The sequence below is a fragment of the Mycobacterium sp. pUA109 genome (assembly GCF_041287095.1).
Taxonomy (GTDB): Bacteria; Actinomycetota; Actinomycetes; order Mycobacteriales; family Mycobacteriaceae; genus Mycobacterium.
In genome coordinates, this window is sequence record NZ_JBGGKS010000006.1 from 1 (window position 1) to 55,932 (window position 55,932).

The 55,932-nt window shown below is 69.5% G+C and carries 56 protein-coding genes and 1 riboswitch (1 of these 57 only partly in view); of the genes, 33 read left to right on the top strand and 23 right to left on the bottom strand.

Annotation, left to right across the window (positions count from 1 at the left end; translation table 11 throughout):
• Positions 1-130: 130 nt before the first annotated feature.
• From ACAG26_RS08650 to ACAG26_RS08665, 4 genes are all read right to left on the bottom strand, one after another.
• Positions 131-1,408, bottom strand: a complete 1,278-nt coding sequence (locus ACAG26_RS08650) for a cytochrome P450 (protein ID WP_370481246.1) — start codon at positions 1,406-1,408, stop codon at positions 131-133.
• A gap of 240 nt (positions 1,409-1,648) precedes the next feature.
• Complete coding sequence (locus tag ACAG26_RS08655) at positions 1,649-2,407, bottom strand: alpha/beta fold hydrolase (protein ID WP_370481249.1); 759 nt, start codon at positions 2,405-2,407, stop codon at positions 1,649-1,651.
• Between the two features lie 108 nt (positions 2,408-2,515).
• Entirely contained in the window at positions 2,516-3,073 is a 558-nt protein-coding gene (locus ACAG26_RS08660; protein WP_370481253.1) for a TetR/AcrR family transcriptional regulator, read from the bottom strand.
• Positions 3,074-3,178: 105 nt separating this feature from the next.
• A complete protein-coding gene (locus ACAG26_RS08665; protein ID WP_370481255.1) occupies positions 3,179-4,858 on the bottom strand; it encodes an alpha-keto acid decarboxylase family protein in 1,680 nt (559 codons plus the stop codon).
• Between the two features lie 81 nt (positions 4,859-4,939).
• Here ACAG26_RS08665 and ACAG26_RS08670 point away from each other — a divergent pair, with 81 nt between their 5' ends.
• Together ACAG26_RS08670 and ACAG26_RS08675 are read left to right on the top strand one after the other, a co-directional pair.
• Complete coding sequence (locus ACAG26_RS08670; RefSeq protein ID WP_370481259.1) at positions 4,940-5,380, top strand: SRPBCC family protein; 441 nt, start codon at positions 4,940-4,942, stop codon at positions 5,378-5,380.
• Positions 5,381-5,451: 71 nt separating this feature from the next.
• Positions 5,452-5,910 (top strand): SRPBCC family protein, encoded by a 459-nt coding sequence (locus ACAG26_RS08675; protein ID WP_370481262.1) that lies wholly within the window; start codon positions 5,452-5,454, stop codon positions 5,908-5,910.
• A gap of 39 nt (positions 5,911-5,949) precedes the next feature.
• Here the strand turns inward: ACAG26_RS08675 and ACAG26_RS08680 are convergent, their stop codons facing one another.
• Positions 5,950-7,125: a pyridoxal phosphate-dependent aminotransferase gene (locus ACAG26_RS08680; protein ID WP_370481265.1), complete on the bottom strand. Its 1,176-nt coding sequence runs from the start codon at positions 7,123-7,125 to the stop codon at positions 5,950-5,952.
• Positions 7,126-7,247: 122 nt separating this feature from the next.
• On the opposite strand from ACAG26_RS08680, the gene ACAG26_RS08685 reads away from it, so the two are divergent.
• Positions 7,248-8,459, top strand: a complete 1,212-nt coding sequence (locus ACAG26_RS08685; RefSeq protein ID WP_370481268.1) for an acetyl-CoA C-acetyltransferase — start codon at positions 7,248-7,250, stop codon at positions 8,457-8,459.
• Positions 8,460-8,472: 13 nt separating this feature from the next.
• Positions 8,473-10,605 (top strand): 3-hydroxyacyl-CoA dehydrogenase NAD-binding domain-containing protein, encoded by a 2,133-nt coding sequence (locus ACAG26_RS08690; RefSeq protein WP_370481270.1) that lies wholly within the window; start codon positions 8,473-8,475, stop codon positions 10,603-10,605.
• Between the two features lie 68 nt (positions 10,606-10,673).
• On the opposite strand, the gene ACAG26_RS08695 is transcribed toward ACAG26_RS08690, so the two are convergent.
• Entirely contained in the window at positions 10,674-11,300 is a 627-nt protein-coding gene (locus ACAG26_RS08695) for a class I SAM-dependent methyltransferase (RefSeq protein WP_370481272.1), read from the bottom strand.
• A 151-nt stretch (positions 11,301-11,451) separates the two neighbouring features.
• Here ACAG26_RS08695 and ACAG26_RS08700 point away from each other — a divergent pair, with 151 nt between their 5' ends.
• A complete protein-coding gene (locus ACAG26_RS08700; RefSeq protein WP_370481275.1) occupies positions 11,452-11,715 on the top strand; it encodes a hypothetical protein in 264 nt (87 codons plus the stop codon).
• Positions 11,716-11,740: 25 nt separating this feature from the next.
• On the opposite strand, the gene ACAG26_RS08705 is transcribed toward ACAG26_RS08700, so the two are convergent.
• Complete coding sequence (locus ACAG26_RS08705; RefSeq protein ID WP_370481277.1) at positions 11,741-13,381, bottom strand: FAD-binding protein; 1,641 nt, start codon at positions 13,379-13,381, stop codon at positions 11,741-11,743.
• 209 nt (positions 13,382-13,590) lie between these two features.
• Between ACAG26_RS08705 and ACAG26_RS08710 the strand changes: the two genes are divergently transcribed.
• On the top strand, positions 13,591-14,580 hold the full coding sequence (locus ACAG26_RS08710; protein WP_370481279.1) for a hypothetical protein: 990 nt from the start codon (positions 13,591-13,593) through the stop codon (positions 14,578-14,580).
• A gap of 101 nt (positions 14,581-14,681) precedes the next feature.
• Here the strand turns inward: ACAG26_RS08710 and ACAG26_RS08715 are convergent, their stop codons facing one another.
• A complete protein-coding gene (locus ACAG26_RS08715) occupies positions 14,682-16,331 on the bottom strand; it encodes a DNA repair helicase XPB (RefSeq protein WP_370481281.1) in 1,650 nt (549 codons plus the stop codon).
• Entirely contained in the window at positions 16,324-18,633 is a 2,310-nt protein-coding gene (locus ACAG26_RS08720) for a helicase-associated domain-containing protein (RefSeq protein WP_370481283.1), read from the bottom strand. Before ACAG26_RS08720 ends, ACAG26_RS08715 begins: the two co-directional genes overlap by 8 nt.
• 66 nt (positions 18,634-18,699) lie before the next feature.
• On the opposite strand from ACAG26_RS08720, the gene ACAG26_RS08725 reads away from it, so the two are divergent.
• The 4 genes from ACAG26_RS08725 to ACAG26_RS08740 are packed head-to-tail and all read left to right on the top strand — an operon-like array spanning position 18,700 to position 20,323.
• Entirely contained in the window at positions 18,700-18,900 is a 201-nt protein-coding gene (locus ACAG26_RS08725; RefSeq protein WP_095407228.1) for a hypothetical protein, read from the top strand.
• 12 nt (positions 18,901-18,912) lie between these two features.
• Entirely contained in the window at positions 18,913-19,413 is a 501-nt protein-coding gene (gene moaC / locus ACAG26_RS08730; RefSeq protein WP_071030236.1) for a cyclic pyranopterin monophosphate synthase MoaC, read from the top strand.
• Positions 19,413-19,895, top strand: a complete 483-nt coding sequence (locus ACAG26_RS08735; RefSeq protein WP_370481287.1) for a molybdenum cofactor biosynthesis protein B — start codon at positions 19,413-19,415, stop codon at positions 19,893-19,895. Before moaC ends, ACAG26_RS08735 begins: the two co-directional genes overlap by 1 nt.
• Positions 19,892-20,323, top strand: a complete 432-nt coding sequence (locus ACAG26_RS08740; protein WP_370481290.1) for a molybdenum cofactor biosynthesis protein MoaE — start codon at positions 19,892-19,894, stop codon at positions 20,321-20,323. Before ACAG26_RS08735 ends, ACAG26_RS08740 begins: the two co-directional genes overlap by 4 nt.
• A gap of 159 nt (positions 20,324-20,482) precedes the next feature.
• Here the strand turns inward: ACAG26_RS08740 and ACAG26_RS08745 are convergent, their stop codons facing one another.
• The 4 genes from ACAG26_RS08745 to ACAG26_RS08760 all read right to left on the bottom strand — a co-directional run bounded on the left by ACAG26_RS08745 (position 20,483) and on the right by ACAG26_RS08760 (position 23,624).
• The gene (locus ACAG26_RS08745) at positions 20,483-21,445 is read right to left on the bottom strand and encodes a transglycosylase family protein (protein WP_370481293.1); all 963 of its coding nucleotides are present in this window, start codon (positions 21,443-21,445) and stop codon (positions 20,483-20,485) included.
• Positions 21,446-21,454: 9 nt separating this feature from the next.
• Positions 21,455-21,667, bottom strand: a riboswitch (cyclic di-AMP (ydaO/yuaA leader).
• 205 nt (positions 21,668-21,872) lie between these two features.
• Positions 21,873-22,142, bottom strand: coding sequence for a MoaD/ThiS family protein (locus ACAG26_RS08750; protein WP_370481295.1), 270 nt, complete (start codon positions 22,140-22,142; stop codon positions 21,873-21,875).
• A gap of 1 nt (position 22,143) precedes the next feature.
• On the bottom strand, positions 22,144-23,223 hold the full coding sequence (moaA, locus tag ACAG26_RS08755; protein ID WP_370481298.1) for a GTP 3',8-cyclase MoaA: 1,080 nt from the start codon (positions 23,221-23,223) through the stop codon (positions 22,144-22,146).
• Positions 23,220-23,624 carry a YccF domain-containing protein gene (locus ACAG26_RS08760; RefSeq protein WP_370481301.1) on the bottom strand — a complete coding sequence of 135 codons (405 nt, stop codon included), beginning with the start codon at positions 23,622-23,624 and terminating at the stop codon, positions 23,220-23,222. Before ACAG26_RS08760 ends, moaA begins: the two co-directional genes overlap by 4 nt.
• Before the next feature lie 153 nt (positions 23,625-23,777).
• Here ACAG26_RS08760 and ACAG26_RS08765 point away from each other — a divergent pair, with 153 nt between their 5' ends.
• From ACAG26_RS08765 to ACAG26_RS08780, 4 genes are all read left to right on the top strand, one after another.
• Positions 23,778-24,185, top strand: coding sequence for a cold-shock protein (locus ACAG26_RS08765; protein WP_071027707.1), 408 nt, complete (start codon positions 23,778-23,780; stop codon positions 24,183-24,185).
• A gap of 105 nt (positions 24,186-24,290) precedes the next feature.
• Complete coding sequence (locus ACAG26_RS08770; protein WP_370481304.1) at positions 24,291-26,222, top strand: acyl-CoA dehydrogenase family protein; 1,932 nt, start codon at positions 24,291-24,293, stop codon at positions 26,220-26,222.
• A 209-nt stretch (positions 26,223-26,431) separates the two neighbouring features.
• Positions 26,432-27,085 (top strand): class I SAM-dependent methyltransferase, encoded by a 654-nt coding sequence (locus ACAG26_RS08775; RefSeq protein WP_370481306.1) that lies wholly within the window; start codon positions 26,432-26,434, stop codon positions 27,083-27,085.
• 29 nt (positions 27,086-27,114) lie between these two features.
• Positions 27,115-28,119 carry a glutathione S-transferase family protein gene (locus tag ACAG26_RS08780; RefSeq protein ID WP_370481308.1) on the top strand — a complete coding sequence of 335 codons (1,005 nt, stop codon included), beginning with the start codon at positions 27,115-27,117 and terminating at the stop codon, positions 28,117-28,119.
• A 99-nt stretch (positions 28,120-28,218) separates the two neighbouring features.
• Here ACAG26_RS08780 and ACAG26_RS08785 read toward each other — a convergent pair whose 3' ends face one another.
• A complete protein-coding gene (locus ACAG26_RS08785; RefSeq protein WP_370481310.1) occupies positions 28,219-28,713 on the bottom strand; it encodes a DUF2771 domain-containing protein in 495 nt (164 codons plus the stop codon).
• Positions 28,710-30,308 carry an MFS transporter gene (locus ACAG26_RS08790; RefSeq protein WP_370481313.1) on the bottom strand — a complete coding sequence of 533 codons (1,599 nt, stop codon included), beginning with the start codon at positions 30,306-30,308 and terminating at the stop codon, positions 28,710-28,712. The genes ACAG26_RS08785 and ACAG26_RS08790 overlap by 4 nt, the downstream gene beginning before the upstream one ends.
• A 213-nt stretch (positions 30,309-30,521) precedes the next feature.
• Here ACAG26_RS08790 and ACAG26_RS08795 point away from each other — a divergent pair, with 213 nt between their 5' ends.
• Positions 30,522-31,310: a DUF3027 domain-containing protein gene (locus tag ACAG26_RS08795; protein ID WP_370481315.1), complete on the top strand. Its 789-nt coding sequence runs from the start codon at positions 30,522-30,524 to the stop codon at positions 31,308-31,310.
• Here the strand turns inward: ACAG26_RS08795 and ACAG26_RS08800 are convergent.
• Both ACAG26_RS08800 and ACAG26_RS08805 read right to left on the bottom strand, forming a co-directional pair.
• Positions 31,307-31,759, bottom strand: coding sequence for an SRPBCC family protein (locus ACAG26_RS08800; protein WP_370481318.1), 453 nt, complete (start codon positions 31,757-31,759; stop codon positions 31,307-31,309). The two genes, ACAG26_RS08795 and ACAG26_RS08800, sit on opposite strands and share 4 nt — an antisense overlap.
• A gap of 11 nt (positions 31,760-31,770) precedes the next feature.
• Complete coding sequence (locus ACAG26_RS08805; RefSeq protein ID WP_370481320.1) at positions 31,771-32,055, bottom strand: DUF2530 domain-containing protein; 285 nt, start codon at positions 32,053-32,055, stop codon at positions 31,771-31,773.
• Between the two features lie 107 nt (positions 32,056-32,162).
• On the opposite strand from ACAG26_RS08805, the gene ACAG26_RS08810 reads away from it, so the two are divergent.
• On the top strand, positions 32,163-32,972 hold the full coding sequence (locus ACAG26_RS08810) for a TrmH family RNA methyltransferase (RefSeq protein ID WP_370481322.1): 810 nt from the start codon (positions 32,163-32,165) through the stop codon (positions 32,970-32,972).
• Between the two features lie 20 nt (positions 32,973-32,992).
• Positions 32,993-33,262 (top strand): DUF2537 domain-containing protein, encoded by a 270-nt coding sequence (locus tag ACAG26_RS08815; protein WP_370481324.1) that lies wholly within the window; start codon positions 32,993-32,995, stop codon positions 33,260-33,262.
• 8 nt (positions 33,263-33,270) lie between these two features.
• On the opposite strand, the gene sepH is transcribed toward ACAG26_RS08815, so the two are convergent.
• On the bottom strand, positions 33,271-34,038 hold the full coding sequence (gene sepH, locus ACAG26_RS08820) for a septation protein SepH (RefSeq protein ID WP_370481326.1): 768 nt from the start codon (positions 34,036-34,038) through the stop codon (positions 33,271-33,273).
• Between the two features lie 113 nt (positions 34,039-34,151).
• Entirely contained in the window at positions 34,152-35,270 is a 1,119-nt protein-coding gene (gene serC / locus ACAG26_RS08825) for a phosphoserine transaminase (protein WP_370481328.1), read from the bottom strand.
• Between the two features lie 185 nt (positions 35,271-35,455).
• Between serC and ACAG26_RS08830 the strand changes: the two genes are divergently transcribed.
• Together ACAG26_RS08830 and ACAG26_RS08835 are read left to right on the top strand one after the other, a co-directional pair.
• Entirely contained in the window at positions 35,456-36,490 is a 1,035-nt protein-coding gene (locus ACAG26_RS08830; RefSeq protein WP_370481330.1) for a diiron oxygenase, read from the top strand.
• Positions 36,491-36,506: 16 nt separating this feature from the next.
• A complete protein-coding gene (locus tag ACAG26_RS08835) occupies positions 36,507-38,192 on the top strand; it encodes an FAD-dependent oxidoreductase (protein WP_370481332.1) in 1,686 nt (561 codons plus the stop codon).
• 27 nt (positions 38,193-38,219) lie between these two features.
• Here ACAG26_RS08835 and ACAG26_RS08840 read toward each other — a convergent pair whose 3' ends face one another.
• On the bottom strand, positions 38,220-39,338 hold the full coding sequence (locus tag ACAG26_RS08840) for a citrate synthase 2 (RefSeq protein ID WP_370481334.1): 1,119 nt from the start codon (positions 39,336-39,338) through the stop codon (positions 38,220-38,222).
• A 173-nt stretch (positions 39,339-39,511) separates the two neighbouring features.
• Here ACAG26_RS08840 and pdxH point away from each other — a divergent pair, with 173 nt between their 5' ends.
• The 7 genes from pdxH (at position 39,512) to ACAG26_RS08875 (ending at position 44,959) form a co-directional block, all read left to right on the top strand.
• Entirely contained in the window at positions 39,512-40,135 is a 624-nt protein-coding gene (gene pdxH / locus ACAG26_RS08845; RefSeq protein WP_370481665.1) for a pyridoxamine 5'-phosphate oxidase, read from the top strand.
• Positions 40,135-41,412 (top strand): MFS transporter, encoded by a 1,278-nt coding sequence (locus tag ACAG26_RS08850; RefSeq protein WP_370481336.1) that lies wholly within the window; start codon positions 40,135-40,137, stop codon positions 41,410-41,412. Before pdxH ends, ACAG26_RS08850 begins: the two co-directional genes overlap by 1 nt.
• A gap of 98 nt (positions 41,413-41,510) precedes the next feature.
• Positions 41,511-42,806, top strand: a complete 1,296-nt coding sequence (locus ACAG26_RS08855; protein ID WP_370481338.1) for a citrate synthase — start codon at positions 41,511-41,513, stop codon at positions 42,804-42,806.
• A gap of 185 nt (positions 42,807-42,991) precedes the next feature.
• Positions 42,992-43,354: an FKBP-type peptidyl-prolyl cis-trans isomerase gene (locus ACAG26_RS08860; protein ID WP_370481340.1), complete on the top strand. Its 363-nt coding sequence runs from the start codon at positions 42,992-42,994 to the stop codon at positions 43,352-43,354.
• A gap of 74 nt (positions 43,355-43,428) precedes the next feature.
• Entirely contained in the window at positions 43,429-44,523 is a 1,095-nt protein-coding gene (locus tag ACAG26_RS08865) for an OmpA family protein (protein WP_370481342.1), read from the top strand.
• A gap of 12 nt (positions 44,524-44,535) precedes the next feature.
• Positions 44,536-44,688, top strand: a complete 153-nt coding sequence (locus tag ACAG26_RS08870) for a hypothetical protein (RefSeq protein ID WP_370481344.1) — start codon at positions 44,536-44,538, stop codon at positions 44,686-44,688.
• Positions 44,689-44,737: 49 nt separating this feature from the next.
• Positions 44,738-44,959, top strand: coding sequence for a hypothetical protein (locus tag ACAG26_RS08875; protein WP_370481346.1), 222 nt, complete (start codon positions 44,738-44,740; stop codon positions 44,957-44,959).
• Between the two features lie 15 nt (positions 44,960-44,974).
• Here the strand turns inward: ACAG26_RS08875 and ACAG26_RS08880 are convergent, their stop codons facing one another.
• Complete coding sequence (locus ACAG26_RS08880; RefSeq protein ID WP_370481349.1) at positions 44,975-45,697, bottom strand: alpha/beta fold hydrolase; 723 nt, start codon at positions 45,695-45,697, stop codon at positions 44,975-44,977.
• A gap of 269 nt (positions 45,698-45,966) precedes the next feature.
• On the opposite strand from ACAG26_RS08880, the gene ACAG26_RS08885 reads away from it, so the two are divergent.
• From ACAG26_RS08885 to ACAG26_RS08905, 5 genes are all read left to right on the top strand, one after another.
• Positions 45,967-46,839 carry an alpha/beta fold hydrolase gene (locus tag ACAG26_RS08885; RefSeq protein WP_370481352.1) on the top strand — a complete coding sequence of 291 codons (873 nt, stop codon included), beginning with the start codon at positions 45,967-45,969 and terminating at the stop codon, positions 46,837-46,839.
• Between the two features lie 64 nt (positions 46,840-46,903).
• The gene (locus ACAG26_RS08890) at positions 46,904-48,244 is read left to right on the top strand and encodes a TetR/AcrR family transcriptional regulator (RefSeq protein ID WP_370481354.1); all 1,341 of its coding nucleotides are present in this window, start codon (positions 46,904-46,906) and stop codon (positions 48,242-48,244) included.
• An 85-nt stretch (positions 48,245-48,329) separates the two neighbouring features.
• Positions 48,330-49,370, top strand: coding sequence for a zinc-binding dehydrogenase (locus ACAG26_RS08895; protein WP_370481667.1), 1,041 nt, complete (start codon positions 48,330-48,332; stop codon positions 49,368-49,370).
• Between the two features lie 2 nt (positions 49,371-49,372).
• Positions 49,373-50,068 carry a haloacid dehalogenase type II gene (locus tag ACAG26_RS08900; RefSeq protein ID WP_370481669.1) on the top strand — a complete coding sequence of 232 codons (696 nt, stop codon included), beginning with the start codon at positions 49,373-49,375 and terminating at the stop codon, positions 50,066-50,068.
• Positions 50,065-51,522 (top strand): NAD(P)/FAD-dependent oxidoreductase, encoded by a 1,458-nt coding sequence (locus ACAG26_RS08905; RefSeq protein WP_370481356.1) that lies wholly within the window; start codon positions 50,065-50,067, stop codon positions 51,520-51,522. The genes ACAG26_RS08900 and ACAG26_RS08905 overlap by 4 nt, the downstream gene beginning before the upstream one ends.
• On the opposite strand, the gene ACAG26_RS08910 is transcribed toward ACAG26_RS08905, so the two are convergent.
• The gene (locus ACAG26_RS08910) at positions 51,519-52,853 is read right to left on the bottom strand and encodes an ATP-binding protein (RefSeq protein ID WP_370481358.1); all 1,335 of its coding nucleotides are present in this window, start codon (positions 52,851-52,853) and stop codon (positions 51,519-51,521) included. The two genes, ACAG26_RS08905 and ACAG26_RS08910, sit on opposite strands and share 4 nt — an antisense overlap.
• A 10-nt stretch (positions 52,854-52,863) precedes the next feature.
• Complete coding sequence (gene prrA / locus ACAG26_RS08915; protein ID WP_071030232.1) at positions 52,864-53,574, bottom strand: two-component system response regulator PrrA; 711 nt, start codon at positions 53,572-53,574, stop codon at positions 52,864-52,866.
• Positions 53,575-53,643: 69 nt separating this feature from the next.
• Between prrA and ACAG26_RS08920 the strand changes: the two genes are divergently transcribed.
• The gene (locus ACAG26_RS08920) at positions 53,644-55,545 is read left to right on the top strand and encodes an ABC transporter ATP-binding protein (protein ID WP_370481671.1); all 1,902 of its coding nucleotides are present in this window, start codon (positions 53,644-53,646) and stop codon (positions 55,543-55,545) included.
• Positions 55,542-55,932, top strand: partial view of an ABC transporter ATP-binding protein gene (locus tag ACAG26_RS08925; protein ID WP_370481361.1) — the start only. It continues 1,415 nt past the right edge of the window; the window shows 391 of its 1,806 coding nt (coding positions 1-391); it begins with the start codon at positions 55,542-55,544; its stop codon lies off the right edge, out of view. The genes ACAG26_RS08920 and ACAG26_RS08925 overlap by 4 nt, the downstream gene beginning before the upstream one ends.

Here is a 55,932-nt window from a genome sequence, read left to right on the forward strand (position 1 = left end):
CCGAACCCACAACCGGATAACCACGCGGCACAGCAACCTCCAAAACCACTAGACGTTGCACTGACCGTATGAATCCGCCTCGAACTTTCGCTGCGGGAGCGCACTTTCGCGGTGTAGCAGGGTGACGGGGTCAGTCCACCGGGGTGAATTTCAGGTGCAGTTCGGTGAGGCCACGCAGGATGTAGGTGGGCTCGTAGCTGTAGGCCCGGTTGTCGGCGGGGCCGTGCTTGTCCTCGTTGATCCGGATGTCGGCCATCCGGTCCAGCATGCGGTTGATGCTGACCTTGCCCTCCACCCGGGCCAGCGGGGCGCCGGGACAGGAGTGCACGCCGCGGGCGAACGCGATGTGCTCGCGGACGTTTTTGCGGTCCAGCCGGAACTCGTGCGGGTCCTCGAACCGGCGCGGATCCCGGTTGACCGCGCCCGGCAGCACCATCACCACGGTGCCCGCGGGCAGGTCCACACCGCCCAGGCTGGTGGACTTGACCACCAGCCGGGAGTCGCTTTTGACCGGGCTTTCCATCCGCAGCGACTCCTCGATGAAGATCGGGATCAGGCTGCGGTCCTCGCGCAGCTTGTCCTGCACGTCGGGCCGGTCGCCGAGCACCTGCAGGGCCGCCGACAGCAGTTTGGCCGTGGTCTCCTGCCCGGCGGCGAACAGGAACGTGGCCGAGCGGACCACGTCGATCACCTCGGGCGTGGACTCGTCGGGGTATTTCGCCGTCGCCAACGCGGTCAGCACGTCGTCGCGGGGATCGCGGCGCCGGTCCTCGATGTAGGCGCAGAACTTGTCGTCGAGCCACTCCAGCGGGTTGATCGCGACGGTCTCGTGGTCGAGGGCCCCGACCCGGGCACCCGGACGGTCGGCGCCCAGCACGGTGCGGAACTGGCTGTGGTCGTCCGGCGGCACCCCGAGCAGGTCGGCGATCACCAGCGTCGCAAAGGGTTTGGAGTATTCGGCGATGAACTCGCAGCCGCCGTTGGCGAGGAACTCGTCGAGTTGCTGGTCGGCGAGCCGCCACATGAACTCTTCGTTCTCCTTCAACCGGGCCGGTGTCAGCAGTCGGCTCAGCAGCGAGCGGGCCTTGGTGTGATCGGGCGGGTCCATGGTGACCATGTGCTCGAACATCGGGAATTGGCTGCGGTGCGCCTCGATCTGGGCGGCGATGTCGTCGCCCTGCGGCTCGAACGGCAGCGGCGGGAACGGGCCGCCGAGCGCGACGCAGTTGGAGAACGTCTCGGCGTCCCGGTAGACCGCGGCGGCCTCCTCGTAGCCGGTGACCGCGACCACCCCGTAGTGCGGCAACTGCAGCACCGGGCTCTTGGCGCGCAGGTGATCGAAGTAGGGATGCGGATCGGGCACCAGCGAGGGATCGGTAAAGAAGTCAATCGTGTCGAAATCGCTCATGCACGTCTCCCAACGCCTAGGTGTGACCGGCCCATCCGCACCGCATCTGCTGGGCACTTGCTTAGCATGGTGCCGTCAGCACGGTCAAGATCACATGCTGTGGAAACAGCATTATCGCTGGCCAGTTATGGTTTTCTCGACCGCTTCAGGGCTGTCGCGGGCTGTAGTTGCCCCTCGATGATAACGGCATTCTCGTCGGTGTCGTAGGCCGAGTTGTGCGGCGGCGCGCCCCGCGCCGGATCAGCCGGGGATGAGCGGGCCGACCGGGGCGGTGGTGGTGGCGTGCACCAGCAGTTCGGCGAGTTCGCCGGGACGGCTCAGGAACGGCGAGTGCGAGGTGTCGATGCTGAGTTGTTCGACGCCGAGGCGGTGCGCGACGGTATCGGCCAGCCAGCGTGGCATCGCCTGGTCCTGCAGGCAGACGATGAAACTGCGGGGCAGATCCGCGGCCCAAAAGTTGGGCACCGACACCGGGGCCACGGTGGTCTCGCCAAAGCGTTCCGGTCCCAACCGTTCGTAGGCCCAGCGGGCGGTGTGCTCGTCGCAGTCGTGGTAGAAGTAGCGCCACGCGCCCTCGAACTCGGCGAAGGTCATCGCCCCGTCGTCGGCGAAATGCAGGTATCCCAACATGTGTCCGACGTCGCCGTCGAGGGCGCCGTCCTCGGCGTTGGTCATGGTCATGGCTTCGGTGTAGCTGCGGCCCTCGCGGGGCAGCGCGGCGGCCAGATAGATGACGTGGCTGACCCGTTCGGGGGCGACGTCGACCCCGAGGGTGGCATCGAATCCGCCGCCGGAATGGCCGACGACGACGTCGCCGTCGTTGATCACCTCGGCGACGGCGGCGCGCCGATTGGCCAGCGTGGACTCCTCGTCGACCCGGGTGCCATGCCCGGGCAGGTCGACGGCGATCGCGTCGTGGCCGAGGCGGTGCAGCTCGTCGATGGTGCGGCTCCAGCACCACGACGCGTGAAAACCGCCATGCACCAGGACAAATCGCATCCCGCGACTCCTCGATTCGTTGCTGTCCGGCCGCTCGGACCTGACCATAACAGAGTTTCTACGTCTGTAGAAGGGACTTGGCGCGGACGGTGACCGCCCGGTTCCGGGCTACCGCCCGGCGCGTTGGTGACCTGCCGCGATGCCCGAGACCAGGGCGTGGAGCAGCTCGGCGAGTTCGGCCGCGGATTGCGGGGTGGGGTCCCCGAACGCCAGGCGGACCATCACCCCGTTGATGAAGGTCGTGACGGCGTAGGCCTGCTTTTCGATGAGCACCGGATCGGGCGGGTCGTCGCAGTTGGTGGCCGCCAGCGCCTCCTCGCTGAGGTCGACGAATCCGCGGACGGCCTGCTCGAAGGCGCCGGCCAGCTCACGATCCCGGTTCGCCTGCAGCGCCAACTCGTAGCGGGCCCGGGACCGGTTGAGCGCGCTGCCGCTGGACGACCGAATCACCAGGTCGGCCAACAGCGTCAACGTCGACACCGGCGGGTCGGTGGCGCGGGCTACGGACCGGAATTCGGCTTCGTCGAGGTCGGCAACACGGTCGGCGATACCGCGCAGCAACGACGAGCGGGTCGGGAAATACGAGGAGGTGGTGCCGTCGGGCAGCCCGGCGCGGCGTTCGACCATGCGGTGGGTCAGGCCGCGGGACCCGTGTTCGGCCAGCACATCGATGGCGGCGTCGCACAGTTGCCGCCGCCGCTCGTCGGCGTCAGGTTTTCGTTTGGTGGCGATGGCCGTAGCCTAATCCGGCCGGTTTGTGCCCGACCCCCGTCAACGGCGGTCGGGCTTGGACGGCGCCATCGAGTCGGCCAGCTCGCCCAGCAGCACCGGTACATCGAAGCGGGGCACCACCGCCTCGACCAGGACCAGTTTGTCCGGGTGCTGGGCGGCGGCGGTGAACGCCTCGTCGAGTTCGCCGTAGGTCTGCGCCCGAAACATCAGGTGGTTGGTCACCCCCAGCGCGGCGGGGATCTCCCGCCAGTTCCAGGCCACGATGTCGTTGTAGTAGGCGGTGGGGCCGTGGATGGCGCGCTCGACCGTGTAGCCGTCGTTGTTGACCACGACGATCACCGGCGATAGTCCCTCCCGGGAGAAGCCGCCCAACTCCTGCACGGTCAGCTGCGCGGCGCCGTCGCCGATCAGCAGCACCGGTCGGCGATCCGGGTGCGCCAGCCCGGCCCCCAGCGCGGCCGGCAGCGTGTAACCGATTGACGCCCACAGCGGTTGGCCGATGAAGGTCACCCCGCGGGGCAGCCGGTGGGCGGCCAGCCCGTAGAAGGAGGTGCCCTGATCGGCCAGCACCACGTTGCCCGGCGTCAACGCGTCGGCCAGCCGGTTCCACAGCATCTCCTGGGTCAGCGGCTGACCGGGTCCCGGGTCCGGCGGACGCACGTCGGTGCCGGTCGACGCGACCGGGGGAGAGGCGATACCCCGCTTGGTCAGGATGCCGGTCAGGGCCTGCAGCGCGGCGTCCAACTCCAGCGGTGCGAAAACCTCGCCGGCGACGGTGCTTTGGTGAGCGCCGACGTCGATGGTGCGCGCCGGATCGATGCGCTGGGTGAAAAAGCCGCTGACCATGTCGGTGAACATCACCCCCGCGGTCAGCAGTACCGGCGCCTGTTCGATCCCGCGGCGCACCGGCTCGGCGCTGGCCGCGCCGGCGTAGATGCCCAAAAAGTTGGGGGAACTCTCATCGACCAGGCTCTTGCCCCACATCAAGGTGGCGTGCGGCACCACATCGGCGGCCAGCAGCGCCTCCAGCTGCGGGACCGCGTCCAGCCGATGCACCAGAAAGTCGGCGAGCACCGTCAACTGGTGATCGCCAATGAGTTCGGTTGCCGCGTCGGTGAATAACGCCAGCGCGCGGGGACTGGTTCCGCCGGTGAAGCGGGGCAGCGGGGCCTGCGGGGGCTCGGCGGGGAACCGGGCCACGTCGGTGGCCAGCAGCAAGTAGCCGGGCCGTTTGCACTCCCGCACCTCCGCGAGCACCCGGTCGATCTCCCGGGTCGCCGTCGCCGGCGCAAGATTGGCTTGCGCGCAGGTGATTTCCCGGCTGATGCGCAGAAAATGCTCGAATTCTCCGTCGCCGAGCGAATGGTGCAGCGGCCGTCGGGCGGCCTGGGCGTCTTTGGCCGGCCCGCCGACGATGTGCACCACCGGCACGTACTCGGCGTAGGCGCCGGCGATCGCGTTGGCCGCCGACAGCTCGCCCACTCCGAACGTGGTGACCAGCGCGGACATACCGCGCAGCCGCCCGTACCCGTCGGCGGCGTAGCCGGCGTTGAGTTCGTTGGCCGCGCCGACCCAGCGCAGTCGCGGATGGGCGATGACGTGGTCGAGGAATTCCAGGTTGTAGTCGCCGGGGACGCCGAAGATTTCCGCGACGCCGAGTTCGGCGAGCCGGTCGAGTAGGTAGTCGCCGACGGTGTAGCGGGGATCGAGGGTAGTCACGACGCCGACGCTACCGGCGGCCGCCGGCCCGGTGCAGCGCAAATACCTGCGGTCGAGGCCCCGCCTGGCTAGGGTGCCTCCATGGCAGTGAAGGATTCCCGCGAAGTGGTCATCGAAGCCAGCCCGGAGGAGATCCTCGACGTCATCGCCGACGTCGAGGCCACCCCGACCTGGTCGCCGCAGTATCAGCGCGCCGAGGTGCTCGACACCTACGACAACGGCCGGCCCCGTCGGGTGAAGATGACGATCAAGGCCGCCGGTCTCACCGATGAGCAGGTGGTCGAATACAGCTGGGCGTCCGACAGTGTGAGTTGGACGCTGGAGTCGGCGGGGCAATTAAAGGCCCAGGACGCCAAGTACACCCTGACCCCGCAAGGCGACAAAACCAAGGTCCGGTTCGACATGGACGTCGACCCGTCGGTGCCGATCCCGGGCTTCCTGCTCAAACGCACCATGAAGGGCGGGATGGAGACCGCCACCGACGGGCTGCGTAAACAGGTGCTTAAGGTCAAGAAGGGCTGACCGGCCCGAGATCTGTTGGTGATCGTCAAACCGCGTCGGCAACCCCACCGGCTTATTAGCCTTGGGGGATAGTGGCTGTACGAGCATCGCGCGAAATCGTCATCGACGCGCCGCCAGAAGTGATCCTGGAGGTGCTGGCCGACATCCCTTCTGCGCCCTCATGGTCCTCGGTGCACAAGCGCGCCGAAGTCCTCGACCGCTATCCCGACGGCCGCCCGCACCACGTGAAGGTCACCGTCAAGGTGATCGGCATCGTCGATCAAGAAGTGCTGGAATACCACTGGGGGCCGGACTGGGTGTGTTGGGACGCCGACAAGACCTTCCACCAACATGGCCAGCACGCCGAATACACGCTGCGACCCGAGGGTCTCGACAAAACCCGGGTGCGGTTCACGATCACCCTGGAGCCGTCGGCGCCGCTGCCGGAGTTTCTGGTCAACCGGGGCCGCAAGAAGGTGCTCAACGCCGCGACCGAGGGGCTGCGCAGACGGGTGATGGCCGCGCAGGGCGCCGAGCGACGGGGCTGGTGATGGTGTGCGGGAACTGGCCGTGGCTACGCCGCGCGTTGTTCACAGCCCGGAGCCCAGCGCGTCCAGCCGGGCGATCGCCTCGTCGAGGGTGTCGTCGCGTTTGCAGAACGTGAAGCGCACCAGGTGATTCCACACGTCGGCGTGTGGGGCGTTCGGATCGCAGAACGCCGACATCGGGATGGCCGCCACCCCGACCCGGTGCGGCAGCTGTGCGCAAAACGTGGTGCTGTCGGCGTAGCCCAGCGGCCGCGGATCGGCGCACAGAAAGTAGGTGCCGAAGCTGTCGTGCACCCCGAACCCGATCCGGGCCAGCGCCATCGCCAACCGGTCGCGGCGGGCCTGCAGCGACGTCCGCAACGCCGCCACCCAGGCGTCCTCGGTGTTCAACGCGTGCGCCACCGCCGGCTGAAACGGCGCCCCGCCGACATAACTGAGGTACTGCTTGGCCGCCCGCACCCCGGCGAGCAGATCGGCGGGCCCGCACGCCCAGCCGATCTTCCAGCCGGTGCAGTTGAACATCTTGGCGGCGCTGGAGATGGTGACGGTGCGCTCGGCCATCCCGGCGAACCCGGCCAGCGGACGGTGCCGGCGGCCGTCATAGACCAGGTGCTCATAGACCTCGTCGGTGATGACCAGCAGGTCGGCGTCGACCGCGATCTGCGCGATCGCCGTCAGCTCGGCCTCGGTCAACACCATCCCGGTCGGGTTGTGCGGGGAGTTGACGATCAGCGCCGCGGTCTGCGGGGTCACCGCGGTGCGCAGCGCGTCGACGTCGAGGGCGAAACCGCGGCCGTCGGGCACCAGCGGCACCGTGACCCGGCGCGCGCCGGCCATCGCGACCACCGGGGAATAGGAGTCGTAGAACGGCTCGATCAGCACCACCTCGGCGCCGGGCTCGACCAGACCCAGCACCGCCGCCGCGATGGCCTCGGTGGCCCCCACCGTGACCAGCACCTCGGTGTCCGGGTCGTAGCCGATGCCGTGGTGCCGGCGGCGCTGCGCGGCGATCGCCTGCCGCAACGCGGGGATGCCGATGCCCGGCGGGTACTGGTTGACGCCGTCGGCGATGGCGTCCTGGGCGGCGCGCAGCATGGCCGGGGGCCCGTCCTCGTCGGGAAAGCCCTGGCCGAGGTTCACTGCGCCGATCCGCGCGGCCAGCGCCGACATCTCGGCGAACACCGTGGTGGCATACGGCCGCAGGCGGGACACCGTCATGGCTGTTGAGGGTATCGCCCCACCTCCCAACCAACAGGTTGATCGGCGCCCCTGTTAGGGTGGCGACCACGGGACTACCCTGCCAGCAGACGGACCCGCCAACCACTGAAGAGGAACGAGCCATGTCCGAAGAAGCCTTCATCTACGAGGCCATCCGCACCCCGCGCGGCAAGCAGAAGAACGGATCGCTGACCGAGGTCAAACCGCTGAACCTGGTCGTTGGTCTGATGGACGAGTTGCGATCCCGGTACCCCGACCTGGACCCCAACCTGATCAGCGACACCGTGCTGGGGGTGGTGTCGCCGGTCGGCGACCAGGGCGGCGACATCGCCCGCACCGCGGTGCTGGCCGCCGGCCTGCCCGAGACCACCGGCGGGGTGCAGCTCAACCGGTTCTGCGCGTCGGGGCTGGAGGCGATCAACACGGCCGCCGCCAAGGTGCGCGCCGGCTTCGACGACCTGGTGCTGGCCGGCGGTGTGGAGTCGATGAGCCGGGTGCCGATGGGCTCCGACGGCGGCGCCTGGGCCACCGACCCGGAGACCAACTACCGGATCGGTTTCGTGCCGCAGGGCATCGGCGCCGACCTGATCGCCACCATCGAGGGCTTCTCCCGCGACGACGTCGACGCCTACGCGCTGCGCAGCCAGCAGAAGGCCGCCGAGGCCTGGTCGGGCGGCTACTTCGCCAAGTCGGTGGTCCCGGTGCGCGACCAGAACGGCCTGGTCATCCTCGACCACGACGAGCACATGCGCCCGGACACCACCCTGGAGGGGCTGAGCAAACTCAAGACCGCGTTCGACGGCATCGGTGAGATGGGCGGCTTCGACGACGTGGCGCTGCAGAAGTACCACTTCGTCGAGAAGATCAACCACGTCCACACCGGCGGCAACAGTTCCGGCATCGTCGACGGCGCCGGGCTGGTGCTGGTCGGTACCGAGAAAGCCGGCAAGGCCGCCGGCCTGACCCCACGGGCCCGCATCGTCGCGGCCGCCACCAGCGGCGCCGACCCGGTCATCATGCTGACCGGCCCCACCCCGGCCACCCGCCGGGTGCTGGACCGCGCCGGCATGACCGTCGACGACATCGACTTGTTCGAGCTGAACGAGGCGTTCGCGTCGGTGGTGCTGAAGTTCCAGAAGGACCTCAACATCCCGGACGAGAAGCTCAACGTCAACGGTGGCGCCATCGCGATGGGCCACCCGCTGGGCGCCACCGGCGCCATGATCACCGGCACCATGGTCGACGAGCTGGAGCGCCGGGGTGCCCGCCGGGCGCTGGTCACGCTGTGCATCGGCGGCGGCATGGGCGTCGCCACCATCATTGAAAGAATCTGAGAGGGTTTCCACCGTGGCAGAGAACACCATTCAGTGGGATAAAGATGCCGACGGCATCGTCACGCTGACGTTGGACGACCCAACCGGGTCGGCCAACGTGATGAACGAGCACTACACCGAATCCATGCACAACGCGGTGCAGCGCCTGGTGGCGGAGAAGGACTCGATCACCGGGGTGGTGATCACCAGCGCCAAGAAGACGTTCTTCGCCGGGGGTGACCTCAAGGCGATGATCAACGTCGGCCCGGAGAACGCCGGCGAGGCGTTCGACCAGGTGGAGAACATCAAGGCCGATCTGCGCGCGCTGGAGACGCTGGGCAAGCCGGTGGTGGCCGCCATCAACGGCGCGGCGCTCGGCGGCGGCCTGGAGATCGCGCTGGCCTGCCATCACCGCATCGCCGCCGACGTCAAGGGCAGCGTCTTGGGCCTGCCCGAGGTGACGCTGGGTCTGCTGCCCGGCGGCGGCGGGGTCACCCGCACCGTGCGGATGCTGGGCATCCAGAACGCGTTCATGAACGTGCTGAGCCAGGGCACCCGGTTCAAGCCGGCCAAGGCCAAGGAGATCGGCCTGGTCGACGAGGTGCTGGGCAGTGTCGAGGAGTTGGTGCCGGCCGCCAAGGCCTGGATCAAGGCCAACCCGGACTCGCACACCCAGCCGTGGGACGCCAAGGGCTACAAGATGCCCGGCGGCACCCCGGCCAGCCCGGCGCTGGCGGCGAACCTGCCCGCGTTCCCGGCGCTGCTGAAAAAACAGCTCAAGGGTGCGCCGATGCCGGCGCCGCGGGCCATCCTGGATGCCGCGGTCGAGGGCGCCCAGGTGGACTTCGACACCGCCAGCCGCATCGAAAGCCGGTACTTCACCCAGTTGGTCACCGGCCAGGTCGCCAAGAATATGATCCAGGCGTTCTTCTTCGACCTGCAGCACATCAACGGTGGCGGCAGCCGCCCGGACGGCATCGGGCAGACCCCGATCAAAAAGATCGGTGTGCTGGGCGCGGGCATGATGGGCGCCGGGATCGCCTACGTGTCGGCCAAGGCCGGTTACGACGTGGTGCTCAAGGACGTGTCGACCGAGGCCGCGCAGAAGGGTAAGGGCTACTCCGAGGGCCTGGAGGCCAAGGCGCTCAAGCGGGGCAAGACCACCGAAGAGAAGTCCAAGGCGCTGCTGGACCGGATCACCCCCACCGGCGACGCCGCCGATTTGGCCGGGGTCGACTTCGTGATCGAGGCGGTGTTCGAGAACCAGGAACTCAAGCACAAGGTGTTCCAGGAAATCGAGGACGTCGTCGAGCCCAACGCGCTGTTGGGGTCCAACACCTCGACGCTGCCGATCACCGGGCTGGCCACCGGGGTCAAGCGGCAGGAGGACTTCATCGGGATCCACTTCTTCTCACCCGTCGACAAGATGCCGCTGGTGGAAATCATCAAGGGCGAGAAGACCTCCGACGAGGCGCTGGCCCGGGTGTTCGACTACGTGCTGGCGATCAACAAGACCCCGATCGTGGTCAACGATTCCCGCGGCTTCTACACCTCCCGGGTGATCGGCACCTTCATCAACGAGGCGATCGCCATGCTCGGTGAGGGTGTGGAGCCGGCCAGCATCGAACGGGCCGGCAGCAAGGCCGGCTACCCGGCGCCGCCGCTGCAGCTGTCCGACGAGCTCAACATGGAGCTGATGGCCAAGATCGCCAAGGCCACCCGCGAAGGTGTGGAGGCCGCCGGCGGGACGTACGAGGGGCACCCGGCCGAGGCCGTCGTCACCAAGATGATCGAGCTGGGCCGGCCGTCGCGGTTGAGCGGCAAGGGTTTCTACGAGTACGCCGACGGCAAGCGGGTCGGGCTGTGGCCGGGTCTGCGTGAGACGTTCAACTCCGGCTCGTCGACGCCGCCGCTGCAGGACATGATCGACCGGATGCTGTTCGCCGAGGCGCTGGAAACCCAGAAGTGCCTCGACGAGGGCGTGTTGACGTCGACCGCCGACGCCAACATCGGCGCGATCATGGGCATCGGGTTCCCGCCGTGGACCGGTGGCACCGCGCAGTACATCGTCGGCTACCCCGGCGGTAAGGCTGGGTTCGTGGCCCGGGCCAAGGAGCTGGCCGCCAAGTACGGCGACCGGTTCAACCCGCCGGCGTCGCTGACGTAATCAGCGCGAGCAGACGCAAAAGCCCCCAAAACAACGTCGTTTTGGGGGCTTTTACGTCTGCTCGGCGGCTACTGGCGCTGCAACAGGTAGCTGCGCGCCTCGAATCGGGCCGCGAACCTGCCGGCGAGTCTGTTGTCGGGGGTCCACCGCGGTTCATCCGCCGCCGCCAGCAGCGCCCACCCGGGTGTGAATCGGCGTTCGATCTCCGCCTGATCGGTTCCCGGCGGTCCGAAACCGCTACCGCGTTTAAAGGCGATCATCAGCAGCCGCGCCGCCGGGGCGGCCGCCGCGGTGATCTCTTGAACGTAGAGGTCACGATCGCCGTCGCTCATACCGTGAAAGCAGCCGTTGTCCACGATCACCTGGAACCCCGAACCGACCCCGGCCTGGCGCAAATGTGTGACGTCGCCGTGAACGAAATTCACCGTTGCGTCGGCGGCGCGGGCCTTGGCGCGGGCCCGGTCGACCGCTTTGGGCGTGAAGTCGATGCCGGTGACTTGCCACCCGTGTTGGGCCAGGTAGATCGATGTGTCTCCGGTGCCGCAGCCGACGTCGAGCGCCGATCCGGGCGGCAGCGCGGGCGTGTCCGCGGTCCCCTCGACGAGGTGGCGCAGGCCCGCCGCCAGCGGATGACCGTCCCACGGGGTAAAGCCGATGGTGTAGAAGACCCGAAACAGGGCGTGCCGCGAAGCCATGTCACCACGGTATTCCTTTGCCGGTGCCGACTAAAGATCCCGAAGCGCGGCCCACCCAGCCGGCCACCGGAACAGCGGGATTCGCCACTCCAGGCACCTGCCGGCACCTACCATGACCGGGGTGTGGGACCTCGGGCGTACCGCATCCCGAATGCTGGACCTGCTGCGTCGCATCCTGAACTATCGGGTGAGCGTCGCGGCGCTGATCGAGGTTGCCCTGTGGCTCGCGGTTCCCTATATCACCGCGGGCCTGGCGTGGTTGTTCTTCCATCCCGATGCCGTTCAGCGCGTCCAAACCCAATTGGAGCAGCAGTTCCATGTCCCGTCCGGCAGCGACTATGAAGTGGCCCTGGGCGCCGCGACGTTGCTGTGGCCGGCGGTGCTGTTGCTGCCCTCCGACGCGTGCGCCCGATGACGGCGGCGGTGGCTGGGCCGGGTGGTCAGCCGGTGGCGGCGGAGGCTCCGGCGCGGCGACCGGAGAACACGCAGTCGGCGATGGAGAGGCCGCTGACGTAGGACTCCGAACAGACGCCGACGGCGGTGCGGCCCGCGCTGAATAGGCCCGGAATCGGATTGCCAGCGGCGTCGAGGACGGCCCCGGTGTCCTCGGCGACCCGGATGCCGCCGAGGGTGAGCATCGGCGTCGGGCAGAGCAGACTGGGGCGCACCGAGATGTTCATCAGGGTGAACGGCCCCCGGTCGATTCGGCGGCAGAAGTGGGCCGGCTTGCCGACGGGATCCGTTGTCCCCGAGTCGATGGCGTCATTGTGGGCTTTGACGGTCGCCAGCAGGCCTTCGGGGTCGACGCCGGCTGCCTGGGCGACGTCCGCCAGTGAGTGCCCACGCACCGCATCGGCAAACATCAATGCGGCGGCCTGCGCACGCTGGAACCACAGTGTCTGCGTGAGCAGTTGGCGTTTGGCTTCCGCCATCAGGTTCGCGTCGGCGAGGATCCAGCCCTTCCCGCCGTGGTTCTTGATCATCGCCCGCCCGAGGGCGGCACCGTAGCGACTTTCGTCGATGATCCGCTGACCTTTGTCGTCGACCACGATCGAGGAGATGAACGCGCTCGGCGGGGTGATGAAGCGCCATGCCGAGACGTTGTCCATGTGCGCGGTAATGGCTCCCACGTTCTGGGCCAGCGCGATACCGCTGCCGTCATCGCCGCTGGTACCCAGCGGTAGGCCGTGGCTGAATTCCGGTGCGTATCGTTCCCGCCAGTCCGTGTTGGCGATGAAGCCGCCGGCGCAGACGATGACCCCGTGTCGGGCCACGATCCGGACGGGCCGAGCGTAGCGGCGTTCGAGTGCGGCCAGTCGACGGTCCATCGCCTGGCGCAGCGGCGGGTAGTACACGCCCGGCTTGGTCGACAGCGCGGCCATCGCCGTGTAGGCGCGGCGGATGTGTCGCGGTGCGTGTTGCATGGTCATCGCCTCGACCCCGGTCACCCGGCCGGACGAATCCTGCAGCAGCGTGGTGACTTTCGTGTGGGGCCGGAAGTCAACGCCGAGTGCGCGGGCCGAGCGGGCCAGCGGCGCATACAGTTTCTTTCCGGATGTGCCTTTTCCTTTGACCCGGTGGCCGCGTTGCACCGGCGGGGTGTGGGAGGAGAACGCGCCGGCGTTCTCGCTGCCGGAGTGATACAGGTAGTACCGGTTGTTCGGGAACGACGTCTTGTACGGGCACAGCGATCCATCGAACGGAACCCCATGGCGCTGCAGCCAGTCGATCATCTCCGGGCTGGTGCGGACGAACCGTTCCAGCGTCGGCGGGCTGACGGCGTCGCCGACCTCCAGGCGAAGGTAAGCCAGCATCTGTTCGACGGTGTCGGCCACCCCGGCCTGCCGCTGCACCGAAGTGCCGGCGCCGGCGTAGATGATGCCGCCGGAGATCGCGGTCGCACCACCGCCGTTCGAGCGATCCAGCGCGATGACCTCGGCGCCCAGTTCGCGTGCGGTTATCGCCGCGGAGGTGCCCGCCGCGCCGAAGCCGACGACAACCACGTCAGTCGTCGTGGTGCTGACCTCCGAGGTCGCCCGAATCACGCATGGCCCCTTTGATGTGCTGGATCGTCCCGCCAATATAACAGCCTCTAGTACGGAAGCAATCGGGTCTGACCAGGTATGCGAATCATTTCGGTGATCAAACAGAAACGTGTTCCATTCCGGCAATGGCGCGCCAACAGGCGGTGCCCGGCGACAGCGGCGGTGACCGCCGAGAATGCCGACTTCGACGGTGCCGCGCGGCTGTTAACGTTTCTGTCGACCCTGTGCTTGGCGGAAGGACACCCGTGAGCTACCCACCATCGGGCTACCCGCCGCCGGGCGGGTATGGACAGCAACCCTCCGGCGGCCACTACCCGCCACCGCAATCCGGTGCGCAGGGGTATTGGCAAGCCCCGCCGCAGGGTTCGGGGTGGTCGGGCTACGGCGAGGCCCCGCCCCAGTTCGGCGGGCCACCGCCGGGCGGCAACAACAACGGGAAGTGGGTCCTGTTCACCGTCGCCGCCGTGGTCGTTGTCGCGCTGCTCGTCGGCGGGCTGCTGTGGGGACTCAACAACAAGTCGAGCCACACCGCCGCGCAGACGACCACCAGCCAGCGGCCGACGTCCACCACCCGGCCGACCTCGACCACCAGCACCACCACCACGGCCACCAGCACCAGTCAGGCGGCGTCGGCGCCGGGTGACTGCAACGGCATCCCGCGGCAGCCGGGACCGCAAACCCCGGCGGGCTGGCAGCCGGTGGTCGGCCCCCGCCACCTGGCCTACGATGTGCCAGCCGAATGGAAAGTCTTGAGCTGCACCACCTTGGTGGGCTGGGAGAAGCCGTGCCCGGACGGCCCGTTCGGTTACTGTCCGATCCGCACCATGAGCGGGGCCGCCGAATTGGCGGGCTCGGAATGCCCGAAGGACAGCCGCGCGATTACCGGGGAGCCCGCCAACAGCAGCGTCAGCGACATCAACCAGTCCGTGCGCTCGGAATCAGAGCTGGTGCAAGACATCTACACCTCCCGAAGCGGTCACGTGCCCACGGTGTCGCTGGGCCAGCCGCGGCAATTGACGGTCGGTGGGGCGCCGGCCGTGCAGCTGGTCGCCACCGTGACCGATATCGAATCCGATCTGTGCACCGGGTCGTCGGCCCTGCACTCCATGGTGGCGACGACGGTGCCCGGCCAGGACGGCACGGTGTTGTTCGTGATCTCGTTGCAGCAGGGCTACCCGGGCGCACCCGACCCCGGCCTGATCGACCAACTGGTCGCCACGCTGCGCCGGGTCTAACGCCGAGCAGTCCCCCGTGCGGGAGGTGCCCCCAGCAAAATCCCCTAAAACCCGGGTGTTTGGGGGGCTTTTGCGTCTGCTCGCGGGGGAGCGCCGGCGACCTAGATCGCCGGGCCCAGCAGGTCGTCGGCGTCGCGGATGACGTAGCCGTAGCCCTGCTCGGCCAAAAACCGCTGCCGGTGCGCGGCGTATTCGGCGTCCAGGCTGTCGCGGGCCACCACCGAGTAGAAGATGGCGCCGCCGCCGTCGGCCTTGGGCCGCAGCAGCCGACCCAGCCGCTGCGCCTCCTCCTGGCGGGACCCGAACGTGCCCGAAACCTGCACCGCCACCGAGGCTTCCGGCAAGTCGATGGAGAAGTTGGCCACCTTGGACACCACCAGGGTGGACACCTCGCCGCGCCGGAACGCGTCGAACAGCGCCTCGCGCTCGGCGGTCTTGGTCGAGCCCTGAATCACCGGGGCGTCCAGCTGCTCGCCCAGTTCCTCGAGCTGATCCAGGTAGGCGCCGATCACCAGCGTCTGCTCGCCGGGATGCCGGCTCAGGATCGAACGGACCACCGCGACCTTGGAATGCACGGTCGAGCACAGCCGGTAACGTTCCTCCGGCTCGGCGGTGGCATAGGCCATCCGCTCGCTGTCGGTCATCGTCACCCGCACCTCGACGCATTCGGCCGGCGCGATCCAGCCCTGGGCCTCGATATCCTTCCACGGCGCGTCGTAGCGCTTGGGCCCGATCAGGGAGAACACGTCACCCTCGCGGCCGTCCTCGCGGATCAACGTGGCGGTCAGGCCCAGCCGCCGCCGCGACTGCAGGTCGGCGGTCATCCGGAACACCGGCGCCGGCAGCAGATGCACCTCGTCGTAGATGATTAGCCCCCAGTCGCGGCTGTCGAACAGCTCCAGGTGCCGGTATTCGCCCTTGGTACGCCGGGTGATCACCTGGTAGGTGGCGATGGTGACCGGGCGGATCTCCTTGCGCTCGCCGGAGTACTCGCCGATCTCCTCCTCGGTCAGCGACGTGCGGGCCACCAGCTCGCGCTTCCACTGCCGGCCGGCGACGGTGTTGGTGACCAGGATCAGCGTGGTGGCCCCGGCCTTGGCCATCGCCGCCGCGCCGACCAGCGTCTTGCCCGCCCCGCAGGGCAGCACCACCACCCCGGAGCCGCCGGACCAGAACGAGTCGGCCGCCATCTCCTGGTAGTCGCGCAGCTGCCAGCCGTCTTGGCGCAGGCTGATCGGGTGCGCCTCGCCGTCCACGTAGCCGGCCAGGTCCTCGGCCGGCCAGCCGATCTTGAGCAGCATCTGCTTGACCCGGCCCCGTTCGCTGGGATGCACGACGACGGTGTCGTCGTCGATGCGGGCCCCCAGCATCGGGGTGATCTTCTTGTTGCGCAGCACCTCTTCGAGCACCGCGCGGTCCAGGCTGACCAGGGTCAGGCCGTGCGCCGGGCTCTTCACCAGCTGCAGCCGCCCGTACCGGGCCATGGTGTCGACGATGTCGACCAGCAGCGGCTGCGGCACCGCGTAACGCGAAAAGCTGACCAGCGCGTCGACCACCTGCTCGGCGTCGTGGCCGGCGGCGCGGGCGTTCCACAACGCCAGCGGGGTGATCCGGTAGGTGTGCACGTGCTCGGGGGCGCGTTCCAGCTCGGCGAACGGCGCGATGGCCGCGCGCGCCGCGCCGGCCAGCTCGTGGTCCACCTCGAGCAGCACCGTCTTGTCGGACTGCACGATCAGGGGTCCGTCAGTCATGGTGCCCATTATCCGGAGTGCGCCGCTCTTCCTCATCGCTGCGCTTTGCCTCGTCGTCGGCGGCGGTCACCGCGGTGATGCGGTGAATGGCGAAATCGCGCATCCGCCCCGACGCGGAGTCGAACGCCACCAGCTGCCCGCCGGCCACGGTGAGCGGGGACACCACCCGTTGGGTGGCCACCCCGGCCGGGTCCAGGTAGCTGATCACCACCGGCTGGTCGTGGCGCACCGCCCGCTGCAACAGCGACATGGTGACCGCCGGGTCGACGCGCATGTTGGCGAACGGCGCCGCGGTGACCTTGCGCAGCACCGCGACGACGGCGCCCAAGGTTTCGCTGGTCGGGCGGGTGGTCGGGGGATGCACTCGACGTTGCTGCGGGGTGGGCACCCGGGCGCCGCGCGGCCGCAAATCGACGATCGCGCCGGAGGCGTCCTCGGCGGCCGGGGCGAACCCGGCGTCGCGCAACGCCGCCAGCAAATCGGCGATCGGCGCCTGCGACACCGCCACCGTCGGCGCCAACACCCGCAGCCCCAACTGTTCGGCCGCCGGCACGGCCACCGCCTGGGCCAGCAGCGTCGGGTCCTCGCAGCGCACGAACGCGGCCGCCATCCCGATCCGCAGCTGCCCGTGTCGGCGCGCCACATCGTCGATCAGGTAGGTCAGGCCCTGGGGCACGGGTGTCTTGGAGTGCTTCTCAAAAAACGCACGCAACCCGCCGCCGGTGCGCCCGATGTCCAGCGCGTGCCGGATGCTCTGCTCGCTGACCCGGTAGACCATCGCGGCGCCGGCCGATTCGACGGTGGCGACGGTGGCCAACTCGTCGGCGAGGTCGCGTTCCAGCGGCCCGGGCACCACGACGGTCAAATCGGCTTGGACCAGGAAGTGGTCGATCGGTTTGGGCAACGCGCGGGTCATCGCGTCGACGACGGCGGCGACATCCGCCCGGTCCACCAGCGCCCGACCCGGGCTGCTGATCGCCCCGCGCCCCACCAGCCCCACCGCATGCGCCTCGTCCAGCAGGTCGGCGACCGGCCCGGGCTGCAGCCGGTTCGACCAGCGCGGCCGGCGCCACACCAGGGTCGCCGACGCCGAATGCGGGTCCACCCCGGCGCCGGGCGGCAGCGCGGCCAGCATCTCCAGCAGCAGCCGGCGATCCAGCGGGGCCGCCGTGGAATACAGCGAATGCGTCAGCGCCCCATAGGGTTTGCCGTCGGGGCCGCGGGTGCCGATCAGGTTCGGTCGGGCCAGCAGGTCCAGCCAGGTGCTGGCCACCAGATGCCAGCGGTCGGCGGTGGGCGCCTCCACGAACCGGTCGGCGGCCACCGTCGGCGCCCAAAACGGTCCGATACCGTCGGCCGGCTCCGGGTCGGGGATGCCGACCGCGATCAGCCCGGCCGCCGCCGCGAGCTGCAGCAGCAGGCCCAGCCGGACCTCGTCGATGCCGGTGACCTTGGCCAGCCGCTTGACCTCGCGGACCCCCAGGCCGCCGCTGCGCAGCTCGGCGACCGGGGCCGCGCTCAACGTGCCCAGCAGCACCTCGAGTTCGCGCAGCAGATCCAGGGCGGCGCCGGCCGCCGCGGCGTCGGCGTCGGCCGCGGTGGTGGTGGACACCACCGGATCGGGGGCCACCAGCTGCCCCGGCCCGGGGTTCTCGCCGCGCAGCACCTGCCCGACGTGCCGGGGCAAGATCACCGTCTCGTCGTCGATCTGGCGCAGCAGCCCCGCCGCCAACAGCCGCGGCACCGGGTGGTCCGGCGGGGCGTCCGGCCCGGCGTCGCGGGTGCGCCCCAGCGGCGAGCCCTGCACCAACCGGTTCAGCAGCTCCAGCTGGGCGTCGTCGAGGTCGTCGAGCAGCGCCGCGATCTGCTCGCCGGTGCGGGAGGGGTCCTCCAGGGTCACCTGACCGGGGTGCCACGGCAGTCCCGCACCGGCGTCACCGGCCACCCGGACGACGGACTCACCCCAGACCAGCGCCCGTTCGGCCAGGTCGTCGAGGGCGGCCAGCACCTCGGCCTCCGGCGCCTTGTCCCCGATCGACGCCACCAGCTTGGCCACCGGCACCGGGGTGGTGTTGGCCTGCAGCACCAGCAAGGCGTCGAGCACCGCCAGCCGCAGGAAGTCCAACTCGTCGGTCGCGGCCTTGATCGACTGGCGGGCCTGAGCCCGCGCCGCAAGCGCCGCGATGCTGCCCGGCGGCGGCTGCGCCAGATCCGGGCGCAACTCCAGCAGCCGGATCAGCCGCTCGTCAGGCAGGTCGGCCAGCCAGGACCCCAGCGGGATGCCCTGGGTGTGTTTGGTCATTGCTGACCAGCGTAAAGCAGCTGCCCAGCCGTCCGTTCTCCCGCGCGACCTGTCAGAATGGGTCTCGTGGCTGACATCGCTGACAACAAGGCGCAAAAGACCAGGTACGTCGACCCCGGCTGGCCGGCGACGGGCCCCGACGACCACGCGGTGAGCGAGACGCACAGCGACCGCACCGGGGCGCTGTCGCCGTTCGGGGATGTGGAGTTCCCGCTGCCCTCCGACGACCTGCCCTACCTGCACCCGGTCACGGTCGTCAACCAGTAGGTGGTGACTGCCATGTCTGCGGCGGCCGAACCACCCGGGCAGGCCGCGGGCCCGCTGTCGCACATCGATGAGCGGGGAGCGGCGCACATGGTCGACGTCACCGAGAAGGGCGCCACCCGGCGCACCGCGGTCGCGGCCGGCACCTTCCGCACCTCCGCGCAGGTGGTGGCGCTAATCTCGACCGGCGGGCTGCCCAAGGGCGATGCTTTGGCCACCGCACGACTGGCCGGGATTATGGCCGCCAAACGCACCAGCGAGCTGATCCCGCTGTGTCACCAGCTGGCGCTCACCGGCGTCGACGTGGATTTCACCGTCGGCGAATCCGACATCGACATCACCGCGACGGTGCGCAGCACCGACCGCACCGGGGTGGAGATGGAGGCGCTGACCGCGGTCAGCGTGGCCGGGCTGACGCTGTTCGACATGATCAAGGCGGTGGATCCGGCCGCCCGCATCGACGATGTCCGGGTGCTCCGCAAGGAGGGCGGCAAAACCGGGACGTGGGTGCGGTGATGGCGACCCGATCCGCGCGCATCGTGATCGCCTCCACCCGGGCGGCCGCCGGCACCTACGAGGACCGGTCCGGGCCGATCATCGCCGACTGGCTGGCCCAGCGCGGGTTCGCGCCGGTGCAACCGCAGGTGGTCGCCGACGGCGAGCCGGTCGGGCAGGCGTTGCGCGACGCCGTCGGCGCCGGCGTCGATGTGGTGATCACCTCGGGGGGCACCGGGATCTCGCCGTCCGACGACACCCCGGCCCAGACGGCGGCGGTACTGGACTATGAGATCCCCGGCTTGGCCGACGCGATCCGGCGGTCGGGGCTGCCCAAGGTCCCCACCTCGGTGCTGTCCCGCGGGCTGTGCGGGGTGGCCGGCCGCACCCTGATCGTGAACCTGCCCGGCTCGACCGGGGGGGTGCGGGACGGTCTGGGGGTGCTGGCCGACGTGCTGGATCACGCGCTGGACCAACTGGCCGGCGGTGACCACCCGCGATGACGCGCGCCGACGTGCTGCGGGCGGCGGTCACCGACCAGCCGATCGTGCTGACCGACCACGAGGAACTGGTGGGTCATCAGGCCGCGGGCGCCGTCGTCGGGTTTGTCGGCATGATCCGCGACCACGACCACGGGCAGCAGGTGACGCGGTTGGAGTACTCCGCGCATCCGACCGCCGCGCAGGTGATGGCCGAGGTGGTGGCCGAGGTCGCCGCGTCCGCCCCGGGGGTGCGGGCGATCGCGGCCAGCCACCGGATCGGCGCCCTGCAGATCGGCGAGGCGGCGCTGGTGGCGGCGGTGGCCGCCGATCACCGCCAAGCCGCGTTCGCGACCTGCGCGCGGCTGGTCGACACCATCAAGGAGCGGCTACCGGTGTGGAAGCACCAGTTCTTCGCCGACGGCACCGACGAATGGGTCGGTTCGGCCTAGATACGCGCCGCGCCGCTCACCCCGACGCCGAACGTGCGCTGGTGGCGGAAATCCGGGCGGATTCCCGCCGTACGTGCACACTCGGCGCGAGAAGCGAGCCGGCGAGAAGAGAACGACGCGCCCAGTCGACTTACTGCGCCGGTTCGGCCTAAGCGCCGGTTACTGCTGGGCGAAGTTGGTCAACGCGTCGTTGCCGGCCACGTTCTGGGCCTGGATGGCCTGCCACAACTGCGCGACGTAGCCGAGATCCGGGCTGGCGCCGGTCGGGTCGACGGGCAGGCTGTTCGGGTCGGGCATCTGCATGCCGCCGGGCAGCCCGGCGGGTGTCTCGCCGGACATCACCTGGTTGGCGACATCGAACACCGGCGCCGGCACCGACGCCAGGGCGGGGGCGCCCGCGGTGGCCGGGTCGAGCGGGGGCGCGGGCAGCGCCGGATCGGTCAGTGCCGGCGCCTGCGGCACGGTGTGCAGCGCCCACTGCCGGGTGTCCGGCTGCGCGGGGCCGTCGGACTCGTCGTAGGTCCAGTCCGTCTCGACAATGGCCGGGTCCTCGGCGGGCGGCGCTTCATCGACGGGCGGCAGGTCCTCCGGCGCCGGGGGGAGGTCTTCGGGGGCCGGGGCTAACTCCTCGGGCGCCGGGGGCAGGTCTTCGGGCGCCGGCGGCAGGTCCTCGGGCGGCATGGGGTTGTCCATCGCCACCGGCTCACCGTCGACGGCCGGGGCCTCGGCCGGTGCCTCCACCGGGACCTCGCGCGGCGTCGGCGCGCCCAACCCGTGGCCGCACACCGGCCAGGCGCCGCGGCCCTGGGTGGCGAGCACGTGCTCGGCGATGGCGATCTGCTGCTCCCGGGTGGCCTGGTGCGCGGACGGCGCGTATTTGCCGCCGCCGTGCGCGGCCCAGGTGCTCGGCGAGAACTGCAGCCCGCCCTGGTAGCCGTTGCCGGTGTTGATCGACCAGTTGCCGCCGGCCTCGCAGCGCGCGACCTGGTCCCATTCGCCGTCGGTCGCCGCGGCGGCATGGCCAGCGAGAGCGAAACCGCCGCCACCGATCACCGCTCCGGTGAAGGCGATCTTGGCGACGCTGATATTCGAAGGGCTGGGCTTACGATGCCGTCCGCTCATACGCCGGTGATGTCCTCTCTGCCACGCCCGCGAGGTCAGCTGTCGGGTTCGGGCTGGAGAGGTAGCCCGGCCGGTATCGCCGTATGGCGACTTCGGCTTCACCCCAAGGGGCCGTAAACGGCCCCAGGTCCTATTTCGGTGGACCGGTGGGTCCCCCGCCTCCATCCGCGATGTTGTCGGTGGTGTCCCCGCCCACCGGATGGAGCTCGGCGTTATGGGCGGAGAAGGCTTGCCGCTGATTACGGGCGGCCGGCCCGGACAAGACGGTAACGGGTTCCGGCGATCCCGTCACCTATCGCGGAATTTCGTGTTTCGCGCGCCGGCCGTCGGCAAAACTCCAGGACGCCGCCGCATGAGCGCAGGTCAGGGCGTTGCTAACTCCGTCGTTGCACAGTCGTGACCATTCCGTTATGTGACGCAAATCACCTCAGCCGCCGGCAAACGGCGGCAGCACATCGACCGTGTCACCCGAGTGCAGCACGGCGGCATGGTCGCGCACGGCGACTTCGTCGCACAGATAGGAACAGCGCGGCAGCACCGCCGCCAGCCGCGCATCCCGGTCGGCGAGGGTCTCGACCAACTGGGCCACGGTGGCGCCGGGCGGCAGGGTGATGGTGTCGGTGTCGGTGCCCGCCGCGGCCCGCGCGGCGGCGAAGTAGCGGACGGTGACCTGGACGCCGACGGCTTGCTCGGGCATGTCAGCCTCCGATCGCGCTCATCGGACGATCCGGTTGGATAAAACCCGGATCGTTGATGCCGTGCCCGGGCAGTTTGCGCCACATCGCGGCCCGCCAGGCCGCCTCGATCGCGGCGTCGTCGGCGCCGCCGCGCAGCAGGGCGCGCAGATCGGTCTCCTCGCGGGCGAACAAGCAGTTGCGGAGCTGTCCGTCGGCGGTCAGCCGGGTGCGGTCGCACGTCGCGCAGAACGGATGCGACACCGAGGCGATGACGCCGACCTTGCCGGCGGGGGTGTCCGGGCCCTCGTCGACCAGCCACAGCTCGGCCGGCGCCGAACCGCGCGGTGCCGGGTCGGGCCGCAGCCGGAAATGCGGCCGCAGCGCCGCCAGCACCTCATCGGCGGTCAGCGCGGCACCCCGCTGCCATTGGTGCCCGGCGTCCAGCGGCATCTGCTCGATCACCCGTAACTGGTAGCCGTGCTGAAGGCAGAACCGCAGCAGGTTCACCACGTCGTCGCGGCCGGTGGTCGGATCGAGCACGGCGTTGACTTTGATCGGCCCCATGCCGGCCCGCTGGGCCGCCTCCAGGGCGGCCAGCACGTCGGGCAGCCGATCCCGCCGGGTGATCGCCGCAAAGTGGGCCCGGTCCACGCTGTCCAGCGACACATTGATCCGGTTCAGGCCCGCCGCCACCAGGGCGTCCGCCCGGTGGGCGAGGCCCAGCCCGTTGGTGGTCAAGGCGATCTCCGGGCGGGGCCGCAGGCGCGCGGTGGCGGCCACCACCTCCTCGAGGTGACGGGCCAGCAGCGGCTCGCCGCCGGTGAACCGCACGCTGGTGATGCCCAGTCGGGTGACGCCGAGCCCGATCAGCCGGATCAGTTCGTCGGGTTGCAGCAGATGCTGGCTGGGCAGCCAGTCCAGCCCCTCGGCCGGCATGCAGTATGTGCACCGCAGATTGCAGCGGTCGGTCAGCGACACCCGGAGGTCGGTGGCCACCCGCCCGTAGGTGTCCACCAGCGGACCGGAGGCGGGGGCGGCGCCGACGTCGTCGACGCCCTCGCGGCGCGGCACCGTCGGTAAGCCCAGGGTGGTCAGTGTCATGTCGGCACCCGTTCGGATCGGCTCGGCGCGTCGACGGGAACGATCTGCTTGCCCAGCGGCACCAGCGATACCGGGATCAGTTTGAGGTTGGCCAGCGCCAACGGGATGCCGACGATGGTGAGCGCCATCGCCACCGCGCTCACCAGGTGCCCGATGGCCAGCCAAATGCCGAACAAAAGTATCCAGATGATGTTGCCGATCAGCGCCCCGGGGCGGGGGCCCGGCTTGTCGACGATGGTGCGGCCGAACGGCCACAGGGCGTAGGCGGCGATACGCAGCGCGGCAAAGCCGAACGGGATGGTGATGATCAGCACGAAACAGACGAGCGCGGCGATCAGGTATCCCAGGGACAGCCACAGCCCGCCGAAGATCAACCAGATCACGTTCAGAACTAGGCGCATATCTCCTCCCGCGGTACCGCCAGCCTACCGAGTAAACCGGGGTGCTCAACGGAGCGCCATCCGAGTAGGATCCCAGTCATCGCGTCCTGCGCAGGCGGGACGCTTCATTATGTTGCCCAGCGATGTGGCCCGTCAGACAAGCAGGTGAGACCAGTGCCGACCGGCAAGGTGAAGTGGTACGACGCCGAAAAGGGATTCGGCTTCCTATCGCAAGAGGACGGTGAGGACGTCTATGTCCGCTCGTCCGCGCTGCCCGCGGGCGTCGAAGGTCTGAAGGCCGGCCAGCGCGTCGAATTCGGGATGGCCGCCGGTCGCCGCGGACCGCAGGCGTTGAGCCTCAAGCTGATCGACCCGCCGCCGAGCGTGGCCCGGGCGCGCCGCGACGGTCCCGCCGAGCACAAGCACAGCCCCGATGAACTGCACGGCATGGTCGAGGACATGATCACCTTGCTGGAGGGCGCCGTGCAGCCGGAGTTGCGGAAAGGTCGCTACCCGGACCGCAAGACCGCGCGACGGGTATCCGAGGTGGTGAAGGCGGTGGCGCGGGAGCTCGACGCCTAACCGCGCACCGCGTCACCCGATCGGCCAAAAGCGTCGCGCCGGGTATGCCTGAGCAGCAAACTGGGTACTGCACTCGATACGAGTCGTCAACCCGGGAGGTGTCCGATGGCACAGCAAGCACAGGTCACCGAAGAGCAAGCCCGAGCCGTCGCCGAGGAATCTCGTGAAACCGGTTGGGATAAACCCTCCTTCGCCAAGGGGCTGTTCCTCGGTCGCTTCCCGTTGGAGCTCATCCACCCGTTTCCGCGGCCGTCGGCGGCCGACGAGGCCCGCACCGAGGAGTTCCTGGGCAAGCTGCGGGAGTTTTTGAACACCATCGACGGCGCGGTCATCGAACGCGACGCGCAGATCCCCGACGAGTACGTGAAAGGCCTGGCCGAGCTGGGCTGCTTCGGGTTGAAGATCCCCGCCGAGTACGGCGGGCTGAACATGTCGCAGGTCGCCTACAACCGGGTCCTGGTGATGGCTTCCAGCGTGCACGCCAGTTTGGGCGCCTTGCTCAGCGCGCACCAGTCGATCGGGGTGCCCGAACCGCTGAAGCTGGCCGGCACCGAGGAGCAGAAGCAGAAGTTCTTGCCGCGCTGCGCCGCCGGCGCGATCTCGGCGTTTTTGCTCACCGAACCCGATGTGGGGTCCGACCCGGCCCGGCTGGCGTCGACGGCGACCCCGGTCGACGGCGGCTATGAGTTGGACGGCGTGAAATTGTGGACCACCAACGGTGTGGTGGCCGACCTGCTGGTGGTGATGGCCCGGGTGCCCAAGGGCGACGGGCATCGCGGCGGGATCAGCGCGTTCGTCGTCGAGGCGGATTCCCCCGGGATCACCGTGGAGCGGCGCAATAAGTTCATGGGCCTGCGCGGCATCGAAAACGGGGTGACCCGGCTGCACAAGGTGCGGGTCCCGGCCGAAAACCTGGTGGGCCGCGAAGGCGACGGGCTGAAGATCGCCTTGACCACCCTGAACGCCGGACGGCTGGCCATCCCCGCGATGGCCACCGGGGCGGCCAAATGGTCACTGAAGATCGCCCGGGAATGGTCCCGAGAGCGGGTGCAGTGGGGTAAGCCGGTCGGCGAGCACGAAGCCGTCGCGTCCAAGATCGCGTTCATCGCGGCCACCGGCTACGCGCTGGAGGCGGTCTTGGAACTGTCCGCGCAGATGGCCGACGAAGGCCGCAACGACATCCGGATCGAAGCCGCGCTGGCCAAGCTGTGGTCCAGCGAGGTGGCCTGCAGCATCGGCGACGAGTTACTGCAGATCCGCGGCGGCCGCGGCTATGAGACCGCCGAGTCCCTCGCCGCGCGGGGGGAACGGGCGGTCGCGGTGGAGCAACTGGTGCGGGATCTGCGGATCAACCGCATCTTCGAGGGCTCCAGCGAGATCATGCGGCTGCTGATCGCGCGGGAAGCCGTCGACGCCCACCTGACCGCCGCGGGCGAGCTCGCCAACCCCAAGGCCGATCTGCGCCAAAAGGCCAAGGCGGCCGCCGGGGCCAGCGGATTCTACGCAAAGTGGTTGCCGCAACTGGTTTTCGGTGAAGGTCAGCGACCCACCGCGTACCGCGAGTTCGGCCGGCTGGCGGCCCACCTGCGCTTCGTGGAGCGCTGTTCGCGCAAGCTGGCGCGCCACACGTTCTACGGGATGGCGCGCTGGCAGGCCGGGCTGGAGAAAAAACAGGGGTTCCTCGGCCGCATCGTGGATATCGGCGCGGAGCTGTTTGCCATGTCGGCGGCGTGCGTGCGGGCCGAGGCGCAGCGGGCGGCCGGTGTGGCCGAGGGCTACGAGCTGGCCGACGCGTTCTGCCAGCAGGCCACCCTGCGGGTCGAGGCGCTGTTCGCCGCGTTGTGGACCAACACCGATGACACCGACACCCGGCTGGCGCGGGCGGTATTAGACGACCGGTACACCTGGCTGGAAGGCGGGATCCTCGATATCAGTGAGGGCACCGGCCCGTGGATCGCGCACTGGGAACCCGGCCCGTCCACCGAACCCGGCCTGGCCCGGCGATTCCTGACCGGATCCGCGCTGCCCCGAGCCTGAGAGCGCCGGGCGTGCCCGACGTTCAATCACACCAGACACTTGCGTCCCGGCTGAGGAGGTATAGGGGAGTCCGAAAAGCGACGGCATATGCGATATCAGCGCGAGACAGTTGCGCCGACGCCATCGTTTTCCGGAACCCATACCCGGCCCGGCCAGAGGCGGGTGCGACTCCTGAGGCACCCGTGACGCCCGTGTGACAATGGCCGGCGATGGACGAACCGGACTTCCTGCGTTTGACCCGCGATGGCTATGACCGCACCGCCCGCGGGTACGCCGAACGCTTCCACGACCATCTGGACGATAAACCGGTCGACCGGGCCATGCTGGCCGCGTTCGCCGGGCTGGTGGCGGCCGGCGACAACACCCGCGTGGTCGACGTGGGCTGCGGCACCGGGGTCGCCACCGCGATCCTGCGGGAGCTGGGCGTCGACGCGTGCGGGATCGACCTGTCCGCCAACATGATTGCCGAAGCGCGCCGCCGTAACCCGGGCATCGACTTCGGTGTCGGTTCGCTGAGCCATCTCGAGCTCGCCGACGCCAGCGTGGGCGGGGTCTGCGCGTGGTACGCGATCATCCACCTCCCCGACGAGCAGCTGCCCGCGGCGTTCGCCGAGTTTCACCGGGTGCTGGCGCCCGGCGGGCTGGCGTTGCTGGCGTTCCAGGTCGGCGACCGGCCGCGGGTGCTGACCGAGGCGTTCGAGGAGCAGGTGGACCTGACGTTTTATCGCCGGCGACCCGACGTCGTCGCCGCACAGCTCACCGCGGCGGGCCTGCCGATCTACGCCCAACTCGTCCGCGGACCCGACGACGACCGGTTCGAGTCCACCCCGCACGCCTACCTCATCGCCCGGAAGCCGCGCTGAGCGCACCTCCGGCTGGCACCCTGGTAGTCATGGCTAGTTATGTCGCCGGCGGCGGCGAGTTCCAACGCGACACCAACTACATCACCACCCGGATCACCGCCGACGGGCGCGACGGCTACCCCGTCGAGCCCGGCCGGTACCGGCTGATCGTGGCCCGGGCGTGCCCGTGGGCCAACCGCACGATCATCGTGCGGCGGCTGCTCGGCCTGGAAAAGGTGATCTCCATTGGGTTTTGCGGCCCCACCCACGACCAGCGCAGCTGGACCTTCGACCTGGACCCCGGCGGCGTCGACCCGGTGCTCAACATCCCGCGGCTGCAAGACGCCTACTTCAAGCGGTTCCCCGACTACCCGAAGGGCATCACCGTGCCGGCGATCGTCGACGTGCCCACCGGCGCGGTGGTCACCAACGACTTCGCCCAGATCACCCTGGATTTCTCCACCGAATGGACGGCCTACCACCGCGATGGCGCACCCCAGCTGTACCCGGAACCGCTGCGTCCCGAGATCGACGAGGTCGCTCGGCGGATCTACACCGAAATCAACAACGGCGTGTACCGGTGCGGGTTCGCCGGCTCGCAGCAGGCCTACGACGCCGCCTACGACCGGTTGTTCACCGCGCTGGACTGGGTCAGCGAGCGGCTGGCCAGCCAGCGATATCTGGTGGGGGACACGATCACCGAGGCCGACGTCCGGTTGTTCACCACGCTGGCCCGCTTCGACCCGGTCTATCACGGGCACTTCAAATGCAACCGGTCCAAGCTGTCCGAGCTGCCGGCGCTGTGGGCGTATGCGCGGGACCTGTTTCAGACCCCGGGCTTCGGCGACACCATCGATTTCGTGCAGATCAAACAGCACTACTACATCGTGCACGCCGACATCAACCCAACCCGGATCGTGCCCAAGGGGCCCGAGCTGGCCGACTGGCTCATCCCGCACGGCCGGGAAGCCCTGGGCGGCAGGCCCTTCGGGGACGGCACCGCGCCGGGGCCCACGCCGGAGGGGGAGCAGGTGCCGGCCGGCCACGGGGCCTAGACGGAACACGAGATCGACACCAGCGTGAGAAACGTCGAGAACGGCCCACGCTGCCGTCGATCTCGGCGCGGGTCAACCGGGCGGGTCACGCGGGCCGGGCTAATCCCACACCGTTTGCACGGACCAGTCGGCGTGGGTGGCCGCGGCCGTGTCGCCGTCGGGCATGCGCACCAGGGTCAGCAGGTGCACGGTGAGCCCGCGCAGCCGCCCCCGGAACGCGTCGACGGTCGGAACGGTGACCGCGAGCCGGCTGCGTGGCCGGAACAACGCGGTGGTGGGCTCCGCCGAGTCCTCGTACCACAGCGAAAGCCCCCACGGCGCGTCGCCGATCGCGTTGGGCACCGACAGCTGCACCGGATCACGCGAGGTCACCGGCAGCACGCCCAGCGCCTGCGGTCTCGTTTCACAGTCGTTGAGGTTCAACACATCGCAGTACTGGTAGGGCCCCACCCGGGTCAGGTGGCCGTGCGAGTACGCGCTGATCTGCGGGCGCTGCGGGCCGCGGTCGCGGGCCAGCAGCCAGGCACCGACTCCGGCGCCGGCCGCGGCCAGTACCACCAGGACCGCGACCAGCGCGGCGACGCGGTTTTTCACCGGGGCCCCCATTCCGGGGTGGGCACCGCATCGTCGGCGCGCCCACCCTGTTGTTCCACCATGACCGGCCGGTTACCGCCGAACCCGGGTATCAACGAGTTCCCTTGATACGACAGGACGGTTTGCGCCAACCCCGGAATCAGCAGCGCGGTGATCGCGGTGAACCCCACCCACAGGTCGGTGTACACCAGCACCCCCAGCGCCCCGCCCAGCACCCAGGCCAGCTGCAGCGTCGACTCCGATCGGCCGAACGCCGACGCCCGGGACTCCTCGGGCAGATCGTCTTGCAGGGAAGCGTCCAGCGACGCTTTCGCGATCGCGCTCGATCCCGAGGTGATCAGCGCCGCGGCGGCGACCACCATCAGGTTTCCGGTCACCGCCGAGGCCACCGCGGCGACGGTCACCGCCACCGTGCAGCGCACCACCAGCATCGCGGGCCGGCCCAGTTTCAGCCGCGCGCTGGTGAAGTTGCCGATGAAGTTGCCGACCCCGGCCGCCGCGCCGATCAGGCCGAGGATCGCTAGCTGCTGCCAGCCGCTGGCGTCATGTTGTTTGGCGACGAACGCCGGATACAAAAACAAGAAGCCGACCATGGCCTTGATCGTGCAGTTGCCCCACAGCGAGGTGATGATGTTGCGGCCCAAGGGTTGCCGCAGCGCACCGCTGGCCCGGCGGAAATGCTCGGACCAGCTGGGCCGGTGCTGGTTGACGTGGGCGTGATAGCTCAGCGTAGTGGGGACCTCCCCGGCGGTCACCTCCACCCAGCGCGGGATGCGCATGGACAGCCACGCGCCGGCGGCCGTCACCGCGACGATCACAAACAGGGCGCCCGGCAGGTCGAACAGCCGGCTGAACACGAACTCCACCCCGGCCGCGACACCCCCGCCGACGATGGTGCCGCCCAGCAACCCGAACATCGTCAGCCGGGAATTGACCCGCACCAAATCGATGGTCGGCGGCATCACCCGCGGCGTCACCGCGCTGCGCAGCACCGAAAACGATTTCGACAGCACCATCATGGCCAGCGCGCACGGATACAACACCCAGGACGGGTAGCTACCGGTCGCGCCGTCGTAGTTGAGGATCAGCAGCGCCGCCAGCCCGGTGCGCAGCCCGAACGACAACGCCAGCGCCACCCGCCGCCCGTGCTGCAGCCGGTCCAGCGCCGGCCCGATCAGCGGCGCCACCACCGCGAACGGCGCGATGGTGATCAGCAGGTACAACGCGACCTTGTCTTTGCTCTCCCCGGCGGCCGCCGCGAAGAACAAGGTGTTGGCCAGCGCCACGGCCATCGCGGCGTCGACCGCGAAGTTGGCCACCACCGGCCAGGTCAGCGCGGTCAGCCCGGACTTGTCGGCGCCGTCGGCGGTGGCCGCGCGCTGCACCAAGTCGTACATCCGCGAACCCATTTCGCGGCCGCGCTGGGCCGCGACCCGGGTGACGGTGATCTTGTCACCGGCCCCGCGCGGCGGCTCGCTGCGCGGCGGCGACGTCTGCTGGCCGCGCAGCGGCGGCAGGTAGCGGTTGGCGCTGGGCACCGGACCCGGGCGGCCCGGCCGCCGAGAATCGGGGTGCTCGCTGGGGTAGTTGGCCATGCCGGGATGTTCACCGGCGGACCGGCTGCGCGGTGGCCGGCCGACACCCGAGGGTGCACCTCGGAACGGACCCGGAGTCGAGTCGTCGCGGCGCCGTCCAGTCACGGCTCAATTCTCCCCTATGCCGGTCGCGCCCCGCCGCAGGGAACGGGTGTGGCTGGCCGCCGAGCGCTACGGCAGTATTGGGGAGGTACTAAAGCAGAAGGGACCAGTGTGACCGGACCCACCCAAGACGCCGTGGTGGCCACCGCGGCCGACCAGCAGGAAATCCCGGCCATCCTCGCCGACGCCGCCGAGGCGGCCCGCGCTGCCGTCGTGGAGTTCAGCGGTGCCGAGACGGTGGGGGACTACCTGGGCGTGCAGTACGAAGACCCCACCGCCGCCACCCACCGGTTCTTGGCGCATTTGCCCGGCTACCAGGGGTGGCAGTGGGCGGTGGTGATGGCGGCCTATCCGGGGGCCGACCACGCCACGATCAGTGAGGTGGTGCTGGTCCCGGGGCCGACGGCGCTGCTGGCCCCCGACTGGGTGCCGTGGGACCAGCGGGTCAGGCCGGGCGACCTGGGTCCCGGCGACTTGCTGGCGCCGCCGACCGAGGACCCGCGGTTGGTGCCCGGCTACACCGCCAGCGGCGACCCGCAGATCGACGACGTCGCCGCCGAGATCGGGCTGGGACGGCGCCAGGTGATGAGTCCGTGGGGCCGGGCCGAGGCGGCGCAGCGCTGGCACGACGGCGACTACGGCCCGGACTCGCCGATGGCGCGGTCCACCAAGCGGGTGTGCCGCGACTGCGGGTTCTTCCTGCCGCTGGCCGGTGCGCTCGGCACCATGTTCGGGGTGTGCGGCAACGAGATGTCCGCCGACGGCCACGTCGTCGACTGCGGCTATGGCTGCGGTGCCCACTCCGACACGCCGGCCCCCGCCGGCACCGGGTCGCCGCGCTATGACCCCTACGACGACGGGGTGCTGGACGTCACCGCGCCGAGCCCGGCCGCCGACTAGCTCTCGGCGGCGGCCTTGATGCTGGCCAGCGACGCGTTCATGCCGTCGAGCAGTTCGCGTTCGAAATTGGGCACCCCGCCCATCAACGCCTTCACCGTCAGGTTCGACACCGCGCTGACGCCGTTCTCGGCGTGCCGGCTCTCGACGACCTTGGTGCCCGTCGCGGTGGGCTCGAGTTCGTAGCTCCACACCGTGCGGTTGGCGTTGACCCGAAACGCCAGCTTCTGCTGCGGGACGACCTCGGTGATGGTGCTGGTGGTGGGCCAAAACATGGAGCCGCGGCGGTTCAGGTTCAACGTGCGGGTGCCCGGGCGCAGCGGGCCGAACTGCTTCATCCACCGGCACTGCGGACTCCACTGCGGCATCCGGCGGAAGTCGGAGATCAGCTCCCAGACCTTGGCGACCGGTGCGTTGATCTCGATCTGTGTCTGCAGTAGCGGTGCTGCCATGGACCCACTCCTTACTGGTTGCTGTCCCGGTCGTGGCCGGCCGGCGGGCCGAGACCGGTTTGGGCGCCGCGTGCGCCGCGGCGGGCCGCGTCACGCTGCCATAGGAAGATAGCGGTGCCCAGCAAGCCCACCGCCAGACCGGCCACCGTCACCGGGCGCCAACTGTCCAGCGCGGGCACCAGGAACGCCGCCGCGGCGGCGAGGGTCCAGGCCACCGCGCCGACCGCGATGACCGGCCACGCCTGGACCAGCGCAGCCGGCAGCGGCGGCGGCTCGGGTGGGGAATCTCTGGGCATTGCTGTTCAACTTAACGGGTCGGCTGCGCTGACTCTGCGGCTACCGGGCGGTCTTCTCGCACTTCTGCGTGGTGGGTGCAGACTCAACCCGCGGTAATGTCCTCGCGGTGGTGAATGTCGAGGATATTGCCGATCCCGACGACCCGCGGCTGGATAACTTCCGCGACCTCAACAGCATCGACCGTCGGCCCGATCTGCCCACCGGCAAAGCCTTGGTGATCGCCGAAGGGGTGCTGGTGGTGCAGCGCATGCTGGCGTCGCGGTTCGCGCCGCTGGCGTTATTGGGTACCGACCGGCGGCTCACCGAACTGGCCGCCGATCTGGCCGGCCGCGACATCCCCTATTACCGGGTGACCGCCGAGCTGATGGCCCGGGTGGTCGGGTTCCATCTCAACCGTGGGGTGCTGGCCGCGGCGCGACGGGCACCGGAGCCGACGGTGGCGCAGGTGGTCGACGGGGCGCGGACGATCGCCGTGCTCGAGGGGGTCAACGACCACGAGAACCTGGGGTCGATCTTCCGTAATGCGGCCGGCCTGGGCGTGGACGCGGTGGTGTTCGGCAGCGGATGCGCCGACCCGTTGTACCGGCGCGCGGTGCGGGTGTCGATGGGCCACGCGTTGCTGGTGCCCTACGCGCGGGCGGCGCAGTGGCCCGCCGACCTCGGGTTGCTGCGGGAGCTGGGGTTTCGGCTGGTGGCCATGACCCCCGACCCGCGGGCCTGTCCGCTGCCGGAGGCGATGGCCGCCGTGCGTGGGCAACCGGTGGCGGTGCTGGTCGGCGCGGAGGGGCCCGGGTTGACCGCGACCACATTGCGGATCAGCGACCTGAAGGTGCGTATTCCGATGTCGCGGGGCACCGACTCGCTCAACGTGGCCACCGCGGCGGCGTTGGCCTTCTACGAGCGGGCCGCCCGGTGAGATTGGGCTACGCTCGCGCGGTGACCGACGACTCCACGCCCTGGGGAACGGGTTTGACGGTGGCCGGGTTCGTCGCCGCGGTGACCGCGACCGCGGTGGTGGTGTTGAGCCTCGGGCTGACCCGGGTGCATCCGATGTTGGCCGTGGGACTCAACCTGGTCGCGGTCGGCGGGTTGGCGCCGACGGTCTGGGGGTGGCGACACACCCCGGTGCTGCGCTGGTTCGTGTTGGGCGCCGGAATCGGTGTCGGCGGGGCGTGGCTCGCGCTGCTAGCGCTGACGCTCGCCTGACGGCCAGCTCAGCCCTGGCCGCTGGACCGCACGCCCAACAGCACGTCTTCCCAGGCGGGGATCGCCGGTTTGCCGCGGCGGCTGCGCGCCGGCGCCGGCTGCTGTTCGGGCGCCTCGTCCACCACCGGCGGCGGCGCCGGCGCGGTGAAGGCGAGCTGGGCCACCGGCGCCAGCGGGCGCAGCGGCCGCTCAAAGCTGGGGTCGATCAGCGCGTTGGCCTCGTCGTCGACTGCGGTGACGGTTCCGCCGTGCGCGCCCGGTGCGTAGCGGAAATGCGCAACGTTGTCCGAGCGGCCGGCCTTCCAGGCCAGCTGCACCGTCCAGCGGCCGTCCTCGTTGCGCCAGGCGTCCCAGGTGGTGCTGTCGGTGGACAGCCCACGCGCCACCAGCGCGGAGGTGATCACCTCGAGCAGCGTCAACACCGAGGGGCCGTCGGCCAGCACCGGATGGGCGGCCGTTGCCAGCTCCGCGGCCCGCGCCCGCTCCAGCAGCACCGGGTGGGCGAACCGTTCGACGCGCGCGATGTCGACGCCGGCCGCGGCGGCCACCTGCTCGACCGAGGCACCGGCCCGGATCCGGGACTGAATCTCCTTGGGACGCAACATGCTGGGTACCTCAATGTCGAGCTGGGTTTGGCCGACCCGGGCCGCGTCGCCGCGCAGCGCCGCGCGCAGCCGATCATCGGCCCGAACTTTGAACTTGTCCGCGGGATCCTCGCCCTCGCAGATGATGTATTTGCCATCGACGTCGAGTCCAATGACCTTGAGTTCGCGCATGACATCTCCTCGCGAGGCTCTTGGCAGACCAGCCCGCCGGGCCTGTCAGGTGCGCACTCTAGTGCAGCTAGCGGCCGCAACCGCGCTGACACGCGGGGGAGGGGCGGCCCGGCTTACAGGCGTTCGACCACCCAGTCGATGCACTCGGTGAGCGCGCTGACGTCTTCGGGCTCCACGGCTGGGAACATCGCCACCCGCAGCTGGTTGCGGCCCAGTTTGCGGTACGGCTCGGTGTCGACGATGTCGTTGGCCCGCAACACCTTGGCCACCGCGGCGGCGTCGACCTCGTCGGCGAAGTCGATGGTGCCCACCACCTGCGAGCGCAGCCCCGGGTCGGTGACGAACGGGGTGGTGTACGGCCGAGTCTGCGCCCAGGAGTACAGCCGCTGCGACGAGTCGGCGGTGCGCTTGACCGCCCAGTCCAGCCCACCGTTGCCCAGCAACCAATCCACCTGTTCGGCCAGCAGCGCCAGCGTGGCGATCGCCGGGGTGTTGTAGGTCTGGTTCTTCAGGCTGTTGTCCACCGCGATCGGCAGCGACAGAAAGTCCGGCACCCAGCGCCCGGACGCCGCGATCGCCTCGATCCGGGCCAGCGCGGCCGGGCTGACGATGGCCAGCCACAACCCGCCGTCGCTGGCGAAATTCTTCTGCGGCGCGAAGTAGTAGGCGTCGGTCTCGCTGATGTCGACCGGCAGGCCGCCGGCCCCGGAGGTGGCGTCGATGACGACCAGGGCGTCACCCGAGCCGTCGGGCCGGCGCACCGGAACCGCCACCCCGGTCGACGTCTCGTTGTGGGCCCAGGCGATGACGTCGACGGACGGGTCGGACTGCGGCGCGGGGGCGCTACCGGGCTCGGCCTTGACGACGATCGGGTCGCCGACGAACGGGTTCTTGGCCACCGCCGAGGCGAATTTCGCGCTGAACTCGCCGTAGGTCAGGTGCAGCGAGCGCTGGTCGATCAACCCGAACGCGGCCGCGTCCCAGAACGCGGTCGCGCCGCCGTTGCCCAGGATCACCTCGTAGCCGTCGGGCACCGAGAAGTAGTCGCGCAACCCGCTACGCACCCGGCCGACCAGGTCTTTCACCGGGGCCTGCCGGTGCGAGGTGCCGAACAAGCCGGCTGCCGTCGTGGTCAGCGCGGCCAGCTGCTCGGGGCGGACCTTGGAGGGTCCAGACCCAAAGCGGCCATCGCGGGGTTTGATCGCGGCGGGAATCGTGAGCTGCTCAGCCATGCCCACCAGCGTAGACAGCGGTCAGCCCGGTCCTTCACGGCGGCCAACAAGTGAACTAGATCACAGCCGGGCCGCCGATCGCGCGTCGGCCACAGCGCACAGTTTGGGTCTAGCCACTTGGTGATACCTCCGGTACCGTTGGACATAACTCGTCCGAATGTAAACCTTTACGGGAGGGTTTCGGGATGGCTCAGAAGACAGCACGGACGCGCATGGTGCGGCGTTGGCGACGCAACATGGACGTCTCCGACGACCAGGCCTACGTGGACATGCTCACCACACTGTCCGAGGGGTCGGTGCGGCGAAACTTCAACCCTTACACCGACATCGACTGGGACTCGCCGGAGTTCGCGGTCACCGAGAACGACCCGCGCTGGATTCTGCCGGCCACCGACCCGCTGGGTCGGCACCCGTGGTACCAGGCCCAGCCGCAGGACCGGCAGATCAAGATCGGTATGTGGCGGCAGGCCAATGTGGCCAAGGTCGGCTTGCACTTCGAGTCCATCCTCATCCGCGGCTTGATGGAGTACGCCTTCTGGACCCCCAACGGGTCGCCGGAGTACCGGTACTGCCTGCACGAGTCGGTTGAAGAGTGCAACCACACCATGATGTTCCAGGAGATGGTCAACCGCATCGGCGCCGACGTACCCGGCATGCCGCGGCTGCTGAAGTGGCTGTCGCCGCTGATCCCGCTGGTCGCCGGCCCACTGCCGATCCCGTTCTGGTTCGGCATCCTGGCCGGGGAAGAGCCCATCGACCACACCCAGAAGAACGTGCTGCGCGAGGGCAAGACCCTGCACCCGATCATGGAGCGGGTGATGGCCATCCACGTGGCCGAGGAGGCCCGGCACATCTCGTTCGCCCACGAGTACCTGCACAAGCGGGTGCCGCACCTGTCGCGGCGCAAGCGGTTCTGGCTGTCGCTGTACGTCCCGGTGGTGATGCGGGTGCTGTGCTCGGCCATCATCGTTCCGCCGAAGGCGTTCTGGCGGGAGTTCGAGATTCCGCGCGAGGTCCGCAAAGAGGTGTTCTTCAAGTCGCCCGAGGGCCGGCAGATGCTGCGCGACATGTTCGGCGACGTGCGGATGCTCGCGCACGACACCGGCCTGATGAACCCGCTGGCCAAGCTGATGTGGCGGATCTGCAAGATCAACGGCAGCCCGTCGCGGTACCGCAGCGAGCCGCAGCGCCAGCACCTGGCCGCGGTTCCGGCCGCGTAACGGAGCCCGCTACCCGATGCCGCACGTTATTACGCAGGCGTGCTGTAACGACGCCTCGTGCGTCTTCGCCTGTCCGGTCAACTGCATTCATCCCACGCCCGACGAGCCGGGTTTCGCCACCTCCGAGATGCTCTACGTCGACCCGGTGGCCTGTGTGGACTGCGGCGCCTGTGTGCGCGCCTGCCCGGTGGAAGCGATCGCGCCCGACACCCGGCTGGCGCCCAAGCAGCAGCCGTTCATCGCGATCAACGCCGCGCACTACCCGGACCGGCCGGCCGACGTGAAGCTGCCGCCGACGTCGAAGCTGGCGCCGGTGCTGCCGGCCGCCGAGATCCGCCACGGCCGCTACCCGCTGACCGTGGCGATCGTCGGGTCCGGGCCGGCGGCAATGTATGCCGCCGACGAGCTGCTGACCCAGCCCGGCGTGCTGGTCAACATGTTCGAGAAACTGCCCACCCCGTACGGCCTGGTGCGGGCCGGGGTGGCGCCCGACCATCAGCGCACCAAACTGGTCACCCGGTTGTTCGACAAGGTCGCGGCGCACCGGCGGTTCAATTTCTTCCTCAACGTCGAAGTGGGCAAGCACCTCAGCCACGCCGACCTGCTGGCTTACCACCACGCCGTGCTGTACGCGTCCGGGGCGCCCAACGACCGTCGGCTGCAGATCGAGGGCATGGAGTTGCCCGGCACCGGCACCGCCACCGAGCTGGTCGCCTGGATCAACGGGCATCCGGAGTTCACCGACCTGCCCGTCGACCTCAGCGGGGAACGGGTGGTGATCGTCGGCAACGGCAACGTCGCCTTTGACGTGGCCCGCATCCTGACCGCCGACCCCGACGAGCTGGCCCGCACCGACATCTCCGACAACGCGCTGGCCGCGCTGCGGGACTCCCGGGTGCAGGAGGTGGTGATCGTCGCCCGCCGCGGGCCGGCCGCGTCGGCGTTCACCCTGCCCGAACTCATCGGGCTGACCCAGACCGCCGAGGTGGTGCTCGACGCCGCCGACCATGACCGGGTCCGGCGCGACCTGGCGACGACGGACAGCGCCCTGACCCGGCGCAAGCTGGAGATTTTGAGCAAACTCGGCGACGCGTCGGCCCCGATCACCCGGCCGCGCATCCGGCTGGCCTACGAGTTGACGCCCAAGCGGGTGATCGGGCCAGATCGGGTGACCGCGATGGAGTTCACCCGCACCGGCACCGACGCGGTGGAAACTCTGCCGGCCGGTCTGGTGCTCACCTCGATCGGCTACCACGGCAAAGCGATTGCCGACCTGCCGTTCGACGACGACGCCGGGGTGGTGCCCAACGACGCCGGCCGGGTCGTCGACCCGGCCTCCGGGCAGCCGGTGCCCGGCGCCTACGTGTCGGGGTGGATCAAGCGCGGCCCGACCGGGTTCATCGGCACCAACAAATCCGACTCGCTGCAAACTGTGCACACCCTGGTCGCCGACTACAACGCCGGCCGGTTGGGGGAGCTGGCCGGGGGGCCGCGGGCGATCGCCCGACTGGTGCACGCCCGTCAACCCGACGTCATCGACGCCGCCGGATGGAAGGCGATCGACGCCGCCGAGATCGCCCGCGGCGCCGCCGACGGCCGTCCCCGCGACAAGTTCGTCGATATCCGCGACATGCTGGCCGCCGCGGCCAGCGCCCCGCCGGTACCGCTGCACCGGCGGCTGCTCAACCTCGTGCAACGCTAGGGCGCAAACGGCGCCTGCGTCGGTGAACTAGCCGCGGTGAACCTGGTCCCAGCCCTCGACGGACTCCGGGCTGCGCGGGGCGGGCCCGACATACACCGCCGACGGGCGCACCAGCTTGCCCAGCCGCTTCTGCTCCAGGATGTGGGCACACCAGCCGGCGGTGCGCCCACAGGTGAACATCGCCGGCATCATCTTGGCCGGCACCCGGGCGAAGTCCAGGATCACCGCCGCCCAGAACTCGACATTGGTCTCGATGGCCCGGTCCGGGCGTCGCTCCCGCAGCTCGGCCAGCGCGGCCTGCTCCAGGGCGGCGGCCACCTCGTAGCGCGGCGCCGCCAGCCGCTGCGCGGTGGCCCGCAGCACCCGGGCGCGCGGATCCTCGGCCCGGTAGACCCGATGCCCGAAACCCATCAACTTCTCGCCGCGATCCAGGATGCCCTTGACCACCGCCCGGGCGTCGCCGGTGCGTTCGGCGTCCTCGAGCATCGGGATCACCCGCGCCGGCGCCCCGCCGTGCAGCGGGCCGCTCATCGCCCCGATCGCGCCGGACAGCGACGCCGCCACGTCGGCGCCGGTCGACGCGATCACCCGGGCGGTGAACGTCGACGCGTTCATGCCGTGCTCGGCGGCGGTGACCCAGTACGCGTCGATGGCCTCCACGTGCCGGGGATCCGGCTCGCCCTGCCAGCGCGTCATGAATCGTGCGGTGATGGTGGGGCATTCGTCGATCAGCCGCTGCGGGATGGCGGGCTGGTAGATCCCGCGGGCGGACTGGGCGACATAGGACAACGCCATCACCGAGGCGCGCGCCAGCTGGTCGCGGGCGGTGGCGTCGTCGATGTCGAGGATGGGTGCGTAGCCCCAGATGGGGGCCAGCATGGCCAGCCCGGCCTGCACGTCGACCCGCACGTCGCCGGTGTGAATCGGCAGCGGGAACGGCTCGGCCGGCGGCAGCCCGTGGCCGAAGCTGCCGTCGACCAGCAGCGCCCACGCATCGCCGAACGTGACCCGCCGACTCACCAGGTCTTCGATGTCGACACCGCGGTAGCGCAGCGCGCCGCCGTCCTTGTCCGGTTCGGCGATCTCGGTGGTGAATGCCACCACGCCGTCCAGGCCGGCGACAAAATTCTCCGGGACCACAGTCATACGGCGATTCTCGCATTCCGCGCCCGGCCCCGTGCTACCGGTCGGTAACTGAATCCGGGGGCGGCGGGCGGTAGCGTTACCCAGTGGCCGCCGACGACGATGCAGCGCGCAGCGATGCTGTGGGGGCATCGCCCGCGCGGTGGACGGATCCAGACAACGAGCACCTGGCGGCGATGCGAGTGGAATACGTCTCGGAGAAAGACAACAGCGGCGACCTCGATGAACACTGGCTCGACGAGGGCTGGCATGTCCTGCTGCGCAGGTGGATCGGCGACGCCGAACGGGCCGGCCTGGCCGAACCCAACGCGATGGTGCTGGCCACCGTGGCCGACGGGCGCCCGGTCAGCCGGTCGGTGCTGTGCAAAAGCCTCGACGAGACGGGCATCACCTTTTTCACCAACTATGACTCGGCCAAGGGCGCCGATCTGGCTGCCACTCCGTACGCGTCGGCGACGTTCCCCTGGTATCAGCTGGGGCGGCAGTTCCACATCCGCGGCCCGGTGACCAAGGTCAGCGCGCAGGACACCGCGGACTACTGGGCCAAACGCCCCCGCGGCTCCCAACTGGGCGCCTGGGCGTCGGACCAATCGCGGCCGATCGCTTCCCGCGCGGCGCTGCTGCGCCAACTCGACGAGGTGACCGCGCGCTTCGCCGACCAGCCCGCCGTCCCGGTGCCGCCCAACTGGGGCGGCTACCGCATCGCCCCCGAGGTGGTCGAATTCTGGCAGGGCCGGGAAAACCGGCTGCACAACCGGATTCGGGTCAGCGGGGGTCGCGTCGAACGTTTACAGCCCTAGTGGGGCTGTTCGCCGACACCACGCCGCTGCGCAGCCCCGACTTCCGCCGGCTGTGGGTGGCCGGCATACCCACGGTGATCGGGGCGAACCTGACCGTGTTCGCGGTCCCGGTCCAGATCTATGCACTGACCGAAAACTCGGCGTATGTCGGGCTGTCCGGCGTCTTCGCGGTGGTGCCGTTGATCGCGTTCGGTCTGCTGGGCGGCGCCTGGGCCGACGCCATGGACCGGCGCACGCTGCTGATCCTCGCCTCGTGCGGTCTGGCGGTGGCCTCGGGCCTGCTGTGGGTGCAGGCCGCGGCGTCGGTGCGCAACGTCTGGGTGGTGTTGTGCCTGCTGGCGGTGCAGCAGGGCTGCTACGCGGTGAACGCTCCGGCCCGGTCCGCGGCGATCCCGCGGATGCTGGCCGGTGGTGAGCTGCCGGCCGCGAACTCGCTGAACATGACGGTGACGCAGTTCGGTGCGATCGTCGGGCCGCTGCTGGCCGGGCTGCTGCTGAACTGGGTGGACCTGTCCACCCTGTATCTGATCGACACCCTGAGCTGCCTGCTGCCGATCTGGGCGACCTGGCGGCTGACGCCGATGCCGGTCAGCGGCGACGTCACCGCCGCCCGCTGGGGCTGGGCGGCGGTGGCCGACGGGTTCCGCTACCTGGCCGGCAACCAGGTGGTGTTGATGTCGTTCGTGGTGGACCTGATCGCGATGATCCTGGGCATGCCGCGGGCGCTGTTTCCGCAGATCGCGCACGAGAGTTTCGGCGGGCCGGTCGACGGTGGCACCACCATGGCGTTGCTGGCCGCGGCGATGTCGGTGGGCGCGGTGGCCGGCGGGGTGTTTTCCGGCTGGCTGCCGCGGATCCGCCGCCAGGGGCTGGCGATCGTCGTCGCGATCATGGTGTGGGGGGCGGCCATGGTGGGGTTCGGGCTGGCCGCCGGGCACGGACACGGCCGGGTCGGCCCGGCGCTGTGGGCGGCACTGGCCTGCATGGCGATCGGCGGGGCGGCGGACATGGTGTCGGCGGCGTTCCGGTCCACGATGCTGCAGCAGGTCGCCTCCGACGAGATGCGCGGGCGGCTGCAGGGCGTGTTCGTGGTGGTGGTCGCCGGCGGGCCGCGCCTGGCCGACGCGGTGCACGGCGCCGCCGCGGCGGCGATCGGCACGTCGGCGACGGCGGCCGGGGGCGGGGCGCTGGTCGTGATCGGCGTGCTGCTCGCCGCGTTGCTGGCCCCGGCGTTCGTTGGGTACCGGGCGCCGGGAGGCGGCGGGCGCCAGCCCTGACCCCCAGCCAAGCGCGCCGCCACGACAGCGACTACCTTTCTCTATACGCACCTATGCGGGCAGCTTTTGTTCGAGTTGAAGAGACCAAAGGGGTTCTTGTGGCCGCAACCGACGACACCGCCACCCTGAAGTACCCGGGCGGGGAGACGGAACTGCAGATCGTCCGCGCCACCGAGGGCGCTGACGGCATTGCGCTCGGGTCGCTGCTAGCCCAGACCGGCTACACCACCTTCGACGGCGGTTTCGTCAACACCGCGTCCACCAAGAGCGCGATCACCTACATCGACGGCGACGCCGGCATCCTGCGCTACCGCGGCTACCCGATCGAGCAGCTCGCCGAGAAATCGACGTTCATCGAGGTCAGCTATCTGTTGATCTACGGGGAGCTGCCGACCAAGGAGCAGCTGGAAACCTTCACCCGCCAGATCCAGCGGCACACCATGCTGCACGAGGACCTCAAACGGTTCTTCGACGGCTTCCCGCGCAACGCCCACCCGATGCCGGTGGTGTCCAGTGCGGTCAACGCGTTGAGCGCCTACTACCAGGATTCGCTGGACCCGATGGACAACGGCCAGGTGGAGGTATCCACCATCCGGCTGCTGGCCAAGCTGCCCACCATCGCCGCCTACGCGTACAAGAAGTCGATGGGTCAGCCGTTCCTGTACCCGGACAACTCGCTGACCCTGGTGGAGAACTTCCTGCGGATGACGTTCGGGTTCCCCGCCGAGCCGTATGAGGCCGACCCGGAAATCGTCCGCGCGCTGGACATGCTGTTCATCCTGCACGCCGACCACGAGCAGAACTGTTCGACATCGACGGTGCGGCTGGTCGGCTCGTCGCGGGCCAACCTGTTCACCTCGATCTCGGGGGGCATCAACGCGCTGTGGGGTCCGCTGCACGGCGGCGCCAACCAGTCGGTGCTGGAGATGCTGGAGGGCATCCGGGAAGACGGCGGCGACGTGCGCGAATTCGTCCGCAAGGTCAAAAACCGGGAGGACGGCGTCAAGCTGATGGGCTTCGGCCACCGGGTGTACAAGAACTACGACCCGCGGGCCCGGATCGTCAAGGAGCAGGCCGACAAGATCCTGGGCAAGCTCGGCGGCGACGACGAGCTCCTCGAGATCGGTAAGGCGCTCGAAGAGGTGGCGCTGACCGACGACTACTTCGTCGAACGCAAGCTGTACCCCAACGTCGACTTCTACACCGGGGTGATCTACCGGGCCATGGGCTTCCCGACCCGGATGTTCACCGTGCTGTTCGCGCTGGGCCGGCTGCCCGGCTGGATCGCGCACTGGCGCGAGATGCACGACGAGGGCGACAGCAAGATCGGCCGGCCCCGCCAGATCTACACCGGGCAGCGCGAGCGCGGCTACGTCACCATCGACGCCCGGTAGGCCCCCGGCGTCCGGCCTCCGGCCTCCGGCCGCCGCAAACGGCGCCGACTGTGCCAAGACCGCCGCGTCCACTGTGCGATCTCATACGCTTGAGACGCTTAAAGCGTATGGATTCGCACAGTCGCGGGCGCTCGGGTTCGCGTCTGTGCGTCACCGCCGCCGCCCACCCGACTAGGGTGGGGCCGGTGACAAGCAAACCTGAGATCGACTTTCCGAGCGGCCCGGCACCGACCGAGCTCGTTATCCAGGACCTGGTGGTGGGCGACGGCCCCGAAGCGGCGCCGGGCGGCACCGTCGAGGTGCACTACCTGGGCGTCGAGTATGACACCGGCGAAGAGTTCGACAGCTCCTGGAACCGCGGCCAGACCATCGAGTTTCCGCTGCGCGGCCTGATCCAGGGCTGGCAGGACGGTATTCCGGGCATGCGGGTCGGCGGCCGCCGCCAGCTGGTGATCCCGCCGGAGCAGGCCTACGGCCCGGCGGGTTCCGGGCATCAACTGTCGGGCAAGACGCTGATCTTCGTCATTGATCTGATCGGTACCCGGTAACCGTCGCGCTGCTCTAGGCTGCCTATCGCTGGAAGCGGGCATCGGTCCCGTTCATCGACACGAGGAGGGCGTGCATGCCTGAGTCCGAGGCGGGTTCCGACGAGGCTCCGGCAGCCACCGAGTGGCGGAAAGCCGCCGCCTGGTACCGGCGGCGGCCCGGTCTGGCTTGGCTGATCGGGCTGGTGCTGATCCCGGCGCTGTTGGGGGTGATCGGCTACGGCGTCAACGACCGATCCCGGTCGCAGGAGGCTACGCCCAGCGGTGCCCTTCCCACGTTGACCGAAACGTCGGCCGTCGGCGCTCCCTCGGCGGTTGGCGTTCCGCCGGCGGTGCCGCCGCAACTGGCGCTGGCACCGCTGTCGATCGTCCGCAGCGGCGACCAGATCACCCTCGACGGCGACATGCCCAGCCCGGAAGCCAAGCGGGTACTGCTGGACACCGTGATCGCCGCGGTCGGTCAGGACGTCAACATCAACGACAATCTCGGCGTCAACCCCGACGTCAAAGCGCTCGACTTCTCCGCCGCTGGGCCCTTTTTCAACGCGGCAGCAGGTATCGCGGACTTCAACCTCGGCGTCAACGGCGACACCATCACACTGCGGGGCACCGCGGCCGTGGAGGCAGACCAGGACGCCGTTGAGGACGCGGCCGTCAAAGCCTGGCCCAACGTGAACATCGCCGACTACATCAAAATCGCTGGCCCGGTGACGCCCAACGAAACACCGGCCCCCGCTCCGGCGCCGGCCCCGAACGCACCGCCGCCGCCGGCCCCGAACGCACCGGCCCCGCCGGCCCCCGCCCCCGCGGCGTGCGCCAATCTGCAGGCGGATATTTCCGGGCTATTGAAGACCCCGATCACCTTCACCACCGACGGGTCCACCTTGACCCCGGCCGCCGAGCAGACGCTCACGCAGGTGGCCGGCAAGCTGACCGCATGCCCGACCACCCAGGTCGCCGTCAACGGGTACACCGACAACACCGGCACGGACGCCATCAACACGGCGCTGAGCGGCAAACGGGCCCAGGCGGTCGCCGAGTTCCTTGTCGCACACGGGGTTCCGGGCGATCACATCACCTCAAAGGGCCTCGGTGCCGCCGACCCGGTGGCCAGCAATGACACGCCGGCCGGGCAGGCTCAGAATCGTCGCGTCGAAATCGTGGTCAGCTAAGGAGAATCCGAGATGGATTTCGTTGTCCAATGGTTGTGGTGCCTGCTGGCGTTCGCGGCGGGCTCGTTGGTCGCTTGGGGGATCGCGATTGTCTCGGTCAAGCACACCAGCAAGGACGAGGCGTTGGCCGGCCTGCCCGACGCGCGTGAGATCGGGGCGCGGTGATGCGCGCCGGCGACGATGCAGAGTGCAGCGATGAGGAGGAGCGGCGCTGATGGCTGACGTTAACTGGTGGCTGGTGGCGCTGGCCTTCCTGCTCGCGGTGGTGCTGACGTGGGCGTTGACGGTGCGCCGCGTCAATTGTGAAGTGCCGGTGAACGCGACGAAGGGTGCCGCTGCCGGCGGTGCGGCCGGCTTCGCCGGTGGCCGGTCCGGTGCCGAATCCGAGGTAGCCGAGGACGAGTCGGCCGCGACAGACGATCCCGACGACGGCTGACCGCCGGTCGACCGCTTATGGGGCTGCGCCGCGCAGCGCCTCGGAGATGACCTGGGTGACGGCTCCCGGCTGACCGATCAGCGGCGCATGGTCGACGTCGTAGGACCGGGTGTGGGCCCGCATGCGGGCGGCCATGAACTTCTGGGTGACCGGGTTGATCATGCGGTCTTGTTCGGCGAGGAGATACCAACAGGGCTGGTCTTTCCAGCCGGGTCGTCCCACGGGCTGTTGAATGCACTGCACGGCAATGGGTCGCTGCACTGCGGCTAGCAGCGCTTTTTGTGCGGCGGTGGCATGCTGCGCGAATGCGGTACCGAAGGCGTTGGTGGGCAGCCAGATCCAGCCGTCGCTGTCGGGCACCAGATCCGGCGCGTCGGGATGTGCGGGCTCGCGGTAAAAGACATCGGCCACGGTTTCGCCCTCATCGGGAGCCAAGGCGGCAATGAACACCAGGGCACGGATCCGTGGGTGCGTGGTGGCCGCGATGACAGCGCCGGCGTAGGCGTGGCCGACCAAGACGACGGGCCCATCGGTTCTGTCGATGGCCCGATTCAGCGCGGTCACGTCGTCGTACAGCGAGGTCAGCGGCAGGGGTGCCGCCGTGACCCCGATCCCAGCGTGGCGTAGCTCGGCGATCACCGGACTCCAGCTCGATCCGTCGGCCCAGGCTCCGTGGGCCAGGACGACGGTCGCCGTCGGTGCATCCGCACCGGCCTTGTCTGGCAGTGCCTTAGTCATACGTACGCCTCCGGTCCGCGAGCCGGGGCCGCTGAGCGTTTCCGGTGGAAACGCCGCAGGGACCGCTACTGGGATATACAACCCAAAATCCTGGCACAGCCTCACCGCCATGGTCAATACCTAGGGCCAACGGCGGAGCATATCCGGACGCAGGGCTAGCGCGAACCCGCTCCGATGTCTCATACTGGGTCATGTAACCCAAATACTGCCGCGCGGTGGCAACCAGATCGCCGTTACGGAATCACGTACCGGATCGGGAGGAATCGCTGATGTCCACTGTTCATCACCGCTACGCGACCATCGATGGGCGCCGCTTGTTCTTCCGGGAAGCCGGCGAGCCGGATGCCCCCGCGCTGGTCCTGCTGCACGGATTCCCGACCAGCTCCTACATGTTTCGGCAGCTGATCCCCGCGCTGGCGGACCGCTACCACGTCATCGCCCCCGACCATGTGGGCTTCGGGCTGTCGGACGCGCCCAGTGTCGAGGACTTCGACTACACCTTCGACGCGCTGACCGCGCTGACGGCGGGCCTGCTGCGCAGCCTGGGAATCCGGCGCTACGCGATGTACGTCCAGGACTACGGCGCCCCCATCGGGTGGCGGCTGGCGCTGGCCGACCCGGCCGCGATCACCGCGATCATCAGCCAGAACGGCAACGGCTACGACGCCGGCTTCGTGGAGAGTTTCTGGAAGACGGTGTGGGCCTACCAGGCTGAACCGACACTGGAAACCGAGGCCCCGGTGCGGCAGTTCCTGGCCCTGGAGGCCACCCGATGGCAGTACCTGACCGGAGTGACCGACGAGACGCTGGTCGATCCCGAATCGTGGCATCACGACTATGCGCTGATCTCGCGACCCGGCAACGACGCGGTGCAGCTCAAGCTGTTTCGCGACTACGCGACGAATTCACCGTTATACCCGCGGCTGCACGAATACTTTCGCGCCCACCGGGTGCCGCTGCTGGCCGTTTGGGGTCGCGGCGACGAGATCTTTGGTCCCGCCGGCGCGGAGGCCTTCGCCGAGGATCTCCCCGACGCCGAGATTCACCTGCTTGACGGCGGGCATTTCCTGCTCGAGTCGGCCCTCGACGAGGTGACCCCGCTGATTCGCACCTTTCTCGCCGCGCATCTACGCGTCGACTGAGAAACCGGCGACACAATGGGTTAAATGTCCCATACGCTGCGGGTTGGGCCATTAGCCTCGGGCGATGGCGAGTGTCGGGTCCCCGGGTGACGAGGTGCTCACGCCCAAGGGGCGCGCGACGCGCGAGCGGATTGTGGCGACGGCGGCCGAGCTGATTCTCGCCGAGGGACTCTCGACGTTGAACATGGACAAGCTGCGGGTGGCCGCCGCGGTGAGCGGGTCGCAGCTGGCCCACTACTTCGCGGATAAGCAGGCGCTGGTCCGCGCCGTGCTGGAGCGACAGCTGAACGTGGTACTGGATTTTCATCGTCAGCCCAAGCTGCGCGGACTGGATACCTTCGAGGACTTCGAGCGCTGGATCGACTTGAATATGCGCTATCTGCGGCGCATCGGGTACTCCGGCACGCCCACCTATCATGCCCTCGCGGGCCAGCTCGCCAAGTCCGATGACGCGACGCGCGCGACGTTGGCGGCGGGCTACTGGCAGTGGGTCGCATTGCTGGAGCGGTCCATCGGCCGGATGCGGTCGCGGGGTGTATTGGTCGCCGACGCCGATCCGCGGCGGCTGGCGCTGAGCATCGTCTGCGCCCACCAGGGCGGCGGCACCATGACCTTCACCTACCGACAGGAGTGGCCGCACGCCGACGCCGTGCGATTCGCGGTGAACCACCTGCGGATGTATGCCGCTGACCCCGCCGAACGCGCCGCGCGCCCGGCCCGTCGCCCCCGCGGCCAGCGCGCAAGCCCGGTGCGCGACGGCGGCGACAGCCCGGTCACGTTCACCCGCAAGGGGCTGGCGACGCGGGCGCGTATCGTGCAGGCCGCCGCTGGCCTGATGTTCGAGCGCGGCGCCGCCGGGACCAGCATCGACGACGTGCGCCGGAGCGCTGCCGTCAGCGGTTCGCAGATCACGCACTACTTTCAGGGCAGGCGGGATCTGATGCGTCAGGTCATCGGCACACGGCGCGCCGACGTGATGGCGTTTCATCGCCGACCGCCGTTGGGCGGGCTGGACAGCCTCGCGGCGCTACACGCGTGGGTGGATGCCTGCCTGGCCGACGTGGACGGTGTCTACCTGCGCGGCGGGTGCGTCTACGGTTCGCTTGCCGGCGAGCTGCTGGAGGCCGACGACGAGATCCTCGATGATCTGGCCGCCGGGTACGACCAATGGCTGGCGCTGTTTCGCGCCGGTCTTACGGCGATGCGCGGCCGTGGCGATCTGCGTGCTGACGCCGATCCACGCCACCTGGCCATTGCGCTGGTGGCCGCACACCAGGGCGGCGCCATGCTCACCTTTGCGACCGGCAGCCCGGAACCACTCACCGCGGCGCTGCACGCGGCCGTCGACTATGTGGGCTCGTTCGCTCCGCCGCGCGGCGACCGGGCGCCGCGGCGCAAATCCTGAGCGTCGCCCGCCTGGACAATTCTGGGTTATTACCCCCATAATATTGGGTCATATGACCCAATCGGTTCCGATGGGAGGCGTGAAGATGTCTGATACCGAATTGGTAACCGCGGGACCGGCCGTGGTGCGGGAACAGCCGGGTGGTCAGACCATGCGGGCGATCGTCTTGGCGAAGTTCGGTGGGCTGGACAGCCTGGTCTACACCGACATCCCCAAACCGTTGCCACGGGACGGGGAGGTGGTCATCAAGGTCAAAGCCTTCGGCATCAACCACGCCGAGATGCACATGCGCCGAGGCGAATGGGCCGAAGCTGCCGAAGTCAGCGGTATTGAATGTGTCGGCGTCGTGGACTCATGCCCGGGCGGCGAGTTTCCGGTCGGGGCCAAGGTGGCGGCGTTGATGGGTGGCCTGGGTCGAACCATCAACGGCAGCTATGCCGAATACACGCGGGTGCGCGCCGACAACGTCGCGCTCCTCGATTCCGACCTGCCGTGGTCGCAGTTGGCGGCGCTGCCCGAAACCTATGCCACCGCCTGGACTTGTCTATTCCGCAACCTCAATCTTGTCGCTGGGCAAACCGTGGTGATACGGGGTGCGACATCGTCCTTCGGTCAGGCGGCGGTCAAGCTGGCGGTCGCCGCCGGTGCGCATGTCATCGCCACCACGCGCAGCCGCGAACGGTTTGCGCTGCTCGAGAACCTCGGCGCCGCACGCGCTGAGGAGGAAGCACCCGACCTGGGCACCCGCATCGCCGAAGCCAAGCGGATCGATGCAGTTCTCGACCTCCTCGGCAACAGCACCATCCTCGACTCCTTGAACATGCTGCGCCGGGGCGGCAGCGCTTGCCTGGCGGGATGGCTGGGCGGGCTGGACCCCATCGCCGAGTTCAATCCGCTACTGCAAATGGCCAGCGGGGTGAACCTCACCTTTTTCGGCAGCTTTGTGTTCGGGGCGCCGGGATTCCCGCTGTCCGACGTCCCGTTGCAAGACATCGCGCGGCAGGTGGCCGCCGGCGCTCTTGAAGCAAGCCCGTCGCGCGTGTTTACCTTTCACCAGGTGCCCGAGGCCCACCGAATCATGGAGGCCGGAGACGCCGGCGGAAAAATGGTGGTCGTTGTGGAATGAGCATCGCGGCGCCCCCGGTTCTCGTGTTCGATGTGAACGAAACGCTCCTCGACATCGACGGGCTGTCACCTTTTTTCGAGCGGGTCTTCGGTGACTCCGCGGTGCTGCGCGAATGGTTCGGCCAGCTGGTGATGTACTCGATGACATTGACCCTGTCGGGTCGCTACGTCGACTATCTCACCCTCGCCCAGCAGGTGGCGAGGATGCTGGCCGACATCCATCGGGTCAACATCACCGATGCGGACGTGCACGAGTTGCGGGCGGGCATGCTGACTATGCCCGCACATCCCGACGCCGTGGACGGACTCACTACGCTGCGCGACAAGGGTTTCCGGTTGGTGACCCTGACCAATTCGCCGCCAAACCCCGGTGGCCCCAGCGCGCTGCAGCACGCTGGGCTGGCTCAGTTTTTCGAAAGACAGTTCAGCGTCGACGCCGTCGGTGCGTTCAAACCCGCCCCGGCGGTCTATCACCGGGTGTGTCAGGAGCTCGGGGTTGCGGCCGCGGCATGCATGCTGGTCGCGGCCCACATGTGGGATACCGTCGGCGCCCAATCCGCCGGGTACAGCGGTGCGCTGATCACCCGGCCCGGCAACGCGCGCCTGCAGGGTCATGGTCTGCCGCAGCCCACCATGGTGGCACCCGATCTGCGTGACTTCGCCCGCCAACTATCCACCGCGAGGAGTGATCTGTCGTGACGACAACCCACCCGGAACAAACCTATGACGTAGTGGTGCTCGGCGCCGGACCGGTCGGGCAGACCGTGGCCGATCGCGCACGGGCCGCCGATCTCAGCGTGGCGGTGGTCGAACGCGAACTCGTGGGCGGTGAGTGCTCGTATTGGGCGTGTGTGCCCAGCAAGGCGCTGCTGCGTCCGGTGCTCGCCGTCGCCGATACCGGCCGCGTCGACGGCGCGCGCCAGGCGGTCACCGGGTCGCTGAACGCCGCCGGCGCCTTCGGCCGGCGCGACCGCTATGTCAGCAACTGGGACGACGTCGGGCAAGCGGACTGGGTGGACGGCATCGGGGCAACCCTGGTGCGCGGCCACGGCCGGCTGGCGGGCGCACGACGAGTCGTGGTCACCACGTCGGGCGGTGACGCCGCCACGCTGACCGCCCGCCACGCGGTGGTGATCTGCACCGGCAGTCGCCCGGCGCTGCCCGACCTGCCCGGCATCACGGACGCTCGGCCGTGGACCAACCGCCGCGCCACCGACAGTAGCGAGGTCCCCGACCGACTCGCCGTCATCGGCGGCGGCGGTGTTGCTGTCGAAATGGCCACCGCCTGGCGAGGTCTGGGCTCCGCGGTCACGCTGCTGGTGCGCCGCTCGGGTGTGCTGCCCCGGATGGAGCCCTTCGTCGGCGAATTCGTCGGGCGCGGCCTCGCCGACGCCGGTGTCGATGTGCGGGTCGGGGTATCGGTCGTCAAGCTGCGCCGGCCGGACCCGGGCGGACCGGTGACCCTGGAATTGGACGACGGCTCCGAGCTGCGGGTCGACGAGGTGTTATTCGCCACCGGCCGGGCTCCGCTCACCGACGACATCGGGTTGAACTCCGTCGGGCTGACACCGGGCGGCTGGCTGGACGTCGACGACACCTGCCGGGTGGCGGCGCTCGACGACGGCTGGCTGTACGCCTGCGGTGACGCCAACCACCGCGCCCTGCTCACCCACGAAGGCAAATACCAGGCGCGCATCGCCGGTGCGGCCATCGCGGCGCGGGCCGCGGGACGACCGGTGGACACCGAGCCGTGGGGTGCGCACGCAACGACCGCCGATCACCATGCGGTGCCGCAAATTTTCTTCACCGACCCCGAAGCCGCCGCGGTCGGGTTGTCGGTTACGCAGGCCGAGCAGGCCGGTCACCGGGTGCGCGCGGTGGACGTCGAGGTCGGCGATGCCGTGATGGGGGCGAAGCTGTACGCCGACGGCTACCGCGGCCGGGCGCGGATCGTGGTCGATCTCGACGGCGGGTACCTGTTGGGTGCGACGTTCGTCGGTCCCGGCGTGTCTGAGCTGCTGCATTCGGCCACCATCGCCGTCGCCGGCCGGGTGCCCATCGACCGGCTCTGGCACGCCGTGCCGTGCTTCCCGACGATCAGCGAAGTGTGGTTGCGGCTGCTGGAGGCCTACCGGGATAGCCCGACAGGTTAACGCGGGCCGGGCAGGCGCAGCAGCAACCTGACCCCGCCCAACGAGCTGTCCTCCAACGCCGCGGTGCCGCCGTGCAATTCGGCCTGCTGGGCCACCAGCGCCAGCCCCAAACCCGAGCCCGAGGCCGACGCCGTCGACCCGCGGGAGAACCGGTCGAACACCATCTGGCGTTCCTCCTCGGGCACCCCGGTGCCGTTGTCGTCGACGGCGATCTCCACCCCGGCCCGCGAACTCACCGCCGAGAGCTGCACCTGGGTGGCGCCGCCGTGTTTGACCGCGTTGGCGATCGCGTTGTCGACGGCCAGCCGCAGCCCGGCCGGCAGCCCGATGATGATGCAGGTCGGCGACGGCGCCAGCGACACCTCCAGGTCGGGATAGATCCGCATCGCGTCGTGGGCGGCCCGGTCCAGCAGCTCGGTGATGTCGACGGGGACCTGATCGTCGAAGGTGGACAGCTCACCCTGCGCCAGCCGCTCCAGTGCGCCCAACGTGGCCTCGATCCGTGACTGGGTGCGGACGACGTCGTTGATCACCTCTTTGCGTTGATCGTCGGGCAGATCCAGCGTGGACAGCACCTCCAGGTTGGTACGCATCGCGGTCAGCGGGGTGCGCAGCTCATGGGAGGACACCGCGGCGAAGTCGCGGGCCGAGGCCAGGGCCTCCTGGGTGCGGTCCTGCGCCTTCCAGATCCGCTCCAGCATGCCGCGCATCGCTTCGGCGATCTCGACTGCCTCGGTGGCGCCGCGCACCTCAATTTGGGGCCGCTCATCGCCGGCGTCGATCGAGCGGGCCTGCTGCGCCAACCGTTTGAACGGTCGCACCGCGAACGCGGCCAGCAGCCAGGCGAATACCGCCGCCGCGGCGATGGAGAACCCGCAGATCAAGATCACCCGGCGGTGCAGGTTGTTGGTGTCGGCGATGGTGGCGTCGTAGGTGTCGCCGACCGCCAACGAGCGTGGGCCCGGCCCGGGGATGTCGACGGTGCGCACCCGGTAGCGCACCCCGTCGACGTCGGTGTCGGCATAGCCCGCCGGCAGCGGAGGCAGCACCACCGCGGAGTTCGACGTCACATCGTCGCCCTTGCGCACGGTGATGACCGCAGCCCGGGCGCTGGCCGCGCGGGGGATTTCGCCCATGCTGACGAACGGAATCGCGAACCCGGCCGCCTCGTCCAGGCGGCGATCCAGCCGCTCCTTGCGGTCCCGGGTGATGCCCACCCAGACGATCGCACCGGTGATGAGCACCGCGATTGCCGTGCCGATCGCCACCGCGAGCACCACCCGACTCCGCAGCGACGGTGTGCGGGTGAAGATCCGCGACAGCAGGTTCATGACGGCGCAATCACTGCATGCGCAGCACAAACCCCACGCCGCGGACCGTGTGCAGCAGCCGCGGTGCGCCGCCGGCCTCCAACTTGCGCCGCAGGTACCCGATGAATACGTCGACGACGTTGGTGTCGGCGGCGAAATCGTAGCCCCACACCAGCTCGAGCAGCTGCGCGCGGGACAACACCGCGGTCTTGTGTTCGGCCAGCACCGCCAGCAGGTCGAACTCCCGCTTGGTCAGGTCCACGTCGACCCCGTTGACCCGAGCCCGCCGACCCGGGATGTCCACCTCCAGCGGACCCACCGTGATGGTTTCCGACGAGGAGGTGGCGGTGGATCCGCGGCGACGCAGCAGCGCCCGCACCCGCGCCACCAGCTCCTGCAGCACGAACGGTTTGACCAGGTAGTCGTCCGCACCGGCCTCCAGGCCGGCGATCCGGTCGTCGACCGAGCTGCGCGCGGACAGCACACAGACCGGGACGTCGTTATCCATCGCGCGCAGGGCGGTGACGACGCTGACGCCGTCCAGCACCGGCATGTTGATGTCGAGCACGATCGCGTCCGGGCGGGTCTCGGTCGCGCTGCGCAAGGCCTCCGCGCCGTCCTTGGCCGTGGCCACCTCGAACCCGGACAGCCGCAGCCCGCGCTCCAGCGACGCCAATACGTCGTCGTCGTCGTCGACAACTAGTACCCGCGGTGAGGTTGCACCCGTGTCCATGCCGCCCATCTTGCCTGATCGATCCGCGCAATCGCGGGAAGGTCCACATCCACTTATTCAGCTGCCGCTCATGCCAAGCTGAGCAACGTGCCTGCGATCGCAGCGCCGCCCACCCGCCGGCGGCCGGGCTCCGACCTGCGTCGGCTGCTGCCGTACCTGCGACCGTACCGCGCGCGCTGGATCGCCATGGTGGTGATCGCGGTGATCAGCCTGGCCGCCACGGTGGCGATTCCACTGCTGACCAAGGCCGTCATCGACGGGCCGGTCCGCCACCACGATCAGCGCGGGCTGTGGGTGTGGGGGACCGCGGCGACCGCCGTCGGGATCAGCGAGGCGGTGCTGTGGTTCGTCCGGCGCTGGTTGGTTGCCCACGCCACCATGGGGGTGGAAGCCGACATCCGCACCGACCTGTACGCCCAGCTGCAGCTGCTGCCGATGGCGTTTCACGGACGCTGGCAGTCCGGGCAGCTGCTGTCGCGGATCATGAACGACCTGTCCACCATCCGCCGGCTGTTGTCGTTCGGTCTGGTGTTCCTGGTGCTCAACTCGGTGCAGATCGCGGTCGTGACGGTGCTGCTGCTGGCGATGTACTGGCCGCTGGGGCTGGTGGTGGCGGCCTCGATCGTGCCGATCGCGGGCACCGTGCTGCACTTCGAGCGCCGCTACACCCGGCTGTCGCGCCAAGCCCAGGACCAGGCCGGGCAGGTGGCCACCCACGTCGAGGAGGCGGCGCTAGGGGTGCGGGTGGTCAAGTCCTTCGGCCGCGAGGACTATCTGTTCGAGCGGTTCGATCGGCAGGCCACCGCCCTGTACGACACCGAGGTGCGCAAGGTCGCGGTGTCGGCGCGGTTCTGGACGCTGCTGGAGGTCATTCCCACCCTGACCCTGATTGTGGTGCTGGGGTTGGGCGCCGACGCGGCCGGCCGCGGCCTGGTCAGCATGGGCACCCTGGTTGCGTTCATCACCTTGATGCTGTCGCTGGTGTGGCCGCTGTCCTCGCTGGGGTTTCTGTTGTCGATGACCCAGGAGGCGATGACCGCGGCCAACCGGATCGCCGAAATCTTCGACGCCCGCGCCGACATCACCGACGGTCCGCGGCCGGATCCGCCGCGCGGCGGGCACCTGGAACTCTGCGACGTCGGCTTCCGGTTCCCGGGCAACGACGGGTGGGCGCTGCGCGGCGTGAACCTCACTGTCGAGCCGGGCCAGACCCTGGGGCTGGTTGGGGCCACCGGGGCGGGCAAGTCGGTGCTGGTGGCGTTGTTGTCGCGGCTCTACGACGTCGCCGAGGGCGTCATCCGGATCGACGGCGTCGACATCCGGGAACTGAGCCTGCCCGCGTTGCGGCAGTCGGTGACAACGGCTTTCGAGGATCCGACGCTGTTCTCCATGTCGGTGGCCGAGAACCTGCGGCTGGGCCGCCCGGACGCCACCGACGCCGAGCTGGAACGGGCCCTCGAGATCGCCGCCGCCGGGTTCGTCTACGAGCTGCCGTTCGGGCTGGACACCCGGATCGGGGAACAGGGCATGAGCCTGTCCGGCGGTCAGCGCCAACGGCTCTCGTTGGCGCGGGCCATCGTGGCGGCGCCGACCATCCTGGTCCTCGACGACACCCTGTCGGCGCTGGACGTGCACACCGAGGCGGTGGTCACCGACGCGCTGCGGCGGGCGCTGCGCGACGTCACCGCGATCGTCGTCGCCCGCCGGGCCTCGACGGTGCTGCTGGCCGATAAGGTGGCGCTGCTGCAGCACGGCACCGTCACCCACCTCGGCACCCACCCCGAATTGCTGGCCGCCGTCCCGGAATACCGGTATCTGCTGGCCGCCGACGACGAACTCGACGACGGCCGGGAACGCGAACCGACGTGGCGGGACGACGACGAGTTCAACCGCCTGGACCACACCCACACCCAGCAGTACGCCACCGACTCCGCCTGTGCCGCATCGGCGCTGGCGATGCCGGAGGAGAAACGCCGATGACCACCGCCTGGCGCGGCCGGCTCGCCAAGACCCCCGAGCCCATCCTGGACGAGTCGGTGCCCCATGCGGCGCGCGCCCTGCTGGGCTCCTTGCTGGCACCGTACCGGTGCACGGTGGGGGTGCTGGCGCTGGTCGTGGTGGCGGAAAACGCTGCGCGGCTGGCGGTTCCGCTGCTGGTCCAGCGCGGCATCGACCGCGGCATTCCGCCCCTGCTGGCCGGCGGATCGTCGCGGGAGCTGCTGCGGGTGGTCGCCGTGCTCTGCGCGGTGGTGGCCGTGCAGACGCTGACCCGAATGTATTTCCTCAACCGGTCCGGACGGGTGGGCCAGCGGGTGCTGCTGGAGCTGCGGCGGCGGGTCTTCCGGCATTTCCAGCGGCTCGACTTGG

Excerpts from the sequence above, each read along its gene's own strand:
- ACAG26_RS08650 (WP_370481246.1), bottom strand. The coding sequence starts at position 1,408 with ATGAGCGATTTCGACACGATTGACTTCTTTACCGATCCCTCGCTGGTG.
- ACAG26_RS08655 (WP_370481249.1), bottom strand. The coding sequence starts at position 2,407 with ATGCGATTTGTCCTGGTGCATGGCGGTTTTCACGCGTCGTGGTGCTGG.
- ACAG26_RS08670 (WP_370481259.1), top strand. The coding sequence starts at position 4,940 with ATGGCAGTGAAGGATTCCCGCGAAGTGGTCATCGAAGCCAGCCCGGAG.
- ACAG26_RS08680 (WP_370481265.1), bottom strand. The coding sequence starts at position 7,125 with ATGACGGTGTCCCGCCTGCGGCCGTATGCCACCACGGTGTTCGCCGAG.
- ACAG26_RS08685 (WP_370481268.1), top strand. The coding sequence starts at position 7,248 with ATGTCCGAAGAAGCCTTCATCTACGAGGCCATCCGCACCCCGCGCGGC.
- ACAG26_RS08695 (WP_370481272.1), bottom strand. The coding sequence starts at position 11,300 with ATGGCTTCGCGGCACGCCCTGTTTCGGGTCTTCTACACCATCGGCTTT.
- ACAG26_RS08700 (WP_370481275.1), top strand. The coding sequence starts at position 11,452 with ATGCTGGACCTGCTGCGTCGCATCCTGAACTATCGGGTGAGCGTCGCG.
- ACAG26_RS08715 (WP_370481281.1), bottom strand. The coding sequence starts at position 16,331 with ATGACTGACGGACCCCTGATCGTGCAGTCCGACAAGACGGTGCTGCTC.
- ACAG26_RS08720 (WP_370481283.1), bottom strand. The coding sequence starts at position 18,633 with ATGACCAAACACACCCAGGGCATCCCGCTGGGGTCCTGGCTGGCCGAC.
- moaC (WP_071030236.1), top strand. The coding sequence starts at position 18,913 with ATGTCTGCGGCGGCCGAACCACCCGGGCAGGCCGCGGGCCCGCTGTCG.
- ACAG26_RS08735 (WP_370481287.1), top strand. The coding sequence starts at position 19,413 with ATGGCGACCCGATCCGCGCGCATCGTGATCGCCTCCACCCGGGCGGCC.
- ACAG26_RS08740 (WP_370481290.1), top strand. The coding sequence starts at position 19,892 with ATGACGCGCGCCGACGTGCTGCGGGCGGCGGTCACCGACCAGCCGATC.
- ACAG26_RS08745 (WP_370481293.1), bottom strand. The coding sequence starts at position 21,445 with ATGAGCGGACGGCATCGTAAGCCCAGCCCTTCGAATATCAGCGTCGCC.
- ACAG26_RS08750 (WP_370481295.1), bottom strand. The coding sequence starts at position 22,142 with ATGCCCGAGCAAGCCGTCGGCGTCCAGGTCACCGTCCGCTACTTCGCC.
- moaA (WP_370481298.1), bottom strand. The coding sequence starts at position 23,223 with ATGACACTGACCACCCTGGGCTTACCGACGGTGCCGCGCCGCGAGGGC.
- ACAG26_RS08760 (WP_370481301.1), bottom strand. The coding sequence starts at position 23,624 with ATGCGCCTAGTTCTGAACGTGATCTGGTTGATCTTCGGCGGGCTGTGG.
- ACAG26_RS08770 (WP_370481304.1), top strand. The coding sequence starts at position 24,291 with ATGGCACAGCAAGCACAGGTCACCGAAGAGCAAGCCCGAGCCGTCGCC.
- ACAG26_RS08775 (WP_370481306.1), top strand. The coding sequence starts at position 26,432 with ATGGACGAACCGGACTTCCTGCGTTTGACCCGCGATGGCTATGACCGC.
- ACAG26_RS08780 (WP_370481308.1), top strand. The coding sequence starts at position 27,115 with ATGGCTAGTTATGTCGCCGGCGGCGGCGAGTTCCAACGCGACACCAAC.
- ACAG26_RS08790 (WP_370481313.1), bottom strand. The coding sequence starts at position 30,308 with ATGGCCAACTACCCCAGCGAGCACCCCGATTCTCGGCGGCCGGGCCGC.
- ACAG26_RS08800 (WP_370481318.1), bottom strand. The coding sequence starts at position 31,759 with ATGGCAGCACCGCTACTGCAGACACAGATCGAGATCAACGCACCGGTC.
- ACAG26_RS08805 (WP_370481320.1), bottom strand. The coding sequence starts at position 32,055 with ATGCCCAGAGATTCCCCACCCGAGCCGCCGCCGCTGCCGGCTGCGCTG.
- sepH (WP_370481326.1), bottom strand. The coding sequence starts at position 34,038 with ATGCGCGAACTCAAGGTCATTGGACTCGACGTCGATGGCAAATACATC.
- serC (WP_370481328.1), bottom strand. The coding sequence starts at position 35,270 with ATGGCTGAGCAGCTCACGATTCCCGCCGCGATCAAACCCCGCGATGGC.
- ACAG26_RS08830 (WP_370481330.1), top strand. The coding sequence starts at position 35,456 with ATGGCTCAGAAGACAGCACGGACGCGCATGGTGCGGCGTTGGCGACGC.
- ACAG26_RS08835 (WP_370481332.1), top strand. The coding sequence starts at position 36,507 with ATGCCGCACGTTATTACGCAGGCGTGCTGTAACGACGCCTCGTGCGTC.
- ACAG26_RS08840 (WP_370481334.1), bottom strand. The coding sequence starts at position 39,338 with ATGACTGTGGTCCCGGAGAATTTTGTCGCCGGCCTGGACGGCGTGGTG.
- pdxH (WP_370481665.1), top strand. The coding sequence starts at position 39,512 with ATGCGAGTGGAATACGTCTCGGAGAAAGACAACAGCGGCGACCTCGAT.
- ACAG26_RS08865 (WP_370481342.1), top strand. The coding sequence starts at position 43,429 with ATGCCTGAGTCCGAGGCGGGTTCCGACGAGGCTCCGGCAGCCACCGAG.
- ACAG26_RS08870 (WP_370481344.1), top strand. The coding sequence starts at position 44,536 with ATGGATTTCGTTGTCCAATGGTTGTGGTGCCTGCTGGCGTTCGCGGCG.
- ACAG26_RS08875 (WP_370481346.1), top strand. The coding sequence starts at position 44,738 with ATGGCTGACGTTAACTGGTGGCTGGTGGCGCTGGCCTTCCTGCTCGCG.
- ACAG26_RS08880 (WP_370481349.1), bottom strand. The coding sequence starts at position 45,697 with ATGACTAAGGCACTGCCAGACAAGGCCGGTGCGGATGCACCGACGGCG.
- ACAG26_RS08885 (WP_370481352.1), top strand. The coding sequence starts at position 45,967 with ATGTCCACTGTTCATCACCGCTACGCGACCATCGATGGGCGCCGCTTG.
- ACAG26_RS08890 (WP_370481354.1), top strand. The coding sequence starts at position 46,904 with ATGGCGAGTGTCGGGTCCCCGGGTGACGAGGTGCTCACGCCCAAGGGG.
- ACAG26_RS08895 (WP_370481667.1), top strand. The coding sequence starts at position 48,330 with ATGTCTGATACCGAATTGGTAACCGCGGGACCGGCCGTGGTGCGGGAA.
- ACAG26_RS08910 (WP_370481358.1), bottom strand. The coding sequence starts at position 52,853 with ATGAACCTGCTGTCGCGGATCTTCACCCGCACACCGTCGCTGCGGAGT.
- prrA (WP_071030232.1), bottom strand. The coding sequence starts at position 53,574 with ATGGGCGGCATGGACACGGGTGCAACCTCACCGCGGGTACTAGTTGTC.